We start from the raw sequence: 56,342 nt of genomic DNA on the forward strand, positions 1-56,342 counted from the left end.
GCGCCCAGTGGTAGGCCAGGGGGGCGTGCACCGGCTCGCCCTCGCCGTGGGCGATGAAGGCCTGGCGCTCGATCTCGGCAAGGGGGCTGGGGATGAAATCGCAATTCTGCACCCGGGCCAGGGGCCCCACCTTGTACCAGCCCTTTTCAGGCCCGAGATCCTGCATGAAGGGGAACTTCATGTAGCTCCAGGGCTTCACCTCCTCGACGATGTGTTGCTCGTAGTCGGCGCAGGGGATGGCGTCCCTGACGATGTGGCCGCGGGCGTCGCGCAGGCGCAGGTGGCCGTCATACAGATCCATGGCGCCGTCGGCCCGCACCAGGCTGAACAGGTGGCTGCGGAACAGGCCGAATTCGTCGTACAGGGCGCGCTCGCTTTCATGCAGGCGGCGGGCCAGGTGCACCGCATTGCGGCTCCAGGCAATCATCTGGTCGGCGTCCGCCAGCAGTTCGTCGCGTTCGGCGGCCGTCAGTGACTTGTTGACGCCACCCGGCACCGCGCCGGTGCCGTGCACCCGCTTGCCGGCGGTGATGCGGATCACCTCCTGGCCGAACTTGCGCAGCAGCACCCCCTGCCGTGCCACCTCCGGATGAGTCGCCGCCACGCCGACGATGTTGCGCTGCTGGACAGGCGACTCGAAGCCAAAGAGCAGGTCGGGAGACGACAGGTGGAAGAAGTGCAGGGCGTGGGACTGGAGGATCTGCCCGTAGTGCATCAGGCGGCGGATCTTCTCGGCGGTGGGGGTGATGCGCAGGGCGCCGACCACCGGGTCGAGGGCCTTGGCGGCCGCCAGATGGTGGCTCACCGGGCAGATGCCGCACAGGCGCTGCACCATCACCGGCACCTCCCAGTAGGGCCGGCCCTGGATGAATTTCTCGAAGCCGCGGAATTCGACGATGTGCAGCCGTGCTTCCTTGACGTGGCCGGCCTCGTCGAGCAGCAGGGTGACCTTGCCGTGGCCCTCCACCCGTGACACGGGGTCGATGGCCACCCGGCGTAGGGTTTCGCGGTTGGCTGCGGTTTCCAGTTCGAAGCTCATGGGGCGAACCTCAGTCGTAGTGCAGCAGACCGCCGCTGAGGCGCGGGGTGCGGCCGGCGATCAGGTCGGTGAGGAACTTCCAGATGGCTGGGCCGGAAGGCGGGCAGCCGGGCAGGAAGTAGTCGACCCGCACCACCTCGTGGATGGGTCGCACCTTGTCCAGGGGCAGGGGCAGTTCCGGGTCGTTGGGGATCTGGCCGTTGGCGATGCCGGGGCGAAACTGATAGACCTCGCGCAGGCATTCCGACAGAGGCAGGTGGTTGCGCTGGGCCGGCAGGCCGCCGTTGACGGCACAGGCGCCCAGGGCGATCAGGGTCTTGCAGTTGCGGCGGAAGGCGCGCAGCACGTGCACGTTTTCGGCGTTGCACACGCCACCCTCGATGAGGCCGATGTCGCAGGGCCCCACCTCCTTGATGTCGGTGAGGGGCGAGCGGTCGAACTCCACCAGCTCCACCAGTTCGAAGAGGTGCTCGTCGATGTCGAGAAAGGACATGTGGCAGCCGAAGCAGCCTGCCAGGGAGGTGGTGGCGATGCGCAGCTTGCGCGGCGGCGTGCTCATGACGAGGCCTCCTCGTCCCTGAGCTTCTTCTGGCGGATGCTCTCCCGGTCGTAGTCCCGTTCGCCGATGGGTACGGCAAAGCCGGGGCCCTTGTGCAGGATCACCCCCACCGGGCAGATGTGGGCGGCCAGATCGTCCTTGCTGAAGTCCGTGTCGGCCAGCCGGCCCGATTCCGCATTGACCACCAGATGCTTGTCGATGCCCCGGCCGGTGAGGGCGAACACCGCCTTGCCATCCACGTCGCGGCTGGCGCGCACGCACAGCTCGCAGAAGATGCAGCGGTTGAAGTCCAGCAGCACGTCCGGGTGGGAGGCGTCCACCGGGCGCTCGGGGTAGAAGTGGCGGAAGCGCGGGCTGAGCATTTCGTACTCGTAGCCCAGGGCCTGCAGCTCGCAGTTGCCGCTCTTCTCGCAGGATGGGCAGAAGTGGTTGCCCTCGACGAAGAGCATCTGCAGCAGGCCGCGGCGCTCGCCGTTCATTTCGGGGGTATTGCTCTCCACCTCCCAGCCTTCCCTGGCCGGGGTGGCGCAGGCCGACACATGGCGACCGGCGGCCTTGACGATGCACAGCTTGCAACTCCCGTGGGCGGGAAAATCCTTGTGCCAGCACAGGCTGGGAATGTAGTGGCCGGCCTGGCGGGCGGCTTCGAGGATGCTCTGGCCGTCCTCGAAGGGCACGGGCTGGCCGTCGAGGAGGAACTGCCTGGTCATGGTGTGTCCTCCTCGTGGGTCTGCAGATGTGCGCCCGGGTCATCCCGGGTGGTGAGCTGGCGGGCTTCGGCCAGGGCGGCGTCCAGGTCGAAGGCGGGCTCGAAGTCCAGGGACACCAGGCGGCGCTCGTAGGCGGGGCGGAACTTCTGCAGGGTGTCGATCACCGGGTTGGGGGCGGCGCTGCCCAGGCCGCAGTGGCTGGCGTTCTTGAGCAGGCGGTCGAGCCAGTCGATGTCGGCCAGGTCGGCCTGGGCGCCGTGTCCGTCGGCCAGCTTGTCCATGAAACCCTTGAGCAGCGCGGTGCCGACCCGGCACGGGGTGCAGAAGCCGCAGCTCTCGTGGGCGAAGAAATGCACGAAGCTGCGCGCCACCTCGAAGAGGTCGCGGGTGCCGTCGAAGATCATGAAGGCGCCCGCCGTGGGTACGTCTTCGTAGGCGATGCGGCGCTGGAACTCGTAGGCCGCCAGGCACATGCCGGAGGCGCCACCCACCTGCACGGCCTGGGTGTCGCTGGCGCCGCAGTCCTCCAGCACCCGGGCGATGGACACGCCGAAGGGGTATTCGTAGATGCCGGGTGCGGCGCAGTCGCCGGAGATGGACAGGAGCTTGGTGCCGGCCGACTGGGCGGTGCCAGTGGCGGCAAAGGCCTCGCCGCCGTGGAGGGCGATGAGGCAGGTCTTGGCCAGGGTCTCGACGTTGTTCACCACCGTCGGACGGCCCAGGTAGCCGTGGGTGACCGGGAAGGGCGGACGGATGCGCGGCGTGCCGCGCTTGCCCTCCAGGGACTCGATGAGGGCGGACTCCTCGCCGCACACATAGGCGCCGGCGCCCAGGTGGATGCGGATGTCGAAATCGAAGCCGGTCTGGCCCAGTACGTCGGCCCCCAGCAGCTGCGCAGCGCGGCGGCGGGCGAGCACGGCCTCGAGCTGCGGGCGCAGGTACTGGTATTCACCGCGCAGGTAGAGGAAGCCTTCCGACGCGCCCACGGCCCAGGCGGCCAGGGTCATGCCCTCGAAGACCAGGTCGGCAAAGCTGTTCAGCAGCACCCGGTCCTTGAAGGTGCCGGGTTCGCCCTCGTCGGCGTTGCAGACGATCACCTTGGTGTCGCCGGCGGCGTTGCGGGCGCTGGCCCATTTGACGGCGGTGGCAAAGCCGGCGCCACCCCGGCCGCGCAGGTTGGAGGCCTGCATCTCGGCCAGCCAGCCGTCGCGGCCGCGGGCGATGGCGGCGGCGAGGGCTTCGCCAGGCTTCATGGTGAGGCTGAGGAGGGTATCCCGGCGCCGGATGTTGTCGTCGATGTGAAAGTACTCGGTCGGCCATGCGTCGAGGGGGCGCTGCTGGCGGATCAGTTCGGCGATCTCGTTGATGCGCCGGTGGGTGAGCTGGCTGATGGCGCGGCCATTGACCAGCATGGCGGGCCCCTGGTCGCACAGCCCGGTGCAGGACGTGGTGGCAATGCTGACGAGACCGTCTTCGGAGAGCTTGCCGGGCTCGATCCACAGCTTGCGGCACAGGGCGTCCATCAGCTCGGCGTTGCCCAGCATGCGGTCGGTGATGTTGTCGGAGAACAGAACCCGGTAGCGTCCGGCCGGCCGGGTGTGGAGAAAACTGTAGAAGCCGGCGACCCCTTCCACCCGGGCCCGGGGCAGTTGCAGCGCCCGGGCGATGTCGGTGAGGGTTGGGGCTGGCAGCCAGCCCTCGAGGGCCTGGGCGTCGATGAGGATCTGCAGCAGCTCGGTCGGCTGATGGCCGTGCTGATGCAGGATGGAATCGAGGGCGGCGGGCGGCTGCGTATGCACGGACTTCTCCAGCAGGGACGACGCTGCAAGTATGCGCCGGGCAAGCCCCCCGGGTTTGCGCTGGATCAGAAAAGGCGTTGGCGGCCCTCAGGCCTGCCCGGCGCGGCGCCAGCGGCGCAGCTCGGGAAACACGCGGGGGCTGGCAGCGACCACCAGCACGGTCAGTACGCCGCCGCCGACCACCGCGGCCACGGGCCCCACGGCTGCGGCCAGCAGGCCGGATTCCAACGCGCCGAGCTCGTTCGACGAGCTGATGAAGACCCGGTTCACCGCAGCGACGCGGCCCCGGAGGATGTCTGGCGTGGCCTGCTGGATCACCGTCTGGCGGATCACCACGCTGATGCTGTCGAGGCCGCCGAACAGGGCCAGGGCTACGATGGACAGCATGAAGTGGGTGGAGGCGCCAAAGAGCACGGTCATCAGCCCGAAGCCGCCCACCGCACCCAGGAACAGCCGTCCATCCAGGGCGACACCGAAGCGCGCCATGGCCAGCCCGGCCACGGCGGCGCCCACGGCCGGGGCGGTGCTGAGCATGCCCAGGCCCGCGGGTCCGATCTGCAGGATGTCCTTGGCGTAAACGGGCAGCAGGGCCACCGCGCCGCCAAAGAGCACCGCCAGCAGGTCGATGGACATCACTGCGAGGAGAAGCCGGGTGTGGCGGATATGGGTGAAGCCGGCCAGCATCGCGCCCAGGCGGCCCGTCTCACCTGGCGCCGGAGCCTGCCCACGGGAGCGCTGGCGGATGGCCAGGGTGGCGGCCAGGGAAACAAGGGCGAACACGGTGTTGGCCAGGTGGATGGGCAGGGCCGAGTGAAACAGCGCCAGGCCCACGCCGGCCAGGGCCGGCGCCGCCATGGAGGCCACTTGATGCAGGGAGCTGGCCAGGGCGATGGCCCGGGTCAGCTGGGTCGGTGGAACCAGGGTGGGCATCAGGGCGTCCCGGGCGGGCCGGTTGAGGATCTGGGCGCAGCCGGAGAGGACCAGGGCGCCGTAGGTCCAGGCTACGTCCAGATCCAGCCAGGCGGCGCTGGCCAGGAGCAGGGTGGCGCTGAGGGTGAGGGCCAGGCTGATGACGATCACGCTGCGCCGCTCGAAACGGTCGGCCAGATGGCCTGCCGGCAGGAAGAAGACGAGGATCGGCAGAAACTGGGCGAGACCAACCAGTCCAAGCGCCAGGGAGGTGCCGGTCTGTTCGTACACCGACCAGCCCACGGCCACGCCCTGGCCGAAGTGGACCAGGGCGCCCATGACGCTGATCAGCAGGTAGAGCCGGAAGTCCCGGGGCAGTGTGGTTTGCAAGCGGCGGGTCAGCCTGCCACTGCCCGGCGGATGCGGGCGAGGCCTTCTTCGAGGCGGTCTGGCGGGCAGCCGAAGTTGAGGCGCACGAAGCCCGGCAGGCCGAAGTCCTTGCCGTCGGAGAGGCCCACGCCGGCTTGCTCGAAGTGCCGGGCGGCGTTGTCGATGCCCTTCGCAGCCAGCCAGTCGCGGCAGTCGATCCAGGCCAGGTAGGTGGCCTCCACCGGCGTGGTGGACAGGCCGGGCAGGGCGTTGATGGCCTCGACCACCCGGGCGGCGTTGCTGCGCAGGGTGGCGATGAGGGCCTCACGCCAGGGGCCGCCGTCCCGGTAGGCGACTTCGGTGGCGGTGAGGCCCAGCACATTGACGTGGGGCACGATGCCGGCCATGGCGCGCTTGTAGCGGGCGCGCAGGGCGGCGTCGGGGATGATGGCGAAGGCGCAGTACAGGGCCGGGATGTTCCAGGTCTTGGACGGGGCCATCAGGGTGATGCTGCGGCGGGCGACGCTTTCATCCAGGGCGGCGATGGGGATGTGCGGCGTGGCCGGGTCGAGGACCAGGCCGCAGTGGATCTCGTCGGAGCAGATGACCAGGTCGTGGCGCTCGGCCAGGGCGGCGATGCGGCCCAGCTCGTCCCGGTTGAAGACGCGGCCCACCGGGTTGTGGGGGTTGCACAGCATGAACAGGCGCACCCCGTCGGCCAAGGCGGCTTCCGTGGCGGGCCAGTCCCATTCCCAGCGCTGGTCACGGTTCACCAGGGGCGTGGTGACCAGGCGCTGTCCGAAATTGGCCGGGGCGTGCAGGAAGGGGGGGGACACCGGCGTGGCGGTGAATACGCCGTCGCCGGGCTGGCCGACGGCGCGTACCGCCACGTTGAAGCCGGTGACCACCCCTGGCAGCCACACCAGCCATTCGGGCTGGATGCGCCAGGCGTGGTCCCGGGCGATGCCTTCGACCACTGCCTCGAGCACCGAGGGCCAGGGGTCGGCATAGCCGAACACGCCGTGGTCGATGCGCGCATGGAGGGCCTCCAGCACCGGAGGCGGTGCGGCAAAGTCCATGTCGGCGACCCACATGGGGATCACGTCGCGGCCGGCGTAGCGGCGCCACTTGATGCTGTCGGAGCCGGTGCGTTCCGGGGCGGTGCTGAAGTCGAAGGTCGTCAAGGAGGCTCCCGGCGTTCAGACTTCCAGATGCTGGAAGAGCACGGTGGACAGGTAGCGTTCGCCAAAGGACGGGATGATCACGACGATCAGCTTGCCGGCGTTCTCGGGGCGCTCGGCCACCTGTAGGGCCGCCCACACGGCGGCGCCGGAAGAGATGCCGACCAGCAGACCTTCCTCGGTGGCCAGGCGGCGGGCCACGTCCAGGGCCGCGTCGTTGGGCACCTGCACGACTTCGTCGTAGACACCGGTGTTGAGAACGCCCGGCACGAAGCCCGCGCCGATGCCCTGGATGGGGTGGGGGCCACGCTGGCCGCCGGACAGGATGGGGCTGGCGGCGGGTTCCACGGCCACCACCTTGACCCCGGGCTTGCGCGCCTTGAGCACCTCGCCCACGCCGGTGACGGTGCCGCCGGTGCCCACGCCGGAGACGAAGATGTCCACCTGGCCGTCGGTGTCGGCCCAGATTTCCTCGGCCGTGGTCTTGCGGTGGACGGCCGGGTTGGCAGGGTTCTCGAACTGCTGGGGGATGAAGTAGCGCGGGTCGGCGGCGGCCAGCTCCTCGGCTTTCTTCACGGCGCCGGGCATGCCCTCGGGGCCGGGGGTGAGGATCAGGTCGGCGCCATAGGCCTTGAGCAGCAGCTTGCGCTCGCGGCTCATGGTCTCGGGCATCACGAAGGCACACTTGTAGCCCCGGGCGGCGCACACCATGGCCAGGCCGATGCCGGTGTTGCCGGAGGTGGGCTCGAGGATGATGGTGTCGGGCTTGATCTTGCCGGCGGCTTCGGCGGCGTCGAGCATGGCGGCGGCGATGCGGTCCTTGACGCTGTGGGCCGGATTGAAGAACTCCAGCTTGAGGGCCACGGTGGCGCCGCTGGCTGGCGCGAGGCGGTTGAGCTTTACCAGGGGGGTGTTGCCGATCAGCTCGGCTACGTTGTTGGCGATGCGCATGGTTGGTCTCCGTGTCTGAAAGTCGGTGAATGAACGCTTAATTCATTCTAGAGCTGTATCTGTCCTTGTTTTAGATCAAGAAGAAATATTCAAATAATTCCCCGGGGTGAGGCCGCCGGGCTGTCCGCCCATCGGGCCGTATCGAAGACGAGCGCCTCGCTATCCCGCCGCCATTGCACCTGCTCCTGGCCCACTGCCAGCCACCAGGTCTGGGTGGGCTGTTCGGGAGCCCGGTGGGCGAAGGCGCCCGGTGTTAGGACGGCGGCACACCAGGCCGGGCCCGGAGCGCGCACGGAGGCATACAGGATGGCGCCGATGGCCGCCTCCCGGGCGTGGCGGGCGAGGGCCTGGGTGGCGGTGTAATCCCGGGGGTGCGTCCAGGCGGCCTGGTCCCGGTCCAGGGGCGGCTGGCGCAGGTCGATGGCGCCGGTGGCGATGCGGGTGCGGAAGGCGGTGTGGGCCACCGGGTCGAGTCGCTGCAGGGCGGGTGCATCGCGCAGGAAGCGCCAGCGCCAGTAGCCGAGCTCTGCGCAGGCGGTGGCGACGCTGTCGGCACCGTAGAAGACCCCCGGGTCGGCCGCGCTGCGGAAGCGCGAACCACCCCGCAGGGGGCTGTAGCGGAAAGGCGCGGCCAGCAGGTAGTCGAGGTCTGCGGTGCCAGCGGCGATGGGGGGCTTGCTGCCTTCGAGCAGGTCTTCGAGGAGATCCTGTTCGGCCAGGTCGTCCACCAGCTTCATGGTGGAGGCGACGTGCTGGGCCTCGACCATGCGCCAGACCGGGGCCTGCCAGGGGCGGGCCTCAGACGACAGCGCGGGAGGCGTCCAGGTAGTGAACGACACGCACCAGGCCTTCGGTGTTGCGGATCAGGTCGACGGGGCGGCCGTTGAGCGCCAGGTTGTCGCTGGCCAGCCATTTGCGGGCGGTGGCTTCGTCCCCGACGATGGAGTCGAGGGCCCGGAACAGGCGCACCAGCAGCAGGGCAAAGTCCCACTCCTTGCGTTTCGGGTCGAGGTGATAGTTGCCGGCGCACAGGCGGCTGACGCTGGCCGGGCTGACGCCCAGGACCTGGGCCAGCAGCGTGCGGGACAGGCCAAGCCTTTCGGCGGCGCGGGCCACGGCCTTGCCGAGCACGGCAGCGGCCTCGGGTTTGGGCGGGATGGAGCGGGCGAGGGCGGTCATGATGCCTCCTTTCCTCAGAAATTATAGGTTTGATCTCTTTCTGGAGAAAGGTTTCTTGCTCAGAGCCGGCGGATCTTGTCGAGGAGTGCGGTGGTGGAGCGCTGGTGTTCGAAGGGAATGGAGTGAACGCTCCCGCCCCGGGCCAGGGTCTCGGTAGCGCCGACAATGCGGTCCACCGGCCAGTCGCCGCCCTTGACCAGCACGTCGGGCTGGCAGGCGAGGATGGGGGCAATGGGGGTGTCCTCGTCGAACCAGGTCACCAGGTCGACGCAGCCGAGGGCGGCCATCACCGCCAGGCGGTCCTGCAGGGTGTTGATGGGCCGGTCGTCGCCCTTGCCCTGGCGGCGCACCGAGGCGTCGCTGTTGAGGGCTACCACCATGGCGGCGCCCAGGGCGCGGGCCTGGGCCAGGTAGGTGACGTGACCCCGGTGCAGGATGTCGAAACAGCCGTTGGTGAACACCAGGGGGCGGGGCAGGCTGGCGATGCGCTCCCTGAGTTGGTCAGGTGGGCAGATGCGGGCTTCGAAGGCGGGTGCGGGGTACATGGATAGGTCCGATTGGGGCGCTGAGGCGGAATTATGGGCTACCGGGCGGCCAGGGCGAAGGGGCCCCGTGGCGGCGCTCAGTGCCGGTTGCCGTAGCCGGCAATGCCGATCATCAGCCGGACCAGGCCGTAGGCGGTCCAGTTGATCAGGCGCTGGAGGGTGGAGCCCCGTTGCCAGCGGGCCGGGTGGATCTCCTGGCCGCCGGCGGCGATGGCCTGCTCCAGGCGGCCGCGCAGGGTGGTGGCGAAACCCGGGTGACGCACCAGCAGGTTGGCCTCGCGGGCCAGCAGCAGGCTGAAGGGGTCGATGTTGCTGGAGCCTACGGTGGCCCAGTGGTCGTCGATGACGGCCACCTTGGCGTGGAGATAGCTGCGGTGATATTCGACGATGCGGATGCCGGCGTCGAGGAGCTGGCCATAGAGCGCCCGGGTCGCGCGCTGTTGCAGCGGGTGATCGGCGAGGCCCTGGATGAGCAGGGTGATGCGCACGCCGCGCCGGGCGGCGTCGAGCAGGGCCTGGCGGAAGCGCCGCCCGGGCAGGAAGTAGGCGTTGGCCAGCAGGATGTCGCGGCGGGCGCCGGCGATGCCCAGCAGGTAGGCGTTTTCGATGTCGTGCCGGTGCCGGATGTTGTCGCGGATCACCAGGGCGGCGTCCACGTCACCACAGGGCAGAGGGCAGGCCGGGGGCTTGCCGACGAGGCGCAGGCGCCGCCGGAAGGAGGCCCATGCGACCAGCTCCCAGACCCGCCGCACGGTGGCATGGATGGGGGCGAGGAGCGGCCCTTCGAGGCGCACGGCGTAATCCTGGCGGGGGGCGGCGATCTTGGGGTCTTCAAAGTCGCTGACGATGTTGATGCCGCCGACAAAGGCGATGCGGCCATCCACCACGGCGAGCTTGCGGTGCAGGCGGCGCAGGCGGCGCCGGCGCAGGGACAGGGTGCTGACCTCGCGGCGATAGATCAGCACATGCACGCCCGCTGCGCTCAGCGCGTCCATCATCTCGTCGACAAATTCGCGGCCACCAAAGCCATCCACCAGCAGCCGCACGGTGACACCCCGGCGGGCGGCCCGCTGGAGCGCCTGGGAGACCTCCTGGCCGGTCTCGTCGCTGGCGAAGATGTAGGTCTCGAGATAGATCTCGCTGTGGGCGGCGTCGATGGCGGCGGTCAGGGCCGGAAAGAACTCGGCGCCGTTCTCGAGCAGGGTCAGGGCGTTGCCGGGGTGCCAGGCGATGCTCATGAGCTCAGCGTGGGCGCAAGTGCGCCGTGAGGGCGGCGTGGTCGGAGATCTGGCTCCATGGCGGACCGTAATGGACTTCGGCCTTGTCCACCTGGAAGCCCCGCACATAGATGCGGTCGAGGCGCAGCACCGGCACCGTGCTGGGAAAGCTGCGGGCCGGGCGGCCGCGGATGGACACGAAGGCCTCGGTCACGCCCAGCTGGCCGGTGAGGCAGTCGTCGGCGTGGTTGCGCCAGTCGTTGAAGTCACCGGCGATGATCAGCGGTGCGCCATCGGGGGCGAGGGCGTCCAGGCGCCGGACCAGGGCGGCCATCTGGCGCCGCCGGCTGCCGGCGGTGAGGCCCAGGTGCACGCACACGCAATGCACCGGCCGGTTCACGTTGGCCACGTGGATCTCGCAGTGGAGCAGGCCACGGCTCTCGAAACGGTGGTCCGAGACGTCTTCGTTGGCCTGGGACAGGATGGGGTGACGGCTGAGGATGGCGTTGCCGTGGTGGCCGTGGTCATAGACCGCGTTGCCGCCGTAGGCTGTCTGCTGCCACATGTCGCCGGCCAGGAATTCGTGCTGGGGCTGCTCGGGCCAGTCGGCGTGGCGCCGGGCGTGGCGCAGGTGCATGCCCTGCACCTCCTGCAGGAAGACCACGTCGGCACCCAGCAGGCGCAGGCGGTCACGCAGGTCGTGAATGGACAGGCGCCGGTTGAACTGGGAAAAGCCCTTGTGGATGTTGTAGGTGCAGATGCGCAGGGTGCTCATCGGATCTCCTTCGTATCCATTCTGCCTTCAACGGCGGGGCACTGCATGCCGCATTCCATGAAAAACGGCGCCCGTGGGCGCCGTCTTGAGCCGGGCTTGAAGCGGCTGCCTCAAGAGACGGCCAGCATCCGCTCCAGGGCCAGCTTGGCCAGCCTGGCTTCATGCTCGGGCACGGTGATGTGATTGACCACCTTGCCGTCCGCCAGGTTCTCGAGGGTCCAGGCCAGGTGCTGGGGGTCGATGCGCTGCATGGTCGAGCACATGCATACGGTGGGGGCCATGAACTGGACGATCTTGCCCTCGGGCTTGACCTCTTCCGCCAGGCGATTGACCAGGTTCAGCTCGGTACCCACCAGCCAGCGGGTGCCGGGCGCGGAGCCCTTGATCACGTTGATGATGTACTCGGTGGAGCCCACGTAGTCGGACTGGCGGCACACCTCGAGGGCGCTCTCCGGGTGGGAGATCACCTTGCCGTCCGGGTATTGATTGCGGAACTTGATGATGTGCGCCGGCTGGAACATCTGGTGCACCGAGCAGTGCCCCTTCCACAGCAGGATCTTGGCGTTGCGGATCTGCTCGACGCTGAGGCCGCCGTATTCGAGGTCCGGGTCCCACACCACCATTTCATCCAGGGGGATGCCCTTCTTGAAGCCCGTCCAGCGGCCCAGGTGCTGGTCGGGGAAGAACAGCACCTTCTCGCGCTGGGCGAAGGCCCAGTCGAGGATGGTGGGGGCGTTGGTGGAGGTGCACACGATGCCACCGTGTTCGCCGCAGAAGGCCTTCAGGTCGGCGGCGGAGTTGATGTAGGTGACGGGGGTGATCAGCGCATCCGGGGTCTCGAGGACCTCGGCCAGCTCGCGCCAGCAGCGCTCGACCTTGGCCAGGTTGGCCATGTCGGCCATCGAACAGCCGGCGGCCAGATCGGGGAGGATGGCCTGCTGGTGGGGCTTGGACATGATGTCCGCCACTTCGGCCATGAAGTGCACCCCGCAGAACACGATGAACTCGGCGTCGGTCTCCGAGGCCAGGCGCGACAGCTTGAGGGAGTCGCCGGTCAGGTCGGCGTACTGATAGACGTCGGCGCGCTGGTAGTGGTGGCACAGCAGCACGGCCCGGTCGCCGAGGCGCTCACGGGCAGCGCGGATGCGCGCGTGGGCATCGACGTCGGAAAGGGTGTTGAAACGGTCGAAACTGATGGGAACGGCTTGCATCTGCTTGTCCTGTGGTGTTCAGCCCTGGGTCCACGGCAGGCTGGCATGGCGCCAGCCTCCGACCTTGTTGCGGTGGCCGCTGGCGTCCTTGTCGCCCTCGAAGCCTTCCAGAATATTGTAGGCGTTGGTGTAGCCCGAGTTGGCCGCCAGCGTGGAGGCAGCGTTGGAGCGCGCGCCGCTGCGGCACAGGAACATCACCAGCGCCTCCGGATCGACCTGGCGCTTGAACTGGGCCAGGAAGTGGGGGTTGGGCTCGTTGCCCGGGTAGAGCATCCATTCGATCTCGACGGCGTTCGGGACGCGGCCGACCCAGTCCCATTCGGCGCGGGTGCGCACGTCCACCAGCTTCGAGCCGGGGGCGAGCTGGAGCACCTCCCAGGCTTCCCGGGGGGTGAGGGCGCCTGCATAGGGAAGGCCCAGACTGCGGGCCCGCTCCTGGGCGAGGGCGAGGGTTTCACTGAGTTTTCCCATGGCACGCATCCGATGAGATGAGGGGTTTGCGAGTATACCGCCGCACCCCGGTGCCGCAAGGGATGTGTTCAGGGTGGGATGCGTGCAGGACGTGGGGCGGGTCGCGCCTTGTTGTGTGGCATGGCAGCGGACCGCGATGCCACAAATGCACCATTTCTGGGCGTTTTGTGAAAACAAGGCACCATATTGGTGCCTGTTTTTTGTGGGGCGCCCGGCAGGGGCCTTGTGGCACAATAGGGTGATTTAGTTTTCAGGGTGGCATGCTTTCTGCTTGCCTGGTTGCCTGACTTATTGTTGTAACCACTACATCTTTCCCACTGCGCAGCAGATTCAACCCGTTAGGAGTGAGTTATATGACCCCGCAAGACGTCATGAAGATCGTCCAGGAGAACGAAGTCAAGTTCGTCGACTTCCGCTTCACCGACACCAAGGGTAAGGAACACCACGTCGGTGTGCCCGTCAGCGCCTTCGATGAAGACAAGTTCGAAAGCGGTCATGCCTTTGACGGTTCCTCCATCGCGGGCTGGAAGGGTATCCAGGCCTCCGACATGCTGCTGATGCCGGACCCCAACACCGCCTACATCGACCCGTTCTTCGACGAGACCACCCTGGTCCTGTCCTGTGACGTTATCGACCCGGCCGATGGCAAGGGCTACGATCGTGACCCGCGCTCCATCGCCAACCGTGCCGAGGCTTACCTGAAGTCCTCCGGTATCGGTGACACCGCCTACTTTGGTCCGGAACCCGAATTCTTCATCTTCGACTCCGTCGAGTGGAAGGTGGACATGTCCGGCGCCTACCACAAGATCTTCTCCGAAGAAGGTGCCTGGTCGTCCGACATCAAGTACGAAGGTGGCAACACCGGCTATCGTCCCGCAGTGAAGGGCGGCTACTTCCCCGTTCCCCCGGTTGATTCCTTCAATGACATGCGTGCCGCCATGTGCCTGGCTCTCGAAGCCTGCGGCGTGCCGGTTGAAGTGCATCACCATGAAGTGGCGAACGCCGGCCAGAACGAAATCGGTACCAAGTTCGACACTCTGGTGCGTCGCGCTGACCAGACCCAGATCCTGAAGTACATCGTTCAGAACGTCGCCCACCAGTATGGCAAGACCGCCACCTTCATGCCCAAGCCCATCGTTGGTGACAACGGTTCCGGCATGCACGTGCACCAGTCCATCTGGAAGGACGGCAAGAACCTGTTCGCCGGCAACGGCTACGCTGGTCTGTCCGAGACCGCCCTGTTCTACATCGGCGGCATCATCAAGCACGCCAAGGCCCTGAACGCCATCACCAACCCGCTGACCAACTCCTACAAGCGTCTGGTTCCGCACTACGAAGCTCCGGTGAAGCTGGCTTACTCTGCCAAGAACCGTTCCGCTTCCATCCGGATCCCGTTCGTGAACAGCGAAAAGGCCCGCCGCATCGAGACCCGTTTCCCGGATCCGGGCGCGAACCCCTACCTGTGCTTCGCCGCGCTGATGATGGCCGGCCTCGACGGCATCCAGAACAAGATCCACCCGGGCGACCCCGCCGACAAGAACCTCTACGACCTGCCGCCGGAAGAAGACGCGCTCATCCCGACCGTCTGCTCCAGCCTCGAACAGGCCCTGGAAGCTCTGGACAAGGACCGCGAGTTCCTGACCCGTGGCGGTGTGTTCAGCAATGACTTCATCGACTCCTTCATTGCCCTCAAGCAGGAAGAAGTGAACCGTCTGCGCGTCGAAGTGCACCCGGTCGAGTTCGAGATGTACTACGCCATCTGATCTCCGGATCGGGCCGGTCAGCGTGCTGGCCGGTTGCTGCGTTACTCAAGGACGGGCTCAGGCCCGTCCTTTTGTTTCCGGCCGGCGTTTGTGTTTGGCCGGACCGGCCCCTACACTAGCTCCGCTTCCGGAATAACCTGTGCTGATGATGATCCCGAAAATCTCCCTTTCGCTGGCTGCCCTGCTGTGCTTTTCGCCGGCCTGGGCGGACATCTACAAGTGTGTCGATGAGGCCGGCCACATCACCTATACCAACACCAAGGCGTCCGGGCGGGGGTGCAGCCTGCTGGCGCGTGATCAGGCGGTTTCGTCGGTTCCCGGGCCAGGGCCTTCACGTCCTGCCGCTGTGCCCCAAAGTAGTGCATCATCTGCGGGGGCGGGCTTTCCCAAGGTTGATACCGGCACCCAAAAGGCGCGCGACAGTGATCGGCGCCGCATCCTCGACGAAGAACTGGCCAGCGAACAACGGGCGCTGGATGCGGCCCGGAAGGAGCTGGCAAGCCAGGAGAGTGTCCGTTCCGACGAGCGCAACTACCAGAAGGCCCTTGAGCGCTTGCAGCCTTACAAGGACAAGCTGCAGATCCACGAGCGCAACATCGAAGCCCTGCGCAAGGAGATCGCGAATCTCCGCTGATGGCCGGCATCGCCGCGCCGGGTGGGCATGTCGATGATTGCCTGGGCAAGTGGTCTGCTTCTTGCATTGATCTGCCCATATGCAAAACGACCAGCCCCCCAGCCCCGTCTCTCCTTTCGCCGGCCTTGAGCTGCTGTCCTCTGCCGTGGTGCTGGTGGACGACGAGTTCATCGTTCGCTACCTGAACCCCGGGGCGGAGAACCTGTTTGCGGCAAGCAGCCGCAAGATCGTCGGCTATTCCCTGCGCCGCCTGCTTGGTGAGCCGGTTGGGCTGGCCAATGCACTGAATAATGTCCTGCGGGACAACTGGAGCTACACCGGACACAATCTGACCGTGGCACGCCCCGGAATGGAGACCTTGCAGCTCGACTGCACCGTCACACCGGTCGATTCGGTCAATGCGCGCCTGCTTCTGGAGTTTCGTCCGATGGACGCGCACCTTAAAGTGGCGCGCGAGGAGCAGCTGGCGCACCAACAACAGGCGAGCCGCGAGCTGATCCGCAATCTGGCCCACGAGATCAAGAATCCCCTCGGCGGCATTCGCGGCTCCGCCCAGCTGCTGGAGCGCGAGCTGGACGACCCGCAGCTCCGTGAATACACCCAGGTGATCATCGCCGAGGTGGACCGCCTGCAAGACCTCATGAACCGGCTGCTCACCTCCCACCGGATGATGCAACCGTCCCAGCTCAATCCCCATGACGTGCTGGAGCGGGTCCGGCGCCTGATCCTGGCCGAGTTTCCGTCCGTGGGTGTGCGGCGGGATTACGACACCAGCCTGCCCTACATCACCGGTGACCGGGAGCAGCTGATCCAGGCGATCCTCAACATCGCCCGTAACGCGGCCCAGGCCCTGCACGGTGATGGCGAGATCGTGCTGCGCACCCGGGCGGCCCGTCAGGTCACCCTGGCCAAGCGCCGCTTCAAGCTGGCTTTGCAGCTGCAGGTGATCGACAACGGTCCGGGCATCCCGGACAGCATTCGCGACAAGATTTTCTATCCCCTGGTGTCCGGTCGGGAGAACGGTAGTGGCCTGGGTTTGTCCCTGGCCCAGAGTTTCATCGAGCAGCATCAGGGCGCGATCGAGGTGGAGTCCCGCCCGGGGCGCACCTGTTTCACGATCTTCCTGCCGATCGCCAGGGACCTGGAATCATGAGTGAACGATGATGCACCACAATGGTGCCCGTTCTTTGAACCCCTTTGTTTGCCTGTATCAGACTTGTGCGCGTGAATGACATGAATGCAGTATGGATAGTTGATGATGACCGCTCGATCCGGTGGGTGCTGGAGAAGGCCCTGGCCCGGGAAGAGATCCCGTACAAGAGCTTCGGGTCTGCCGGCGAGGTGCTGGCGGCGCTGGAGAGCTCCTCCCAGGCGCCACGGGTGCTGCTCTCGGACATCCGCATGCCCGGCGAGTCGGGTCTGACCTTGCTGTCCAAGGTCAAGGCGCGCTTTCCGCACATGCCGGTGATCATCATGACGGCCTACTCCGATCTGGACAGTGCGGTTGCCGCCTTCCAGGGAGGGGCTTTCGAGTACCTTCCCAAGCCCTTCGACGTGGATCAGGCGGTCGAGCTGGTGCGCCGCGCCATCGACGAAAGCGCCCATCAGGCGGGTTCGGAAGAAGTGCTCAGCGCCGTGCCCGAGATCCTCGGCCAGGCCCCGGCCATGCAGGAGGTCTTCCGGGCCATCGGCCGCCTGTCCCAGTCCCACGCCACGGTGCTGATCAACGGCGAGTCAGGCTCGGGCAAGGAACTCGTCGCCCGCGCCCTGCATCGCCACAGCCCGCGCAAGGACGCCCCCTTCATTGCCATCAATACCGCTGCCATTCCCCGCGACCTGCTGGAGTCCGAGCTCTTCGGCCACGAGCGTGGCGCCTTCACCGGCGCCCAGACCATGCGCCGGGGGCGTTTCGAGCAGGCCGAAGGCGGCACCCTGTTTCTCGATGAGATTGGCGACATGCCTGCCGAGCTCCAGACCCGTCTGCTGCGGGTGCTGTCGGACAACAACTTCTACCGGGTCGGCGGGCATCAGCCCATCAAGGCCAATGTGCGGGTCATCGCCGCCACCCACCAGAACATGGAAGAGCGCGTCCGTCAGGGCCTGTTCCGGGAGGATCTGTTCCACCGCCTCAACGTGATCCGCCTGCGTCTGCCGCCCCTGCGCGAGCGTCGCGAAGACATTCCGCCCCTGGCCAAGCACTTCATCGCCCTGTCGGCCCAGGAGCTGGGCGTCGAGGCCAAGCGCCTGTCGGAAAGCACCCTCAAATATCTCCAGAGCCTGGATTTTCCCGGCAACGTGCGCCAGCTCGAGAACCTCTGTCACTGGCTCACCGTGATGGCCCCCGGCCAGACGGTGGAGGTGGCCGATCTGCCTCCCGAGCTGAAGGATCAGCCTACCCGGGAGCAGCCCGCCAACTGGGGCGACGCCCTGATGGCCGAAGCTGACCGGTCCCTGGCCCAGAATCCGGGCGAGGTCTTCGACCGCCTGAGCAAGGATTTCGAGCGCATCCTCATCCGGCGCGCCCTGGCGGCCACCGGCGGACGCCGCATCGAGGCAGCCCAGCTGCTCGGGATCGGCCGCAACACCATCACCCGCAAGATCCAGGAGCTGGGCCTTGAGGATCCGGACCCGGTCTGAAACGGCCTTCCTGAGTCGCGGAGCCGGTGTCTTGCACGTGCTCCGCGCCATCAACACGCCGCGCCCACTGCGCAGGGCGCCCGCCATACTCCATAATGACCGGCTTGTTTCCATTAGCCGGGAATCGATTCTTGGACCGTTCCGATTACGAAGCCCTCGATGCGGGGGCGGTGGCGGCTGCGCTGGGTGACCTGGCCGGCGCCTTTTCAGTGGTGCTCCTGGCGGAGTGCGATTCCACCAATACCCGTCTGCTGGCCGATTTGCCGCCCGATGATGGTCGCGTGCATGTGCTCGCTGCCGACGTGCAGACCTCGGGGCGCGGGCGGCGCGGACGGGTGTGGCAGTCGTGGCCCGGGGCCAGTCTGACCTTCTCGGCCCTGTGGCGTTTTGCCCCGGGCTCGCCGGTGCCCGCCGGCCTGTCCCTGGTGGCCGGGCTGGCGGTGGCGCGGGCGCTGGAGGATCTCGGCGTCGAGGGGGTGCAGCTCAAGTGGCCCAACGATGTGCTGGTGCATGGGCGCAAGCTGGCGGGCATCCTCGTCGAGCTCACTCCCGGTCGAGGGCGGACTCCGGCGGCGGTGGTCGGCATCGGCATCAATCTGCATCTGCCTCCCGATGCGGAGGTGGAATACGCCACCGGCGTGACCGATCTGGCCGACAGCCTGGGGTGCGCTCCCGGCCCGAGCGAGCTGCTGGGGCGGGTGCTGGTACAGCTCCATCGCCTCTTCGAGGTGTATGCCGCGGCGGGCTTTTCCGCCCTGCGTGGGGCGTGGCAGCAACGCAATGCCTTTGCCGATCTGCCGGTGAGCATCTCCGGCGAGGCCGAAGCCTTGAGCGGCATCTGTGCCGGCGTGGATGAGGACGGCGCGCTGCTGCTGAACACCGCAGACGGGTTGCGCCGGGTGCTGTCGGGTGAAGTGTCCCTGAGGCTTGCCTGATGGATCTGCTTCTCGACGTAGGCAACACCCGCCTCAAGTGGGGCCTGCATGACGGCAAGGGGTGGTGCGGCCAGGGGGCCGTGCTCCTGAGCGCCCTGGATGGCTTCGCCGACGTACTCGCCGGCCTGGGGCCGGTGGACCGCATGCTCGGAGCCAATGTGGCTGGCGCCACGGTGGGCGGGCGGCTCGGGGCCTTCCTCAAGCAGGCCGGTCTGACAGCCGAGTGGATACGCCCCCTGGACGAAGGTTATGGTGTGCGCAATGCCTATCTCGATCCCTCGCGCCTGGGGGCCGACCGCTGGGCGGCGCTGGTCGGCGCCAGGGCGCTGCATGGCGGGGCTGCGCTGGTGGTCACCTCCGGCACCGCTACCACGGCCGATGTGCTGGACGGTCAGGGGGTCTTCCAAGGCGGCGTGATCTTGCCCGGCCTCGATCTGATGCGCCTCTCCCTGGCCCGCGACACGGCCCAGCTGCCTTTTTCCGACGGACGTTTCGAGCGCACTCCGCGGCGTACCGCCGATGCCATCCAGACCGGTTGCCTGCATGCCCAGCTCGGCGCGATCGAGCGCATGTTCCGTCTGGTGGCCGGCGAGCCGGGCAGCGTCTGTCTGCTCAACGGTGGCGCCGCCGCCGCGCTGGCGCCGCTGCTGGAATGCCCCTTACGGGAGGTGGACAACCTGGTGCTGGAGGGTCTGGCCTGCATGCGCCAGGCCGGATAGGGTGCTGCAGGCCTTCATGGCGCCCTGCCGCGGGCGCCTTTTCCCGTGTCCTCGTATCGGTTAGTCTTGCTGCCATGGCCCCACTACGTGTCGCTGTCATCATCCTGATCTTTGCCAACCTGCTGGCCCTCGCCCTGTGGAAGGGCTGGCTTGGCGGTGCTGCGTCCTATGGCGAGCCCGAGAGGCTCAGCAATCAGCTCAACCCCGAGCGCCTGCGCCTCATGACGGAAGCCCGGCCGCCGGCACCGCCGCCGGTGGTGACGAGATCCGCGCCTGCCGCCGAGCCGGACGACGCTCCGGTCGACGAGAAGGCTGAAAAGCAGGCAGAGAAGAAGGATGACGAGAAGGCGGCAGACAAGGCCCCGGAAAAGGCCGTCGCAGACGCGGTGGCCCCCCAGGCCTGCGTGGTGTTTGCCGGGCTGAGCGTCGATCAGGCACGGGAGCTGACAGCGCGTATCGCCAAGGCCGGAACGGGCTTCAAACTCAGCGAGACGCGCAGCGATGCGCCCTCGTCGTGGTGGGTGAATATCCCGGCCCAGGGCAGCCGCGAGGGCGCCGACAAGAAGGCCGCCGAGCTGCGCCGCCTTGGAGTGGATGACCTGTTCATCATGCAGGACCCGGGCCCCAACCAGTTTGCCGTGTCCCTCGGCCTGTACAAGAGCGAGGCTGCAGCCACCCGGCTGCTGGAGGCGCTCAAGGATAAGGGCGTGCGCAGTGCCCAGATCACCGCCCGGGGGGCGGGCGTCACGCGCATCGAGGTGCGTGGCCCCGGTGACAGCCTGGCGACCCTGGCCAGCGATCTCTCGGAGCGGCTGCGTGGTGCCAGCCGTCTTGAGTGCAGCCCGTGAGCGCCGGGCCTTTCATTGTCGGCCTGACTGGCGGCATCGGTAGTGGCAAGAGCGCGGCAGCCGACCGCTTCGCTGAGCTGGGGGCCGGAATTGTCGATACCGACCGGATTGCCCACGCCCTTACCGCTCCCGGCGGAGCGGCCATGGTCGCCATCCGCGAGGCCTTTGGCGACGGTGTGCTGAGCGGCGACGGCGCCTTGAATCGCCCGGCCATGCGTGCACTGGCCTTCGAAAGTCCGGACGCACGCAAGCGCCTCGAAGCCATTCTCCATCCCATGATCCGTCAGGAGAGCGAGCGCCAGTGCCTGGCGGCCAGCGCGCCCTACGTCATTCTGGCCGTACCCCTGCTGATCGAATCCGGCACCTACCGGGAGCGCGTGCAGCGGCTGTGCGTGGTGGACTGTCCCGAAGCAGTCCAGGTGGCCCGCGTCATGCAGCGGAGCGGTCTCGATGAGCCCCAGGTGCGCGCCATCATGGCCGCCCAGGCCAGCCGGGCGGAGCGGCTGGCCGCGGCGGATGACGTGGTGGACAACGCCGGTTCGCTGGAGGCGCTGCGGACGCAGGTGGCCGGGCTGCACCACCGCTACCTGGCCCTCGCCGCGCCCCCGGGAGGCCTGTGATATGATTCGCCGCGGTCAGACAGACATACACCGATACCCCACCCAGGCCCAGGCGCGCGCGTGATCACCTACGAATATCCGCTCAACGAGAGGATCCGCACGCTTCTACGGCTCGAGCACCTGTTTGAGAAGGTCACACATTTCGTGCGGGCCGAAGGCTCACTTGAGCACCATGTGGCCTTGCTGACCCTGTTCGAGATCCTTGAAGTGGCCGGCCGCGCCGATCTCAAGGTGGACCTGGTCCAGGAGCTCGAACGCCAGCGTCAGATCCTGCTCTCCTTCCGCAACAATCCGCAGATATCCGAAGAGGCCCTGTCCGGTGCCCTCTACGAGATAGAACAGGCGTCCGCTTCCCTGCTCGCCATGGCCGGCAAGACCGGCCAATATCTGCGGGAGAACGAGTGGCTGATGAACATCCGCAGCCGCGCCGCGATTCCCGGTGGTGCCTGCGAGTTCGACCTGCCTTCCTACCACCACTGGCTCAACCGGGAGGTTGAGTCCCGTCGCCGCGATCTCGGCGCCTGGGTGCATCCTCTGCTGCCCATCCGTGACGGGCTGGCCATCGTGCTGCGCCTGCTGCGGGCCAGTGGCCGGCCGGAAGAGCTGATGGCCCTGCGGGGGGCCTTCCAGCAGACCATGGGCGGGCGTACAGCCCAGATGATCCGCATCCGCGTGGCCTCGACGGCCATGTGCGTTCCCGAGACCAGCGCCAACAAATACGCCCTGAACGTGCGCTTCATGAACGCCGAGACGGTGGTCCGGCCGCGCCAGGCGGACATGGACATCGCCTTTGAACTGACTTTCTGCAATCTGTGAGCGATTCTCCCAAGCCCCGCAGTGTCAAGTGCCCCACCTGCGGTACCGCCGTCGTCTGGGGCCCCCAGAGCCCGCAGCGCCCGTTCTGTTCCGAGCGCTGCCGTCTGATTGATCTGGGTGCCTGGGCGACCGACAGCTATCGTGTCGAGGGGGATTCGCCCCTCGATGACGAGTCCGATCCCCTCCGCGATCTGCGTCACTGAGCGGCCTGCCGGCCGCTTCTTCCGTCTTAGCCCAGCCAGAAACTCCGGATGCCCGCTACGCCGTGGGCGCCGTGGGCTTTCGCCGTGTCCAGGTCATCGGGGGTGAGCCCGCCCAGGGCAAATACCGGCAGCGGCAGGGTGTGTGCCCGGGCTGCAAAACCGTCCCAGCCGATTCCGTCGCGTTCCGGGTGGCTGGCGGTGGGCTTGACTGCGCCGAGCAGGGCATAGTCGAGCCCCAGGGCTGCGGCCTGTTCCAGTTCGCTGCGGGTGTGGCAGGAGGCGCCGACCCATTCCAGCTCCGGGCGGGTATCGAGCGCTGCCAGCCGGCGCGCCGGCAGATGCACACCGTCGGCACCGATGCGGACGGCGAGATCCACGTCGTCATTGATCAGGGTGATGGCGCCCGCGGCCCGGGTGCGTGCCAGCACGGCCTGGGCGAAGGCTTCCCTGTCGTTGGCTGGCAGGCCGGGTTCGCGGATCTGGACCAGGCGCAGGCCGCCGGCCAGGGCCTGGTCGAGGCGCGCCAGCTGGGTGTCGATGCCGATCTCGGCGGCCTGGGTGATGGCCATCCGGCGGGGCAGGCGCAGGGCCTTGAGGATGGGGCCGTTGGCCGGCAGCATGGGCTCGACGCTCATGCTCGCGGCGTGCTGCCACGAGAGGGCGGCGTGCACCCGGTCGTGGATCTCGCCCCGCCAGGCCGGCACTTCGAAGAAGTGCAGATTGACGTGGGCGTGCTCGTAGAGGTGCTCCCGGGTCAGCCACGGCCAGGCTTCCAGGACTTCCATGTCGAGCTCCTCGCGAAGTTCGCGGATCAGGGCCTCGCGGGCGGTTTCGCCGGCTTCGACCTTGCCGCCGGGGAATTCCCAGTAGCCCGGGTAGAAGGTGTCGGCGGCCCGCTGCCCGACCAGGAAGCTGCCGTCGGGCCGGGTGATGACGGCGGCGGCCACATGCACGATCTTTCTCATTGTTCGAAGCGTCCAGCGTAGTCCCGGGCAAACTGCCAGGCCACCCGGCCGCTGCGCGAGCCGCGCAGCAGTGCCCATTGCAGAGCCTCGCCGCGGGACGCAGGGATGGCGTCGGCGGGTACGCCGAACTCGCCCAGCCAGTGGTTCACCACCGCCAGGTATTCGTCCTGGCTGAAGGGGTAAAAGGAGATCCACAGACCGAAGCGCTCGGACAGGGAGATCTTCTCTTCAACCGCTTCGGCGGGGTGCACTTCGCCGTCCTTGTGTTTGGTGGCGGCATTTTCGGAGAAATACTCCGGCATCAGGTGGCGGCGGTTGGAGGTGGCGTAGATCAGCACGTTGTCGGGTACCGCCGCCAGGGATCCGTCGAGGACACTCTTCAGCGCCTTGTAGGCGGGTTCGCCGTCTTCGAAGGACAGATCGTCGGTGAACAGGATGAAGCGTTCGGGGCGCCCTTCCAGCAGCTCGACGATGTCGGGAAGGTCGATCAGATCATCCTTGTCCACCTCGATCAGGCGCAGGCCTTCGGCGGCATATTCGGTCAGCAGGGCCTTGACCAGGGAGGACTTGCCGGTGCCCCGGGCGCCGGTAAGAAGCACGTTGTTGGCCCGCTTGCCGTTCAGGAACTGGCGCGTGTTGGCGACGATGCGGGCCTTCTTGTCGTCGATGTCCTGTAGGTCGGCGAGACGGATCTGGTGGGGGTGAAGCACGGCCTGCAGGCCGGCGGCGTTGCCCTTGCGGCGCCAGCGGAAGGCGCTTGAGGCCTGCCAGTCGGGTGCCTGCGGGGCCGCCGGGAGAAAATGTTCAAGGCGCTCGAGCAGTCGTTCGGCGCGGGCCAGGAAGTGGTTGAGGTCAGTCATGGAGGGGCGTCCGTATCCTTGTTCTTGGGGCTGCGCAGGGCCAGGGCGACGATGATGAGCAGCACGGCGACGATGCCGAGTTCAAGGCCGATCAGCCACATGGATGTTCCCTTTCGCAGGCCCGGTCCGGCAAAGCGGTGGTTATACTCGGGCGGGTATCGACAGCAAGCCAGGAGTTTACCCCATCCATGTTTCCCGCCTTTTCCCGTCTGTCCGTTCTTTTTCCGGTGTTTCTTCTGGCGGCCTGCGCCGGTTCCCCCAGGCCGGTGAGCGAGCCGGCCCGTGCGCCGGTGAGCACGCCTGCTCCGGTGCCGTCTGCGCCGACTTTCCCGCCCCCTGCTGGCGCACCCGCAACAGGGGGCGCGCCTGCGCCTCAAGCCCTGGCGCGGCCCCTGCAGGCCGCCGACTGGTCGGATCTGCCGAGCTGGGCGGCCGATCCGGTGGAGGAGGCATGGCCGGCCTTTCTGGTCTCCTGCCGGGCAGTGAGCCGGCAGGCGGTGTGGCGGCCGGTGTGCGATGCGGCCAGAGCCCTGGGTGAGAACCCGGGGGGCACCGCGGCACGGCGTTTCTTCGAGGCACGTCTGAGCCCCTGGCGGGTGCTGAACGCGGACGGCACCCGGGAAGGGCTGGTCACCGGCTATTACGAGCCCCTGATCAAGGGCAGCCGCAGCCGTAGCAAGGCGTACCCGTGGCCGGTGCATGGCGTGCCGGATGATCTGCTGACCATCGACATGGGGGATGTCTTTCCGGACCTGAAGGGGCAGCGGGTGCGCGGGCGGCTGGTCGGCAACCGGGTCGTGCCCTATTACACCCGTGCCGAGGTGGCCCGCCAGGCGGAGCGCTTTGCCGGCAAGACCCTGCTCTACGCCGAGGATGCCGTCGAACTGTTCTTCCTCCAGGTGCAGGGTTCCGGGCGGGTCCAGCTGCCTGACGGGAGCGTGCTGCGGCTGGCCTATGGCGACGCCAACGGTCATCCCTATCAGTCCATCGGGCGCTGGCTGGTGGACAAGGGTGAGATGAAGCTGGAGCAGGCGTCCATGGAGGGCATCAAAAACTGGGCGCGGGCCAACCCCGGGCGTCTGCAGGAGATGCTCAACGCCAATCCGAGCTACATCTTCTTCCGTGAGGTGGCCCAGTCCGGCGGTGGTCCGGTGGGCGCCCTGGGGCAGCCGCTGACCGAAGGGCGCAGCCTGGCGGTGGATCCGCGCAGCATTCCCCTAGGGGCACCGGTGTTTCTGGCCACCACTCAACCCAACAGCCCCCAGCCCCTGCGCCGTCTCATGCTGGCCCAGGATACGGGGAGTGCGATCAAGGGCGGCGTGCGCGGGGATTTCTTCTGGGGCTTTGGCGCCGACGCGGGCGCCCTTGCCGGGCGGATGCGTCAGAAGGGGGAAATGTGGGTCTTATGGCCCAGGGATCAGGTGCCTCGATAGCACGGATGCGTGAAAGCGTAGATTTGTAATAACTTTTGCGTAAATTCTTGGTTCGCTGGCACGGTGGCCCTGGCTATCGTGCGAAGCTCGCGTCCCTGTTCATTGACGCGATCCGATCTGCATGATTACGGAGACCACCGTGCCCCTCACCGAACTGGTTCACTATTTCAACAAGCGCAACCGGCTCGCCCGCAGTGCCGGGGGCGAGGACTGCCTTGCGATTGTGGATGGGCAGGTTCGGGCGCAGTTTCGTGGCAATGTGCTGGGCAGCCTGTTTCAGCCAGTGGTCGAACGGCTCAGCGGGCAGGTGATCGGCCATGAGGCGCATCTCCAGGTGCTGGCCGGGGAGTGGTCGGGCGGGCCGACCCAGGGCGTGTTCCTGGAGGCCGCTGACGATCATGAGCTGGTTTACCTGGACCGGCTGGTGCGCACCTTGCACGCCCTCAATTTCCTGCTGGAGCGGGAGCAGCACGGGGGCTTCCTGGCCCTCAACATCCACCCGCAGCTGCTGCGGGTGGTGCGTGAGCACCATGGACATGTGTTCGAGTCCATCCTGGCGCGCTGTGGCCTGACCTCCGAGCGGATCGTGCTGGAGCTGTCCGATGACGGCTTTGATGGCATCTCGCGCCTGAGGTCTGCGATAGCCGCTTACCAGGCGCGGGGCTACCGGGTGGCCATCGACAATTTTGGCCGCCACACGGCCTGCCTGGATCGGCTGGAAGCGCTTGCGCCCGATATCGTCAAGCTTGATCGCAGCCTGATCGGCCACGCCGGCCATCTGAGCCTGGCCAAGCGGGTGATGACGGAGCTCAGCGGAGAAATCCGGCGTCTGGGTGCCCGGGTGGTGTGCCAGTGCATCGAGAACCCCCTGCAACTGCAGGTGGCGCAGGATGCCGGCGTGGACTGGCTGCAGGGCTATCGCATCGGCCGTCCGGCTGCCCACTGCCTGCCGGTGGTGCGGCCGCGCCAGCCCCGCGAAGCGGCCTGAGCGGCGTGGGGCGGCGGGCCTGTTGGCCCAGGCCGGCCCCGGTTTTCCGAAGTCTTACTTGCCGCCTGCGGCCTGGGTCATGGCCTGCTCGAGCTGGGCCAGGGGCACGGCGCCGGGCAGACGGTTGCCGTCGGCGGTGAAGATGGTCGGGGTGCCGCTGACCTTGATCTTCTGGCCGAGGGCCACGTTCTTGTCGATGGCGCTGGTGTCGCAGCCGGCGGCTGCGGCGGCGGGCGTCTTGCCGGCGGTCATCCAGTCGTTCCAGGCTGCGGCCCGGTCCTTCGCGCACCAGATGTTCTTCGATTTCTCGGTGGAGTCCGGGCTGAGGATGGGGTACAGGAAGGTGTATACCGTTGCGTCCTTGAGGCCCAGCAGATCCTTGGCGAGGCGCTTGCAGTAGCCGCAGTTGGGGTCTTCGAAGCTGGCGATCACCCGTTTGCCGTTGCCCTTCACCTGCTTGATGGCCTGGTCGAGGGGCAGGGTGGCGAAGTCGATCTTCATCAGCTGGGCCATGCGCGCCTGGGTGATGTTCTTACGGGTCTTGGCATCGATCAGGCTGCCGTCGATCAGGAAGCTGACATTGGCGTCGGTGTAGAGCAGTTCGCCCGACTTGAGCACGACTTCGTACAGGCCACCATAGGGGGTCTTCTTGATGCTCTCCACGGCGGGGGCGTTGAGAAAGTTCTCGACGTTTTTCTTGACCGAGTTTTCATCGGCCGCGTGGGCGACGCCCGCTGCGAGGAAAAGGGTGGCGAGCAGCGAACGTACGAAGGGGAATTTCATCCGGGAATCTCCAGGGAAGGGGCAGGTGGGGCTCGGTGTGGTCAGAAACGGCCGGCGATGGCGTATCGGACCAGCGCATTGCGTACGACCGGCAGGCGGTTGGTGAGGTTCAGTCCAAGATTGCGCAGACCCGAAAGGAGCGGGTCGGCGGGCTTGAACAGCCGGTTGAGCCCATGGGTGGTGTACTGGAGCAGGGCGGTTTCTTCGGCGCGGGCGCGGGCGTAGGCGCGCAGGATGGAGAGTTCGCCCGGATCCCGCCAGGGGTCGAGGGCGGCGAGCTGCTCGGCGAGCACGCGGGCATCCTGGTAGCCCAGGTTGATGCCATGACCCGACAGGGGGTGAATGGCGTGGGCAGCGTCGCCAATCAGGGCCAGGCGGGGTTTGACCACGGTTTCGACGCGCATCAGGCGCAGCGGGAAGGCGGCGGCCGGGGTGACGGTTTCGAGGGCGCCCAGGCGGAAATCGCTGGCTTCGCCAACCCGCAGGGCGAGCGCCTCCGGCGACAGGGAGACGAGTTCGTCGGCCAGGGCGTCGGGGGCGGACCAGACCATGGACATGTAGTCCCCGGGCAGGGGCAGATAGGCCAGTACGCCGTCGGGGCGGAACCACTGGAAGGCGGTGTTGCGGTGGGGCTTCTCACAGCGGAAGTTGGCGACCACGCCTTTTTCGTCGTAGGGCGTGTTGCGGGCGCCAATGCCGGCGGCGTCCCGGACCCACGAATCGCGGCCATCCGCCGCGACGATGAGCCTGGATTCCAGGCGGCGGCCGTCGGCCAGGGTCAGGCAGGCGCTGTCCTCTTCGAAGGCGAGGGCGGTCGGGGCGGCGGGGCAGAGCAGGGTGACGTTGTGCTGGCGCTTGACGGTCTCCCACAGCTCCAGCTGCATCTGGCTGGATTCGAGAATCCAGGCGAGTTCGCGCAGGCCGCAGTCGTAAGCCGAAAAATCCAGCCGTCCGCCGGCGTCGCCATGGATCTCCATGTCGTAAACCGGGGCCAGCCGTTGTGGGTCCAGGTGCTGCCAGATGCCGATGGAGGACAGGAAGTCCACATTGGCGGCGCTGATGGCGTAGATGCGGGGGTCCCAGCCAGTGGGCCGGGCCGGGGGGCGGGCTTCCACGATACCGACTTTGAGGCGGCTGCCGCGCAGGGCGGCGGCGAGGGCTGCGCCGGCAAGCCCGGCGCCTACGACGAGTACATCGAATTTCATGGGGAAATCTCCTGCGCCGGGATTGTGCCGGACGGCGCAGGGGAAGTCACCCGCCGCGGGAGCTCAGCGCGGCGGCGGTGGAGGAGGAGGTGGGTAGGGGTAGGCCTGGGGCGGCAGCGGTGTTGCGCGGTAGCGGTAGGTGCTGCCGGGCAGCTGGTTGCCCTTGGCGTACATGCATTGCTGGTAGGCGATGTCGTAGCGGCGCTGGGCCTCGCTGCCGCTGAAGGAGGCTTGGCCGGCGCCGCTGGCGGTACCGGCCACCATGCCGATGGCGGCGCCTGTTGCGGCGCCGTGCTGGCCGCCGGCAAGTGCCCCTGCGGCTGCGCCAATGGCGGTGCCGGCGACGGCGTTGTCGACGAGATTGCGGTTGGCCAGCTCATTGGGTGCCGTGCCGATGGACTGGGCGGCGAAGTTGCGGCACAGGCGGTCGTCGGCAACGAACACGTCGAAGGGCTTGCCGGGGGCGGGCATCACGGCGACCCGGGGGCCGTCGGGCAGGTTGGCACAGCCCGCCAGCAGCGCCAGCAGAGTGAGGGGGAGGGCGTGTTTCATCGCCGGGCTCCCTGCGGGACGGGGCTGCCGGAGGTGGCCGGCGTTGCACGCCAGCCGGACGGGCATTCTTGGACGTAGGGGTAGTAGGCGCCGGCCGCGTCGCAGTAATACCAGGTACCGCTGGCTGCCGGCGCAGGGGCTGGAGTGGCCGGCGGGGTCGAGGGCATCGCGCGCCAGCCTTCGGCGCAGCTCTCCACGTAGGGGTAGTAGGCTTTCGCGCTGTCGCAGTAATACCAGTGCTGTGGCGCCGGGGCAGAAGGGGCGACGACGGGTTCGGGCTGCTCGATGACGACGGTCCGCGGTGGGGTGACGAAGGGGTAGAGCAGCAGGCCGGTGCCGGCAATCCACCATAGACTGTTGAAGTCGTTGCGGTGGCCATGCCAGTGGCCGGATGGATAGCCCCGAAGCGGGCCGCCGTATCGTCCGCCCGCTTCGGCGGGCGCTGCGGTCAGGATGCCGGCCACGGCCAGCGAAAGAAGCGCCGTCGCTGAACGGACAAATGGCGAGTACATGTAGGAACTCCGGAAAGGGTTGCATGCTCATTCCAGCACCGACTTCGCCCGCATATGTGTACCGGCGCTTCACAGACGTAAGCAGATGCAAGCAGGAGGCGGTCTGTAAAATCTGCTTACCAGTCGACCGCATCAGGAATGTGTCCGATTTGGCTGCGTTGTGGCCGCCGGCTGGGGAGAATGTTGAATCCTTTACTGACAGGGCTGTTCGATGGATGTACGCAAGCTGGTTGTCGCCCTCTGCATCGTGACCCTGCTGGCCGTGGGGGTCGTGCTTTTCCTCCAGCAGAAGGCTGCGCAGACGGGGCGTCCGTCCAACAATCCGGCCATTGCCGAGCATGTCGAGGTGCATCACGGCCCGGCGTTGCGGGCCATCGGTGTTCGTAGTCTGGGGGTGGACCGGCGCTCCGATGATGTGGTGGTGGTCTTTGCCGGTGGCGGGCGTCTGGGGCGGCGGGTGGCCGGGCGTCTGCCCGGGCTGGCAGGTGCCGGTGGCTGTGGCGAGCTGGATGTGGGGATATCGGTGGGGGATTCGATCACCGCCTGGGGGAATTCCAGGGCTCCGGAGTTTCGCTCCCGCCTGGACTGCGTGATTGCCGAAGTGGTGGAGCAGGCTGCCGACCTGCGGGGTGGCGATTGATTCCGGGGCGCGACCGGTCGGCAGCGGCTATACTCCCGGCCGGGAAGTTCGCCAGGCAATCGCGGTGCGTTCGCGCATCGAGGAAAGTCCGGGCCCCATAGAGCAGGATGCCGGCTAACGGCCGGGCGCCATAGCCTTCGGGTGAAAGCGACGGAAAGTGCAACAGAGAGCAGACCGCCGATGGCTCCTCACGGAGATCAGGCAAGGGTGAAACGGTGGGGTAAGAGCCCACCGCGGACGTGGTGACACGGACGGCACGGTAAACCCCATCCGGGGCAAGGCCAAATAGGGGGACGTTGACGCTGCTCGCGGAGTCCCCGGGTAGGCTGCTAGAGCGGCGCGGCAACGCGTCGACCAGAGGAATGATTGCCCGGAAGGCCGGTCTCCAAACAGGCCTTCTCGACAGAACCCGGCTTATCGGCGGACTTCCCAACTCCCCCCGGTTCATTCCACTTTTCCCCACCGATCCGCTGTTTTGTTTCGCAATGTTGCGCCGCGAAACGCTTTTTTACCCCCGCATCCCTGAAGGGTGATGGCCTCCTTCATCTTGAGGCTGGTCTGCAGCGATTAATCAAGCACTTTTGCAATGTTTTCTAGGGTCATTGATTTATAAGCGGATTTCTTCAAAAGCCCGCTCCCGTCTTCTAAGTGCTTGTGTCCAAAAGAGATTTACGTTCCGGTCAGCTTGACCGTGTATTTCTTTTGCTCTAAAGTGGGGTGAAGTGGACGAAAGTGGGAGAAAGTGAGTTTTTCCTGCTCGTTCGGGTGAAGAAGTGGGGGAAACATGTTTCAAGGCGCAGCAGCGCTCACTCTCGATGCGAAGGGTCGCCTGGCGATACCGGCGCGGCATCGGGACGCGCTCGCCAAGCTCGCCGAGAACCAGCTCGTCCTCACGGCTCACCCCCATCGCTGTCTCCTGATCTACCCCGCCCCCGCATGGGAGCCGATCCGCAACAAGGTTCTTGCGGGCTCCAGCCTTGAAAACCACTCCGCCCTGCTCAAACGTCTCCTGGTGGGTTTTGCCCGGGAAGAGGAAATGGACTCGGCGGGGCGGGTGCTGATCGCGCCGGAGCTGCGCACTTTTGGTTTGCTGGAGAAGCAGGTGCATCTGGTGGGGCAGGGCGATCACTTCGAGCTGTGGTCGGATGCGGGTTGGCAGAAGCAGCAGGAGCAGATCTTCGCCCTCGGCGCCGATCTCTTGCCGGCAGGCTGGGAAACCCTGCCGCTGTGAGCGCCGCCCCGCACATCACCGTGCTGCTGAATGAGGCAGTGGAGGCACTGTCCATTCGGCCGGACGGTGTTTACGTGGACGGTACGTTTGGCCGCGGCGGTCACAGCCGGGAAATTCTGGCCCGGCTCGGACCGTCGGGGCGCCTGATTGCCTTTGACCGCGATCCGGTAGCCGTGGCCGCCGGGCAGGCGGTGCAGGACCCCCGCTTCGAGTTGGTGCACGCGCCGTTTTCGGACTTTGCCGAGGCGCTGGCGGAGCGGGGTGTGGAGAAGGTGGACGGCGTTCTGCTGGATCTGGGGGTGTCTTCTCCCCAGCTGGATGAAGCCGAGCGGGGCATGAGCTTCAGGTTCGATGCGCCGCTGGATATGCGTATGGATACGACCCGCGGCGTGACCGCGGCGGAGTGGCTGGCGGAAGCGCCGGTTGCAGATATAACCCGCGTGCTGAGGGAATACGGTGAAGAACGGTTTGCTTATGAGATTGCAAAGGCGGTTGTTGCTGCTCGGGCAGGGGGGCATGTTGCAACCACTGGACAGCTTGCCGCGCTCGTGGAAAAAGCGGTCCGCACACGCGAGCCGGGTCAGCACCCTGCGACGCGCACCTTCCAGGCTCTACGGATTTGCGTCAATCAAGAGCTTGAGGAGCTGTCGCTAGTCCTGCCCCAGGTGGTGGCAGCACTGGCGGTCGGAGGCCGTCTGGTGGTGATCAGTTTTCACTCCCTCGAGGATCGCATCGTCAAACGCTTCATGCGTGACGAGTCGCGGCCGCCGCAGCTTCCGGCGCGCCTGCCGGTGCGTGCGGCCGACCTGCCCAAGCCCCGGCTGGGGCTGGTGGGCAAGGCGGTGCGTCCGTCCGATGCCGAGGTGGCGGCCAATGCCCGATCCCGCAGTGCGGTGATGCGGATCGCCGAGCGGACGGAGGCATGACATGGCCCGTCTGACCGGATTTCTCGTGATGCTGGTGGTGGCGAGCAGCCTGGGGGTGGTCGCGTCCCAGCACCAGGCCCGCAAGCTGTACACGGCCGTTGAGCGGGAGCAGCAGCGTTCCCATCAGCTCGAGGTCGAGTGGGGGCAGCTGCAGCTGGAGCAGAGCACCTGGGCTGCCCACGCCCGGATCGAGAAACTCGCTCGCGAAAAGCTCGCGATGCGCCCCCCGCAATCGGGGCAGATCATCGCTATCGAGGAGCGGCCATGAAAAAGGTCAAGAAGGGCGTCACCTTCAATCACAACCCCCTCCTGCGTTCCGAGCTGTCGGCCTGGCGGCCACGCTTCGTGCTGCTGTGCCTGCTCGGTGGTTCCCTGGCCCTGGTGGGGCGGGCGGCCTACCTGCAGGGGGTGCATGACCAGTTCCTGCAGGCCAAGGGCGAGTCGCGCTACGCGCGGGTGCTCGAGGTGCCCGCCACCCGCGGCAAGATCACCGACCGGCAGGGTGACGTGCTGGCGGTGTCGTCGCCCGTCAAATCCGTGTGGGCGATCCCCGAGGATGCCCGCCTCGACCCCTCGCAGACCCGCCAGCTGGCTGGGTTGCTGGAGGTTGGTGTCAATGAACTGAACCAGAAGCTGTCGAGCGAGAAGGACTTCATCTACCTGAAGCGTCAGGTGTCGCCCGAGCTCGCGGATCGCATCGCCGCGCTCAAGCTGCCAGGCATCCACGATCAGCGCGAGTATCGCCGCTTTTACCCCGGTGGCGACGTGATGGCCCACGTGCTGGGCTTTACCGGCGTTGACGACAAGGGCCAGGAGGGCATCGAGCTGGCCTTCGAGTCCCAACTTGCCGGCAAGCCGGGCTCCCGCCGCGTGGTCAAGGACCGGCGCGGCAACGTGGTCGAGGACGTGCAGTCGATCCGCCTGCCCCAGGATGGCCGCGAGGTGGCCCTGTCCATCGACAACAAGATCCAGTACCTGGCCCATGCGGCACTCAAGCAGGCCATGAACGACCACAAGGCCAAGGCCGGTGGCGTGGTGGTGCTGGATGCCAAGACCGGTGAAGTGCTGGCCCTTGCCAACGCACCCACTTACAACCCTAACAACCGGGTCAAGCTGACCGGTGACCAGCTGCGCAACCGGGCCCTGACCGACACCTTCGAGCCCGGCTCGACCATGAAGCCGTTCACCGCCGCGATGGCCTTGGACAAGGGCAAGGTCACCGCTAACACTATCATCAACTGTGCGCCGGGCCGGATGACCATCGGTTCCGCCACCATTTCCGATGCCCACCCCCACGGCGCCCTGTCGGTGGCCCAGGTCATCCAGAAGTCGTCCAACATCGGCGCGGCCAAGATGGCGCTGAGCTTCCCGCCGGAGACCATGTGGAAGATGCTCGACGATCTCGGCTTCGGCTCGCCGCTCAAGCTCGGCTTCCCGGGTGAGGTGGGCGGGCGCCTGCGTCCGGCCAAGGCCTGGCGGCCCATCGAGCAGGCCACCATGTCCTACGGTCATGGCATGTCGGTCAATCTGATGCAGATGGCCAATGCCTACCAGGTGTTTGCCCGCGACGGCGATCTCGTTCCCCTGTCCCTGTCGCGCCTGGATGCGCCGCCGGTGCATGGCACCCGTGTCTTCTCGCCGCAGACCGCGCGGGAAGTGCGGCAGATGCTCGAACTGGTGGTTCAGCAGGGCGGTACCGCACCCCAGGCCAGCGTCCCTGGCTACCGTGTTGGCGGCAAGACGGGCACCGCCATGAAACTGGTGGGCGGTCGCTACGCCCATAAGTACGTGGCCTCCTTTGTGGGGATCGCACCGATCTCCGACCCGCGTCTGATCGTCGCCGTGATGATCGACGAGCCCAGCAATGGCAAGCACTACGGTGGTGATGTGGCCGCTCCGATCTTCTCCCAGGTCACGGCGGGGGCCCTGCGCTCGCTGGGTGTGGCGCCCGACGCGCCCCTCAAGCCGCTGCAGGTGGCCCGTCAGGGCGCATCCCAGCCTGTCGTGCGGGAGGCCATGTGAGCCTCGAGATCACCGAGAAGCAGGTCCGTCGCGTCCTCGACGCGCTGGTCGCGATGGGGGTGGAGCCCCGGCGTCTGTGTGCGGATTCCCGCCAGGTGCTGGCGGGCGATGTCTTCCTGGCCTTTCCGGGGTTGCGCGTCGATGGTCGCCGCTTCATCGAAAGCGCCGTCCATGCCGGCGCTGCGGCGGTGCTGTGGGAGCGGGATGGATACACCTGGGACGGGAGCCTGCCGGTGCCGAATCTGCCGGTGGAGGGCCTTTCGGCCCTGTCCGGTCATCTGGCCAACGAGGTGTACGGGCGTCCGTCCGAAACCTTGTGGACGGTGGGCGTGACCGGCACCAACGGCAAGACCTCGGTGACCCAATGGCTGTCCCGGGCCTTTGCTGCCCTTGGCCGCAAGTGCGGTGTCATCGGCACCCTGGGTATCGGCTTTCCCGGCGCCCTGTCGGCGAGTCTCAACACCACGCCCGACAGCCTCACCGTGCACCAGACCCTGGCCCATTTCCGGGAATCCGGTGCCGATGCCGTGGCCATGGAGGTTTCGTCCATCGGTCTCGATCAGGGGCGCCTCAATGGCCTGCGTTTTGATGTGGCGGTGCACACCAATCTGACCCGCGATCATCTGGACTATCACGGCAGCATGGAGAACTACGGTGTCGCCAAGGCCCGGCTGTTCGACATGCCGGGCCTGCGTTCGGTGGTGCTCAATCTCGATGATCGCTTCGGCATGGAGCAGGCCCGGCGCCTGGCCGGCAAGGGCCTTGAGGTGATCGGCTACACCCTGTTTCCGAGCAATGCCGACGCTGCACCTGTCAATCGCCTGCTGGTGGCCGATCGCCTCACCACCACGGCGGCCGGCATCCGCTTCACGGCCCGGTGTGGCAACGATGCGGCTGACATGTATCCGCATCTGGTCGGGCAGTTCAATGTATCCAACCTGCTGGCGGTCATCGGCACGCTGATGGCGTCGGGTTTCACCCTTGAAGACGCTGCGATGGTGGCCGAAGGCCTCACCCCGCCCCAGGGGCGCATGCAGACCCTGGGAGGGATTGGCGAGCCCCTGGTGGTGGTCGACTACGCCCATTCCCCCGATGCCCTCGAACAGGTGTTGACGGCCGTCCGGGCCACCGTGAAGGCGCGCAATGGCCGGCTCGTCTGCGTGTTCGGCTGTGGTGGCGACCGCGACCCGGGAAAGCGCCCCATGATGGGGGAGCTGGCCAGCCGGCTGGCCGATCAGGTCGTGCTCACCAGTGACAACCCCCGTGCGGAAGACCCGGCCCAGATCCTCCGCGACATCGTCGCCGGTGCGGGCACCGGGGCCGAGGTCGTGCCCGATCGTGCCGAGGCGATCCGTCGCGCCATCCTTGCCGCCGCCGCCGACGACGTGGTCGTGATCGCAGGAAAGGGGCATGAGCCTTACCAGGAGATCAACGGCGTGCGTCACCCCTTTTCCGATGTCGAGCAGACCCGCGCTGCTCTCGAAGCCTGGAATGACGCCCAGGGAGCCCTTTCATGATGGATCTCCAGGAGGCCGCGCTGGCCACCGGTGGCACTGCGGTGGGCGGAAACGTTGCTTTCCGCTCGGTGAGCACCGACTCCCGTGCCATTCAGCCCGAACAGCTGTTCGTTGCCCTGCGCGGCGATCGTTTTGATGGCCACGAGTTCGTCAATGCCGTGGCAGCCCAGGGCGCCGTTGCTGCGATGGTCGATCGTGCCTGGGCGGCAACCCATCCGGTGCCCCTGCCGCTGCTGGTGGTTGAAGATACGCGCCTGGGGCTCGGTCGCCTCGCCGCAGGCTGGCGTCGCCGCTTCGACCTGCCCCTGATCGGTGTCACCGGCAGCAATGGCAAGACCACCGTCAAGGAAATGTGCGCGGCGATCCTGCGCGCCCAGGCCCGCATCGACGGCTTCGACCCCGATCTGGCGGTGCTGGCTACCCGCGGCAACCTGAACAACGATATCGGCCTGCCGCTGATGCTGCTGCGCCTGTCGGGCAATCATCGCTCGGCGGTAATCGAGATGGGAATGAACCATCCCGGCGAGATCGGCTATCTCACCCACCTGGCCAGGCCCACCGTGGCCATCGTCAACAACGCCCAGCGTGCCCATCTTCAGGGCATGGGCAGCGTCAACGAGGTGGCCCGGGAAAAAGGCGCGATCTACGAAGGCCTGTCCTCAGACGGCGTTGCCGTGATCAACCTGGATGATCCGTTTGCCGCGTACTGGAAGTCGGCCAACGCAGGCCGTCGTACGCTCACCTTCGGCCTGTCGCCCGATGCGGACGTCAGTGCCCGGTGTACCACCCATGGTTTTGCCAGCGATGTGGTGCTGAACTCGCCGAAGGGCGTTATCCAGTTCCGGTTGCAGGTGCCGGGCCAGCATAACGTGCGCAACGCATTGGCGGCCGCTGCGGCCTGCCTGGCCGCGGGCACCTCCCTCGCCGCGGTGGCGGACGGGCTGGGCGGCTACGCGGGTACCCCGGGACGCCTGCACCTGCGCAAGGGGCTGGGTGGTGCGGTGGTGATCGACGATTGTTACAACGCCAACCCCGACTCCATGCGCGCGGGCATCGCCGTGTTGGCGGCCACGCCGGGCCGCAAGATCCTGGTCGTCGGCGACATGGGCGAGATTGGTGATCAGAGTTTCCAGTACCACGACGAGATCGGTGGCTACGCCAAGAGCGAAGGTGTCGACTTCCTGTTCGGGCTGGGTGAGATGAGCGAGGTTGCTGCGCGCAACTTCGGAGAAGGCGGACACCACTTCACCCGGCTCGACGATCTCGTCGCCGCAGTGAAGGCGGAAATGAATGCAGATACGGTGGTGCTCGTGAAAGGCTCGCGTTTCATGAAGATGGAACGGGTCGTGGACGCCATCGCGGAGAAGGTTTGATGATTGTGTGTAGCGCAGAGGTGGGTGCGGTTTCTTCCGTAACGCGATCGGAGAAGCACCATGCTGCTTGAACTGGCCCTGTGGCTCGGCAAGGACGCGCGTTTTTTCAACGTGTTCGGCTATATCACCCTGCGCACCATGCTGGCGGCGGGGACGGCGCTGCTCCTGTCGCTGGTCTTCGGGCCGCCGGTGATCCGCTGGCTGGCTGCCAAGAAGATCGGTCAGGCGGTGCGCGACGATGGCCCCAAGTCCCACCTCACCAAGGCCGGTACGCCGACCATGGGCGGTGCGCTGATCCTCATCTCCATCTCGGTCACAACCCTGCTGTGGGGTGATCTGAGCAACAAGTACGTGTGGGTCGTCCTCTTCGTCACCCTCGGCTTCGGTGCCGTGGGCTGGGTGGATGACTGGCGCAAGGTGGTATATCGCGACCCCAAGGGGCTGGCGAGCCGCTGGAAGTATTTCTGGACTTCGGCCATCGCCCTGGCGGCGGCCACCTTTCTTGGCCTGACGGCCACCCTGCCGGCCCAGCTCGAGCTGATCGTGCCCTTCTTCAAGGCAGTGAGCTACCCCCTGGGCGTGCTGGGCTTCATCATCCTGACCTACTTCGTCATCAACGGCACCAGCCACTCGGTCAATCTCACCGACGGCCTCGACGGCCTGGCGATCATGCCCACCGTGATGGTCAGCGCCGCGCTGGCGATCTTTGCCTACGTGGCCGGGCACATGGGCTTTTCCAAGTATCTGGGCGTGCCCTACATCCCGGGTGCGGGTGAGATGGCCGTCATCTGCGGCGCCATCGCCGGTGCCGGTCTGGGGTTCTTGTGGTTCAACGCCTACCCGGCAGAAGTGTTCATGGGTGACGTGGGCGCGCTGGCCCTGGGGGCGGCCATGGGCACCATCGCCGTGATCGTGCGTCAGGAGATCGTGCTCTTCATCATGGGCGGCCTGTTTGTGGCCGAGGCCCTGTCGGTGATGGTGCAGGTGCTCTACTTCAAGTACACCGGGGGCAAGCGCATCTTCCGCATGGCGCCCCTGCATCACCACTATGAGCTGGGTGGCTGGAAGGAGACCCAGGTGGTCGTCCGCTTCTGGATCATCACCATCATGCTGGTGCTGTTCGGCCTGTCCACCCTCAAGCTGCGCTGAACGGACATGGCACACATCGCGCCTCTCACCCTTGTTCTCGGCCTTGGCGAGTCCGGCCTGGCCATGGCCCGCTGGCTTGCCCGTCAGGGCGTGGCCCTGCGGGTGGCCGATTCCCGCGAGACACCGCCGGGCGTCGAGCGCCTGCGTGCCGATGCCCCGGGGGCGGAGTTGATCGTCGGGGCGTTTTCGGATGTGCTGCTGGATGGTGTCGGGCGTATCGCCATCAGTCCCGGTCTCGACCCCCGTCAGCCTCTGGTGAGCACCGCCCGGGCGCGGGGCATTCCGGTGATTGGAGAGATGGATCTGCTGGCCGAGGCGCTGGCACAGCCGGGCCTCAAGTCGCGACCCATCGTCATCGCCATCACCGGCACCAATGGCAAGACCACCACCACCACCCTGCTTGGCGAGATGGTCAAGGCGACGGGCGTCGACGCGGTGGTGGCTGGCAACATCAGCCCCGCCGCCCTGGATGTGCTGATGGCACGCCAGGATACCGGCCAGCCGCCGCCGGCTGCGTGGGTGCTGGAGCTTTCCAGCTTCCAGCTTGAAACGTCTCCCGCCCTGCGGGCTGTCTCCGCGACAGTGCTCAACGTGACCGACGACCACCTGGACCGCTATGCCGGCATGGACGACTACGCCGGCACCAAGGCTGCGGTGTTCCATGGCGAAGGTGTGCAGGTGCTCAACCGGCAGGATGCCCGGGTGGCCGCCATGGCCCTGCCGGGGCGCCGCGTGTTCACTTTTGGTGTTGATGCCCCTGCCGGCCCTGACGACTTCGGCGTGATCGATGCCGAGGGCGGTGACTGGCTGGCGCGGGGAGGCGAAAAGCTCCTGCGCCGCAGCGAACTTCCCCTCGCCGGCAGCCACAACGTGGCCAATGCCCTGGCGGCGCTGGCCCTCGGTGAAGCCGCCGGCCTGCCTCGGGCACCGATGATCGACGCCCTGAAGGCCTTCCGTGGCCTGCCCCACCGGGTCGAAAAGGTGGCCGAGCGCGAGGATGGCGTGAGCTATTACGATGACTCCAAGGGCACCAATGTCGGCGCGACGGTGGCGGCTCTTGAAGGGCTGCGTTGCAACGTGGTGCTGATCGCCGGCGGGGATGGCAAGGGGCAGGATTTCTCCCCCTTGAAGGATGCTTTCGCCCGCTACGCCCGCGCCGTGGTGCTGATCGGGCGCGACGCCGGGGCCATTGCCGCAGCGGTGGATGGCTGTGAGGTGCCCCTTATTCACGCAGCCGACATGGACGCCGCCGTGCTCGAAGCCAACGCCCGGGCCCAGGCCGGCGACGTGGTGCTGCTGTCGCCCGCCTGTGCCAGCCTCGACATGTTCCGCAACTATGCCCATCGCGCCCAGGTCTTCATCGATGCGGTGCGCCGTCTGCCCGGAGTGAGCCCCGCATGAAACTTGCTGCCAGCCTCTCCGGTTTCTTTGCCCGCCATGGTGTTGGTGATACCGCCCCGGTGACAAGCCAGGCCGTCGGGCGTCTGTTGCGTCCCAACGGACAACCGCGGGAGCTCGACCCCGCCCTGATCTGGTCGGCAGCAGCCCTGCTGCTGCTGGGCCTGGTGATGGTCTTCTCCGCATCCATCGCCACCGCCGAAGGCAGCCGCATGTTCGGCCATCAACCGGCGTATTTCCTGATCCGCCACGCGGTTTTCCTGGCCATCGGGGTGATTGCCGGGGTGGTGGTGTTCCAGATCCCCATGCGTGCCTGGCAGGAGATGGCGCCGTGGCTGTTCATCGCCGGGGTCGTGCTGCTGCTGATCGTGCTGATTCCCGGCATCGGGCGGGACGTGAACGGCGCCCGCCGCTGGCTGCCCCTGGGGGTGGTGAATCTGCAGCCCTCCGAGCTGATGAAGCTGTTTGCCGCGCTTTATGCCGCCGATTACACGGCCCGCAAACTGCCGCTGATGGGCAGTTTCAAGCAGGGCTTCATGCCCATGGCCGGGGTGATCCTGTTTGTCGGTTTCCTGCTGCTGAAGGAGCCCGACTTCGGCGCCTTCGTGGTGATCACTGCCATCGCCTTCGGTGTGCTGTTTCTGGGTGGCATCAATGTGCGCCTGTTCGTGTTGCTGGCCATCGTCGCAACGATCGGCTTCGTGCTCCTGATCACCTTCTCCGAGTATCGGCGGCAGCGCATCCTGGGGTTCATGGACCCGTGGCAGGACGCCTATGGCAAGGGCTACCAGCTGTCCCATGCCCTGATCGCCTTCGGGCGGGGGGAATGGTTTGGCGTGGGGCTGGGCGGCAGTATCGAGAAGCTGTTCTACCTGCCCGAGGCTCACACCGATTTTCTGCTTGCGGTGATCGCCGAAGAGCTTGGCTTTGCCGGTGTCTTTCTGGTTGTCGCGCTCTTCGCCGTGCTCATCCAGCGGGCGTTTGCCATCGGCAAGCAGTCCGTGACCCTTGAGCGTACCTATGCGGCCCTGGTGGCCCAGGGCATCGGCATCTGGATCGGCGTGCAGTCCTTCATCAACATGGGCGTCAATATGGGCCTGCTGCCCACCAAGGGCCTGACCCTGCCCCTGATGAGCTTCGGCGGCTCCGGAATCCTGGCCAATTGCGTGGCCCTGGCGATCCTGCTGCGGATCGACTGGGAGAACCGCCAGATCATGCGTGGGGGTAACGCCTGATGCCGACCCTGATGGTCATGGCCGGTGGTACCGGCGGCCATATCTACCCGGGGCTCGCAGTGGCGGACGCCCTGCGCGACCGGGGCTGGAAGGTCGTGTGGATGGGCAACCCCGATGGCATGGAGGCACGCATCGTGCCGGCCAGTGGCTACGAGGTGGCCTGGGTGCGCTTCACCGCGCTGCGGGGCAAGGGCCTGCTGCGCAAGCTGTTGCTGCCGCTCAACTTGTTGCGCGGCTTTGCCCAGGCCCTTGGGCAGATCCGCCGGATCAAGCCCGATGTGGTGCTCGGCATGGGCGGATATGTCACCTTCCCTGGCGGCATGATGGCTGCCCTGCTGGGCAAGCCGGTGGTGGTGCACGAACAGAATTCGGTGGCCGGGCTGGCCAACCGCGTGCTCGCGGGGGTGGCCGACAAGGTGGTCACGGGTTTCCCCGATGTGCTGAAAAAAGGTGAATGGGCCGGCAACCCGGTGCGTGCCGAGATCACCGCGGTGCCCGCTCCGGCCGTCCGTTTTGCAGGGCGTAGCGGCCCTCTTCGGGTGCTCGTCGTCGGCGGCAGCCTGGGCGCTGCAGCCCTCAACGAGGCGATGCCGCGGGCCCTGGCCCTGCTGGCACCGGAGGATCGCCCGCAGGTCACGCATCAGGCGGGCAGCAAGCAGATCGAGGCCCTGAAGGCGGCCTATCAGGCGGCCGGGGTCAGCGGCGAGTTGCTGCCCTTCATCGACGATATGGCCGAGCGCTATGCCGCGGCCGATCTGGTGATCTGTCGTGCCGGTGCCCTGACCGTGGCCGAACTGGCGGCAGTGGGGGTGGCCAGCGTGCTGGTGCCCTTCCCCCACGCGGTTGATGACCACCAGACCGGCAACGCCCGTTTTCTGGCCGATGCCGGCGCTGCCGTGCTGTTGCCCCAGACCGAACTGACACCGCAGCGCCTGGCGGCGCTGCTGCAAGAGATGAACCGCGCGCGCTTGCTGGGCATGGCCGAGAAGGCGCGGGGGCGGGCCAGGCCGGACGCGACGGCACGGGTGGCCGACGTGTGCGCCGGCCTCGCTGCGTGAAGAGTATTCAACAGGACAGAACGTGAAACACAAAGTCAGAAGCATCCATTTCGTGGGCATCGGCGGTGCCGGGATGAGCGGCATTGCCGAAGTGCTGCTCAACCTCGGATACGGCGTCAGTGGCTCCGATCTGGGCGACAACGCCGCCACCCGCCGCCTGAAGGCGCTGGGCGCCCGGGTGATTCAGGGGCACGACGCCGGCAATGTGTCGGATGCCGACGCGGTAGTGACCTCCACCGCCGTCAAGGGGGACAACCCGGAGGTGATCGCCGCCCGGGCCAAGGGCATCCCGGTGGTTCCCCGCGCCCAGATGCTGGCCGAGCTGATGCGCCTCAAGCAGGGCATCGCCATCGCCGGCACCCACGGCAAGACCACCACCACGTCGCTGGTGGCCAGCATCCTGGCCGAGGGCGGGCTCGACCCCACCTTCGTCATCGGCGGCAAGCTCAATGCGGCGGGGGCCAATGCGCGGCTGGGCAAGGGTGATTTTCTGGTGGCCGAGGCGGATGAGTCCGACGCCTCCTTCCTGCTGCTGACCCCGGTGATCTCGGTGGTCACCAACATTGATGCCGATCACATGGAGACCTATGGGCACGACTTTGCACGCCTGAAGCAGTCTTTCGTGGATTTCCTCCAGCACCTGCCCTTTTACGGCGTGGCGGTGCTGTGTGACGACGACAAGCATGTGCGGTCCATCATGCCGCTGGTGTCCAAGCAGATCGTCCGCTACGGCTTCTCCGAGTCCGCCAACGTGCGTGCCGAGAACATCCACGCCGAGGAAGGCCGGATGCGCTTTGATGTGGTGCGCGTCAATGGCACCACCAGCCGCCTGTCGGTCGAGCTCAACCTGCCGGGCCGCCACAACGTGCTCAACGCCCTGGCCGCCATCGCGGTGGCCACCGAGGTCGGCGTGTCGGACGAAGCCATCGTCAAGGCCCTGTCCGAGTTCAAGGGTGTGGGCCGGCGCTTCCAGCGTTACGGCGAGGTGGCGCTGCCGGGCGGCGGATCGGCCACCCTCATCGACGATTACGGTCACCATCCTGTCGAGATGGCCGCGACCATTGCCGCTGCCCGCGGCGCCTTTCCCGACAAGCGCCTGGTGCTGGCCTTCCAGCCCCACCGCTACACCCGCACCCGGGACTGTTTCGAGGACTTCGTGAAGGTCCTGTCCACCGTCGATGCGCTGCTGCTGGGCGAGGTGTATGCCGCCGGCGAGGCCCCGATCGTGGCAGCCGACGGCCGCTCCCTGGCCCGCGCCCTGAGGGTGGCTGGCAAGATCGAGCCGGTGTTCGTGGAGAGCATTGAAGACATGCCGGGGGCCATCCTGTCCTCGGCGCAGGATGGCGACGTGGTGATCACCATGGGTGCCGGCAGTATCGGCGGTGTGCCGGGCAAACTGGTGAGTGGCGAGGTTTGAGGACGTGAGCAGTCAATTCGGAAAAGTGGCGGTGTTGCTGGGCGGAACCTCCGCCGAGCGCGAGATCTCCCTGATGTCGGGCAAGGCCGTGCTGGCCGCCCTGCAGGCTGCGGGCGTGGACGCCCATGCCTTCGATCCGGCCGAGACCGACCTGCACATCCTCAAGGAGCAGGCCTACGACCGCGTCTTCATCGCCCTGCATGGGCGGGGTGGCGAGGATGGCACCGTGCAGGGCGCCCTTGAGCTGATGGGCATTCCCTACACCGGCAGCGGGGTGATGGCCTCGGCGATTGCCATGGACAAGTGGCGTACCAAGCTGGTGTGGCTGGCCTCGGGCCTGCCCACGCCGCGCTTTGCGATCCTCGATGCCGCCACCGACTGGGACGCCGTGGCCGCCGACTTGGGCCTGCCCATCTTCGTCAAGCCGGCCCACGAGGGCTCCAGCATGGGCGCCACCAAGGTCACCGAGGCCGGGCAGCTCAAGGCCGCCTGGGAGCTTGCGGCAAAGTTTGATTCCCTGGTGCTGGCCGAGGAGTTCGTGGCCGGCCAGGAGCTCACCGCTCCCTTCCTTGGCGACAGGGCGCTGCCCTTGGTACGCATCGTGGCGCCCGGTGGCAACTACGACTATCAGAACAAGTACTTCACCGACGACACCCAGTATTTCTGCCCCAGCGGCTTGCCGGAGGCCCTGGAGCAGGACATCCAGGCCGCCATCGTGCGCTGTGCCAAGGTGCTGGGCTGCCGCGGCTGGGGCCGCGCCGACCTGATCCTGCGGGACGATGGCAGCTACACGCTGCTCGAGATCAACACCGCGCCGGGCATGACCAACCACTCCCTGGTGCCCATGTCGGCCCGGGTGGCGGGGCTGTCCTTCGAGGCCCTGTGCCTCGAAATTCTCGCCGGAGCCCGCCTTGGCTGATCTTCGCCCCACCTCCAACGTGCCTCCCGAGGCCAGCGGCAAGGCCGCCGGCGGGAAGCGTGCGCGCCCCGCGCGTCCGGCACGGGAGGTGAGTGGCAACGGGCTGTGGGATCGTCCCCAGCTCCTCAACCTGATCTCCGATGTGCTGCTGGTCTTTGGTGCCGCGGGCCTGGGTTATGCCGCCGTGGCGGCGCTGTCGCGCCTGCCGGTGTACCCCTTGCGGGAGGTCGTGGTGACCACGCCCCTGGCCCAGGTGACCCACGCCCAGCTCGAATATGCGGCCCGCTCGTCCCTGCGCGGCAATTTCTTCACCGTTGATCTGGACGATGTGCGGGGAGCCTTCGAAAAGCTGCCCTGGGTGCGTCGTGCCGATGTGCGCCGGCGCTGGCCAGGAGGCATCGAAGTGCGCCTCGAGGAGCACGTGGCCTCGGCCTACTGGCGGGTGGGGGAGACCGGCGACATGCGCCTGGTGAATCGCTATGGCGAGGTCTTCTCGGCCGCCAGCAATGCGCGGATGCCCGTCTTCAGCGGCCCCGAGGGTTCGTCCGGGGTGCTGCTGGCCAAGTTCGAAGACTTCACCAACAAGCTCGGGCCCCTCGGCAAGCAGCTGGTTGGCGTTTCCCTGTCGGCCCGGGAGGCCTGGCAGCTGAAGATGGAAGACGGTCTGACCATCGAGCTGGGGCACGATCAGGCCAAGGCGCCCATCGATGAGCGTCTGTCGCGCTTCGTGCGCCATTTTCCCAAGGCCAAGGCTCAGCTGAACATGAATGTGGCGGTGGTGGACCTCCGCTACCCCAGTGGTTTTGCCCTGCGGCCGATCACGTCCGCCGCGCCGTCGGGCAAGCAAGAAAGTAAAGGTAAGTGATGAGCAAAGAGTACAAGGAACTGATCGTCGGCCTCGACATCGGCACCTCGAAGATCACCTGTGTGGTGGCCGAACTCAAGCCGGACGGCCGCATGGACGTGATCGGCCTGGGCACCCAGCCCTCCTCCGGTTTGAAAAAGGGGGTGGTGGTCAATATCGAGGCCACCGTCGATGCCATTTCCCGGGTCATCCAGGAAGTGGAGCTGATGGCCGACTGCAAGATCCGCGATGTGTATACGGGGATCGCCGGCAGCCACATCCGCAGCTTCAACTCCAACGGCATGGTGGCGATCAAGGACAAGGAGGTCTCGCCGATCGACGTGGAGCGGGTCATCGAGACTGCCCGGGCCATGCCCCTGCCGGCCGACCAGCAGATCCTGCACATCCTGACCCAGGAATTCATCATCGACGGGCAGGATGGTGTGCGTGAGCCGATCGGCATGAGTGGCGTGCGGCTCGAGGTGAAGGTGCACATCGTCACCGGCGCCGTCTCCGCCGCCCAGAACATCGTCAAGTGTGTGCGGCGCTGCGGGCTGGAGGTGCTGGACCTGGTGCTGCAGCCGCTGGCCTCGAGCTACGCGACCCTCTCCGACGACGAGAAGGAGCTGGGGGTGTGCCTGGTGGACATCGGTGGCGGCACCACCGATCTGGCCGTGTTCACCCAGGGCGCCATCCGCCACACCGCGGTCATTCCCATCGCCGGCGACCAGGTGACCAACGATATCGCCATGGCCCTGCGTACGCCGACTGCCGAGGCAGAGGAAATCAAGATCCGTCATGGCGTGGCCATGCACACCCTGGCCGATGCTTCCGAGATGATCGAGGTGCCGGGGGTGGGTGACCGGCCGCCCCGCAAGCTGTCCCGCCAGGCGCTGGCCGACGTGATCGAGCCGCGGGTCTGTGAACTGTATGAGCTGGTCCAGGCCGAGCTGCGCCGTTCCGGCTACGAAGAGCTGCTGTCGTCGGGCATCGTGCTGGCCGGTGGGGCTGCGGTGATGCAGGGGATGGTCGAGCTCGGTGAAGAAGTGTTTCACATGCCCGTGCGCATCGGTTATCCGAAGTACGACGGTGCGCTGGCCGATGTGGTCTGCGAGCCCCGTTATGCAAATGCAATGGGCCTGGTTATGGAGGGCGCAGCGCAGAAGCGGCGCGGCATCCAGGCGCGTCAGACGCGGAATGTGGGGCAGGTGTTTTCGAGAATGCGTTCCTGGTTCGAACGCAATTTCTGATGGTGGATGCACCCTTCTGAGTGGGGTGTCTTGAATTGAATATTTGTGTGCAGTTGCCCTTTATTTAGTTATAGAATTTCAGGTTAATACTAAATATAGGACTGCTTGCGCACAGGGCAAATAAGCGCAGTTTCTTTTGGAGGCGAGGTTAAATGTTTGAAATTGTTGAAAAGGCGAGCGGCGGCACCAACATCAAGGTGATTGGTGTCGGTGGTGCAGGCGGCAATGCCGTCGATCACATGATCCGCGAGGGTGTGCAGGGGGTGGATTTCATCATTGCCAACACCGATGCCCAGGCCCTGTCCCGCTGCCTGGCCCAGACCAAGGTCCAGCTCGGCAAGACCGGTCTTGGTGCCGGCTCCAAGCCCGAGGCCGGCCGTGCCGCAGCACAGGAATCCCGTGATGCCATCGCGGCCGCCCTCGAAGGCGCCCACATGTGCTTCATCACCGCCGGCATGGGCGGTGGTACCGGCACCGGTGCCGCTCCCGTGGTGGCCGAGATCGCCAAGGAAATGGGCATCCTGACCGTTGCCGTGGTGACCAAGCCCTTCGACTTCGAGAACCGCATCCGTGTGGCCGAGAGCGGTGTGGAAGAGCTCTCCAAGCAGGTGGACTCCCTGATCGTCGTGCTCAACGACAAGCTGCTCGAGGTGTACGGCGACGACGCCGGCTTCGAAGACTGCTTCCGTTCCGCCGACAACGTATTGACCAGCGCGGTCGGCGGCATCGCCGAGATCATCAATGTGCCTGGCCTGGTCAATGTGGACTTCCAGGACGTGCGCACCGCCATGGCCGAGATGGGCCGCGCGATGATGGGCTCGGCCCAGGCTGCCGGTCTTGACCGTGCCCGCATCGCCGCCGAGCAGGCTGCCGTGTCCCCGCTGCTCGAAGGCACCGAGCTGTCCGGCGCCCGCTGCGTGCTGATCAACATCACCGCCAGCCGCAACCTGAAGATGTCGGAAGTCCGTGATGCCGTGAAGACCGTCCAGGCCTTCGCTGCCTCCGAAGCCTTCGTCAAGTACGGCACCGTGTTCGATGAGAGCATGGAAGACCGCATCCGCGTCACCGTGGTGGCCACGGGCCTCGGCGCCGTGCGCGCTGCGCAGATGCCGCGCAAGATCGAGGTAGTGCGTACCGGTACCGACAACATCGGCATGGAAATCGACTACGGCAACCTGGAGCTGCCGGCGGTGATCCGTCGCACTTCCCGGACCACCGTCGAGGCCATGAGCGCCAACGGCATGTCCACCCTGGACATCCCGGCCTTCCTGCGCAAGCAGGCGGACTGACCGCTTCGGGCCGCTCCGGTGGCTCGAAAAAACGCGCAGCGGGAGGTCGCCTCCAACCGCTGCGCGTTTTACGTTTACAGGGCGGATTGCTGCGGTGCAGCACTTTGCTTGTGTTAAGATTCAATGACTTGAATGCGGATCCGGATCATGCTGAAGCAGCGCACCCTCAAAACCGTTGTCACCGCCACCGGCGTCGGGCTCCACAGCGGCGCCAAGGTGACGCTCACCCTGCGGCCGGCTGCGCCGGACACCGGCATCATCTTCCACCGGGTTGATCTCGACCCCGTGGTCGACCTGCCCGCCGACCCCTACGCTGTCTGCGATACCCGCATGTGTTCCGGGCTGCAGCGTGAGGGGGCAAAGGTCAATACCGTCGAACATCTGATGTCGGCCCTGGCCGGGCTGGGCATCGACAACGCCCACATCGACGTGGATGCGGCGGAGATCCCCATCCTCGATGGCAGCGCAGGGCCTTTCGTGTTCCTGATCCAGTCTGCCGGTATCGAAGAGCAGAAAGCCCCCAAGCGCTTCCTGCGGGTGCTCAAGCCTGTCGAGTACGTGGAAGGCGACAAGTGGGTGCGCTTGGAGCCCTACGACGGCTTCAAGCTCAGCTTTTCCATCCTCTTCAACCACCCGGCCATCGACAGCACCGGTACCTCGGTGGTGGTGGACTTTGCCGAGCACTCCTATGTGCGTGAAGTGTCCCGGGCGCGCACCTTCGGTTTCATGCAGGACGTGGAGTTCATGCGCGCCAACGGGCTCGGCCTGGGGGGCAGTCTGGACAACGCCATCGTGATGGACGAGTACCGGGTGCTCAACGCCGATGGCCTGCGCTACGCCGATGAGTTCGTGAAGCACAAGGTGCTGGACGCGATCGGCGACCTGTACCTGGCCGGCCACTCCCTGCTGGCCTCCTACAGCGCCTACAAATCGGGTCACGCCCTCAACAATCAGATCCTGCGGGTGCTTCTCGAAGACAAGACCGCCTGGGACATCGTGACCTTCGAGGAAGAGGCCAGCACGCCGCCGGCGGTGGCCCAGCTCTTCGATCTGGCCAGCGCCTGAGCTGAGTCGTGCTGATCCTGCGACTGATCGCAGTGCTGGTGGCGATCGGCATCGCCGGTTCCCTGCTGGCCTTCGTGTTCACCCGTGATCGCCGCTATCTGGCGTTGGGGTGGCGGCTGTTCCGCTACGCCATCATCGTCGCGCTGGTGTTCTTTGCGCTCCTCATCCTTGAGCGCGTCTTCGTCCCCTTCGTCTAGCCGGCCTGCCTGACGAAGCGCTTCAGGGCCTTGGCCAGCGGTGAATCCGCCGGCAGGCTGGTGGCGAGGTGCTCAAGGCCTGAGCGCGTCGAGTCGCTCACGTGGCGGTGGGGCGGGGGCGCCGCGGCAGGCCGGTATTCCCGCACGGCCACCTTCACCTTGATGTCCCTGAGAATCACGCCCGCCCGGCCAAAGTCTGCCAGCAGGCTGGGTACAGCCTGGCGCAGCTTGACCGCCAGACCGGCACTTTCCACGTGGATGACCAGTTCCTCGCCTTTGAGGTTGGCCACCCTGCAGGCCTCCGCCATGTAACCCGGCAGCAGGGTCTCCAGTTGCTGTTGCAGGCGCAGCAGGCGGCCGGCATGGGCCTGGAGGCGGGCGAGGGCGTCACCGCTGCCCAGAAAATTGTCGATCGAACTGGTGCTCATCAGGGCTTGGAAATCACGAAAGCGCCCCCATCGTAGGGGGAACGTTCAATGCGGACAAGAGTGAGCGGCGCCTTGTCCTGCGTCACGGCCGTGTCCGGGTGACATGATAGAATCCGCCCTTTGCCGCGTTTTTCCTTCGAAATCAAATGATCGCAGGCCTTCTCAAGAAAATTTTCGGCAGCCGCAATGACCGGCTGATTCGCCAGTACTCCCAGACGGTGCGTGCCATCAACGCACTCGAGCCGAAGATTCAGGCCCTGTCCGATGAGGAGCTGCGCGGCAAGACAGACGAATTCCGTGAGCGCATCGCCAAGGGCGAGAGTCTCGACGCCCTCTTGCCCGAGGCCTTCGCCGTGGTTCGCGAAGCCGGCAAGCGGGTGCACGGCATGCGCCATTTCGACATGCAGATGGTGGGCGGCATGGTGCTGCATGCCGGCAAGATCGCCGAAATGCGTACCGGTGAGGGCAAGACCCTGACCGCCACCCTGCCGGTCTATCTGAACGCCCTCTCCGGCAAGGGCGTGCACGTCATCACCGTCAATGATTACCTCGCCAGCCGTGACTCGGACTGGATGGGGCGCATCTACCGCTTCCTCGGGTTGAGCGTGGGCTGCAACCTGTCGCAGATGCCCCACGATGCGAAGAAGGCCGCCTATGAGGCCGACATCACCTACGGTACCAACAACGAGTTCGGCTTCGACTACCTGCGCGACAACATGGTGTACGAGTCAGGCGAGCGGGTGCAGCGCGGCCTCAACTACGCCATCGTCGACGAGGTGGACTCCATCCTGATCGATGAGGCCCGTACGCCCTTGATCATCTCCGGTCAGGCCGAGGATCACACCGAACTGTACGTCAGCATGAACGCCGTTCCGGCCCTGCTGACCCGTCAGGAAGGCGAGGGCGAGAACATCACCGTCCCGGGCGATTACACCGTCGACCTCAAGGCCCATTCCGTCCTGCTCACCGAGCAGGGCCACGAGCACGCCGAGGAGATCCTGACCCGGCTGGGCATGCTGCCGGAGGGCTCCAGCCTCTACGATCCGGGCAACATCCTGCTGATCCACCACCTCTACGCTTCTCTGCGGGCCCATGCGCTGTATCACAAGGACCAGCATTACGTGGTGCAGAACGGCGAAGTGGTGATCGTCGATGAATTCACCGGCCGTCTGATGTCCGGCCGCCGCTGGTCCGAGGGCCTGCATCAGGCGGTCGAGGCCAAGGAGGGCGTGAAGATCCAGGCCGAGAACCAGACCCTGGCCTCGATCACCTTCCAGAACTATTTCCGCATGTACGGCAAGTTGTCCGGCATGACCGGCACGGCGGATACCGAAGCCTACGAGTTCCACCAGATTTACGCGCTTGAAACCGTGGTGGTGCCCACCTCCCGTCCGATGATCCGCAAGGATCAGAACGACAAGGTGTATCGCACCATGAAGGAGAAGCACGATGCCATCGTGGCGGACATCAAGGAGTGCGTGGAGCGCGGCCAGCCCGTGCTGGTGGGTACGACCTCCATCGAAAATTCGGAGCTGCTGTCCGATCTGCTGACCCGTTCCAAGTTGCCGCACAACGTGCTCAACGCCAAGCAGCATGCCCGTGAGGCCGAGATCGTTGCCGAAGCCGGGCGCCCCGGGGTGATCACCATTGCCACCAACATGGCCGGTCGGGGTACCGACATCGTGCTGGGGGGCAACGTGGAGAAGCCCGTCTCCCTGATCCGCGAGGACGAGTCCCTCTCCGACGCCGAGAAGGATGCCCGGATCGCGGCGATGCGCGAGGAGTGGAAAAGGGTTCACGAGCAGGTGCTGCAGGCCGGCGGGCTGAAGATCATCGGCACCGAGCGCCATGAGTCCCGGCGTATCGACAACCAGCTGCGTGGCCGTTCGGGCCGTCAGGGGGATCCGGGCGAAAGCCGCTTCTACCTGTCGCTGGAAGATCCCCTGATGAAGATCTTCGCCGGTGAGCGCCTGAACGCCATCATGGTTCGCCTGAAGATGCCTGAAGGTGAGGCCATCGAGGCCGGCATGGTGACCCGCTCCCTGGAATCCGCCCAGCGCAAGGTCGAGCAGCGCAACTTCGACATCCGCAAGCAACTGCTTGAGTACGACGACGTTTCCAACGACCAGCGCAAGGTCATCTACCAGCAGCGCAACGAGTTGCTGGAGAGCACCGACATCTCTGAAACCGTTGCGGCAATGCGGGAAGGCGTGCTGCATGACCTGTTCCGCATCTACGTGCCGGTCGATTCGGTCGAGGAGCAGTGGGATATCCCTGCCCTCGAGCTGGCCCTCGAATCCGAATATCAGCTCAAGGTGCCGGTTGGCGAGTGGGTGAAGGCCGACTCCGGTCTGACCGACGACGACATCCTGCAGCGTCTGTTGGAGGCCGGGGCTCAGGCCTATGCCGACAAGATCGCGCTCGTGGATGCCAGTGCCTGGCACGGCTTCGAACGCAATGTGATGCTGCAGAGCCTGGACACCCACTGGCGCGAACATCTGTCGGCCCTGGATCATCTGCGTCAGGGCATCCATCTGCGGGGTTATGCCCAGAAGAATCCGAAGCAGGAATACAAGCGCGAGGCTTTCGAGCTCTTCGAGAACCTGCTGCAGATCGTTCGTACCGAGGTCACCCGCTTGCTGATGACCGTCCAGATCCGTTCCGAGGCACAACTGGAGGAGGTCGAGGCACCGGCTGAACTCGAAAACGTCCAGTATCACCACGCCGATTACGACGAAGCCCTGGCCACCGCCAATCCGGATCGCGAAGTTGCCCAGCCGGCCGCCCAGGCTGCGCCGAGGGCCGGTCGCAACGATCCGTGCCCCTGCGGTTCCGGGAAGAAGTACAAGCACTGCCACGGCAAGCTCTCCTGAGTCTTGGGTTTTCAGGCAAAGACGCCGGACTTGTGCCGGCGTTTTTCGTTCACCGGGCGCCTCAAGCAACAATGTCCCCTGCCGTTACCGAGGCAATGAACTCCAGTGAACTTTCTCTCGATCTGGCCGGCTGGATCGCCCGCATCCGCGGACGCGAGATGCCGGTGTTCGGTCGCACGGTGGACGCCCTGCGCGCGCTCATTGCCGATGACAAGGCGTCGGCGTCTGCCCTCGCGAAGGTCATCCTGATGGATGCTCCGATGACAACCAAGGTGCTCAGGCTTGCGAATAGCGCCTTCTTCAATCACTCCCACCAGGGCATCAGTACCGTTTCCCGGGCCATTGTCGTGCTGGGTTTCGATCCGGTTGTCGAACTTGCCCTGTCTGTCTCCCTGATCGACTCCCTGCTCAATCAGGGGATCCGTGAGAGGGTACATGCGGAGATGGCGCGCAGCTTTCATGCGGCGGTCCAGGCCCGCTGGATTGCCCGCAAGCGTGGTGAGGGGGCTGGTGAGGAGGTATTCATCGCTGCATTGCTCGGGCGCGTCGGAGAAATGGCGTTCTGGTGCTTCGGTGGCGAACAGGCGCAGCGGCTCGATCAGTGTCTGGTGCTTTCGGGGGGCAAGGAGGAAGAGGCCCAGCAACGAGTGCTGGGTTTCCCCCTGCGCCAGTTGTCCCACGGTCTGGTGAAGGAGTGGAAGCTGGGACCGCTGGTCTCGGCAGCCATGGAGATGGATCCCCGCGGCCGTGGTCCGGGCCGCTCCATCCTGCTCGCCCATCGCCTGGCCCGGGTTGCGGATGAGGGCTGGGATTCGATCGGCGGGCGGCAAAGCATGCACGAGGTTGCCGATTACCTGGACCAGCCCGTGGCCACTGTCAGGGAGGATATTCTTGCCAATGCCGCAGAGGCCGCCAGGGTCGCGCGTGTCTTTGGCGCCCCCGAGGCCGCCGGGCTGATTCCGCAGGCAGCTCCGCTACCTGAAACGGCTGCTCCACCGGCACCTGTCGATCCCGATGCACGCCTGCAACTGCGCATCCTCCACGACCTGGCGGAGATGAGCCTGGCTCGCGCGAACATCGCCGATGTCCTGCAAATGGTTGTCGAGGGGGTCTATCGTGCCATTGGCTGTCGACGTGTCGTTGTCGCCCTTCTGACGGAGGATCGTCAATCCCTTGTCGGCAGGATTGCCCTGGGTGCCGATGCGGATGCCCTGGCTGCCCGCTTTGTGTTCCCCATGGAGGGGGAGCCGGACGACGTGCTGGATGCGGCGATTGACAGTGGGGAAGCAGCCCTGGTCAACGCGGGGCGCCTGACGCGTCCCGGTGCGGAGCGGCTCGTCCGGGCGGCGGCCTGCAGCGACTGCGGGGTGGTCCCCATCGGCACGGCAAGCCGTCAGATCGGTGTCCTCTATGTGGACTGCGGCGGCAAGCCCCTGGCCGGAGAATGCTGGGATGCGGTCCGGCACTTTGCCTTGCAGGCAAGCCTCGCTGTCGAGCTTGGCGCCACGGAACGGCGGGTCTTCTCCTCCTGCTGATTATGCTGCAGGTGGCGCTGTGTCTGGCGTGGAGGGCCGATGCTGCCTTTTTCCTGGAGAGGCAGATCGGCGGAAGAAGTCAGAATGTGTCGAAAATCTTTACAGAGCGTGTCGCGGGCTTGGCGATCATTTTTTCTGATGTTTAAAAAATCCAATAAAATTAATGTGTTGTGATTCGATTCGGGTTTTGTGGAAAGTGGGCATGGAATCTGCTCTATGTTTTCTGCGCGTTATTGCCGCCTCTAATTCCGGAGAAACACTCATGAAAATGAAACTTCTTGCCGCTGCAAGCGTTCTGGCGATGACCGCCACCGCAGCCGTCGCGGCTCCGTCGATGTACATCAACGTTGGCAGCAACGGCTACGAAATCCCCGTGCTGACCGCCAACGATGGCAACACCACCACCGGCACCTTCACCCAGTTCGGCTTCACCCAGCTGTTCGCTACCTCGGTCTACGACCTGAGCGACGGCTCCGTGGAAGGCGCCTTCTACGACACCAACCTGGCCAGCGATTTTGCCAACCTGGGCATTCCCCGTAGCGGCACCGCCATGGATGGCACCACCGCCGTCAGCCTGACCACCCCGACCATCGCTCAGGTGAACATCGATGCGCTGAGCCCGCTGGTTCCCCCGACCCTTCCTGGCACCGACAGCGAAGGTTTCGGCCTGACCTGGCAGCTGGAAGTCCGTTACAAGTTTGACGGCATCCTGTCTGCTTCCGGCCCGAACTACACCGGCGGCACCTGGGAACTGTACTTCAATGACTTCCTGAACGACGCCAACGACCGTACTGTCGTGTCCGGTCACCTGGTGAGTTCCGTGCTGCAGGTTGCCAACCTGACCCTGAACCTGGAAGTGGATTCCGCTGAAGCCGGCTTCCTGTACATCCAGGACGTTGGTGGTAACTACGTGTCCGCTGGCAAGGGCACCACCTTTGCTCTGGACACCAACGTGGATCCCCCGATCCCCGCCGCCAGCCAACTGCTGTCCTTCGTTGATGGCAAGGGCAACTTGGTTGCTGTGCGTCAGACCGAACTGGACGGCTCCATCCGCCCGACCGTTCCTGAGCCCGCTTCCCTGGCTCTGGTGGGTCTCGGCTTCGCCGGCCTCTTCGCCGCCCGTCGCCGCAAGGCCTAAGTCGGGAGCTTGAGACCCGCAAGGGTCTCGGCTGAAAAAGGGTCACTCGTCAGAGTGGCCCTTTTTTTATAGCCAAAGAATACGCAGACCTTTAAAGTATGTCGGGCAAGTGCCCGGGGTACTCCACAACCCTTCCCTTCTAGGGCACCGTCCAACCCGATACAGCCCGACTGGGTAGCTCAATTGCACGGCATCCTGACTCTCCGCACCGCCGCCCTCAACGTCATTCGCCAGGTCAACCGCAGCAAGGCGGCCCTGACGGCTGTGGCGCTTGGCGTGACCGCCATGATGCTGGCGGCCGGCTTCATCGACTGGAATCTCCGCTTCGGGCGCGAGAACACCATCCATTCCCAGCTGGGGCACATCCAGGTCATGAAGCCCCGATTCCTCGAACTGGGGCGCTCTGATCCGCTGTCCTATGTGCTTCCCAACAGGGAGCAGGACATCAGGAAGATTCTGGACGGGCCGGGGGTGGTGGCCGTTGCACCGCGCCTGCTGATTTCAGGCTTGGCCAGCTCCGGAGAGACAACGTTGTCCTTCATTGGTGAGGGGGTGGATCCCGGCGTCGAGGCCGAGCTCTCCTCTGCGCTCCGGTTCCCCGAGGGGCGCAATCTGCAGCCTGGTGAGGAGAACACGGTGGTGGTCGGTCGAGGGCTGGCCGATAACCTTGGCCTGCGTCTGGGGGGAACCCTGGTGCTGGTTGCCAACACCAAAGGTGGTCGCATCAACGCGGTGGAGGCCAAAACGGTAGGTGTGTTTGAGTCCATCACCAAGGCCTACGACGATATCGCGCTGCGCATTCCCATTGGTCTGGCCCGCCAGCTCTTGCGCGTCGATGGCGAGCATCTGCGCATCGTCGTGCTGGACGATACGGCCCGAACCGCACAGACCCTTGAGTGGATGAAGACCAATCTTGGCACCTCCCAGTACGACGTGGTGCCATGGACCCAGCTCGCCGATTTTTACAACAAGACGGCGTCACTCTTTGCCAAGCAGGTCGGCGTGATCTACATGATCATTGCGGTGATCATCGTGCTGGCGATCTCCAATACCATGACCATGTCGGTCATTCAGCGGATCGGTGAGATCGGTACCATGATGGCCATTGGCGCCCGGCGCAAGGACATCCTGCTGCTGTTCATTGCGGAAGGGGTCGTGCTGGGCGTTGTCGGAACGATCATCGGTGTCTTTGTCGGCAGCCTGCTGGCCATGCTCATCAGTCTGATCGGCATTCCCATGCCTCCGGGGCCGGGCATGACCTGGGGCTACAGCGCAGGAATCCTGCTTACGCCGGGGACGGTGGTCTCGGCTTGCCTCACGGCCATGGCGACCACCGCCCTGGCCAGTCTCTATCCGGCCTGGAAGGCATCGCGGATGGAGATCGTCGAGTCCTTGCGTGCCTTGCAATGACCGGATCCCGCGCATGAAACATCTCCTCAACCTTGGTCTG

At 66.1% G+C, this 56,342-nt stretch carries 56 protein-coding genes and 1 other RNA gene (2 of these 57 running past the window's edge); 36 read left to right on the plus strand and 21 right to left on the minus strand.

Going from position 1 to position 56,342, the window contains the following annotated elements:
• The 14 genes from L6Q67_RS02320 to L6Q67_RS02385 all read right to left on the minus strand — a co-directional run.
• Positions 1–1,039, minus strand: partial view of a Ni/Fe hydrogenase subunit alpha gene (locus L6Q67_RS02320; protein WP_296564628.1) — the 5' portion only. The gene continues 428 nt to the left of window position 1, outside the view; 1,039 of the gene's 1,467 nt are visible here — the first part of the coding sequence; its start codon is at positions 1,037–1,039; the stop codon falls past the left edge of the window.
• Between the two features lie 10 nt (positions 1,040–1,049).
• Positions 1,050–1,598, minus strand: a complete 549-nt coding sequence (locus tag L6Q67_RS02325; protein ID WP_296564630.1) for an NADP oxidoreductase — start codon at positions 1,596–1,598, stop codon at positions 1,050–1,052.
• Complete coding sequence (locus tag L6Q67_RS02330; RefSeq protein WP_296564633.1) at positions 1,595–2,308, minus strand: 2Fe-2S iron-sulfur cluster-binding protein; 714 nt, start codon at positions 2,306–2,308, stop codon at positions 1,595–1,597. Before L6Q67_RS02330 ends, L6Q67_RS02325 begins: the two co-directional genes overlap by 4 nt.
• On the minus strand, positions 2,305–4,107 hold the full coding sequence (locus tag L6Q67_RS02335) for an NAD(P)H-dependent oxidoreductase subunit E (protein WP_296564636.1): 1,803 nt from the start codon (positions 4,105–4,107) through the stop codon (positions 2,305–2,307). The genes L6Q67_RS02330 and L6Q67_RS02335 overlap by 4 nt, the downstream gene beginning before the upstream one ends.
• 87 nt (positions 4,108–4,194) lie before the next feature.
• On the minus strand, positions 4,195–5,406 hold the full coding sequence (locus L6Q67_RS02340) for an MFS transporter (RefSeq protein WP_296564639.1): 1,212 nt from the start codon (positions 5,404–5,406) through the stop codon (positions 4,195–4,197).
• A gap of 8 nt (positions 5,407–5,414) precedes the next feature.
• Positions 5,415–6,569: a MalY/PatB family protein gene (locus L6Q67_RS02345; protein WP_296564642.1), complete on the minus strand. Its 1,155-nt coding sequence runs from the start codon at positions 6,567–6,569 to the stop codon at positions 5,415–5,417.
• Positions 6,570–6,584: 15 nt separating this feature from the next.
• Positions 6,585–7,517, minus strand: a complete 933-nt coding sequence (cysK, locus tag L6Q67_RS02350; RefSeq protein ID WP_296564646.1) for a cysteine synthase A — start codon at positions 7,515–7,517, stop codon at positions 6,585–6,587.
• A gap of 89 nt (positions 7,518–7,606) precedes the next feature.
• Positions 7,607–8,356, minus strand: a complete 750-nt coding sequence (locus L6Q67_RS02355) for an RES family NAD+ phosphorylase (protein ID WP_296564649.1) — start codon at positions 8,354–8,356, stop codon at positions 7,607–7,609.
• Positions 8,316–8,696, minus strand: coding sequence for an antitoxin Xre-like helix-turn-helix domain-containing protein (locus L6Q67_RS02360; protein ID WP_296564651.1), 381 nt, complete (start codon positions 8,694–8,696; stop codon positions 8,316–8,318). The genes L6Q67_RS02355 and L6Q67_RS02360 overlap by 41 nt, the downstream gene beginning before the upstream one ends.
• A gap of 59 nt (positions 8,697–8,755) precedes the next feature.
• The gene (gene rfaE2, locus L6Q67_RS02365) at positions 8,756–9,241 is read right to left on the minus strand and encodes a D-glycero-beta-D-manno-heptose 1-phosphate adenylyltransferase (protein ID WP_296564653.1); all 486 of its coding nucleotides are present in this window, start codon (positions 9,239–9,241) and stop codon (positions 8,756–8,758) included.
• A 77-nt stretch (positions 9,242–9,318) separates the two neighbouring features.
• Positions 9,319–10,479 carry a cardiolipin synthase ClsB gene (gene clsB, locus L6Q67_RS02370; protein ID WP_296564656.1) on the minus strand — a complete coding sequence of 387 codons (1,161 nt, stop codon included), beginning with the start codon at positions 10,477–10,479 and terminating at the stop codon, positions 9,319–9,321.
• Between the two features lie 4 nt (positions 10,480–10,483).
• The gene (locus L6Q67_RS02375) at positions 10,484–11,233 is read right to left on the minus strand and encodes an endonuclease/exonuclease/phosphatase family protein (protein WP_296564664.1); all 750 of its coding nucleotides are present in this window, start codon (positions 11,231–11,233) and stop codon (positions 10,484–10,486) included.
• Positions 11,234–11,343: 110 nt separating this feature from the next.
• Positions 11,344–12,444 (minus strand): quinolinate synthase NadA, encoded by a 1,101-nt coding sequence (gene nadA / locus L6Q67_RS02380; protein ID WP_296564675.1) that lies wholly within the window; start codon positions 12,442–12,444, stop codon positions 11,344–11,346.
• An 18-nt stretch (positions 12,445–12,462) separates the two neighbouring features.
• A complete protein-coding gene (locus L6Q67_RS02385; protein ID WP_296564678.1) occupies positions 12,463–12,915 on the minus strand; it encodes a rhodanese-like domain-containing protein in 453 nt (150 codons plus the stop codon).
• Between the two features lie 353 nt (positions 12,916–13,268).
• On the opposite strand from L6Q67_RS02385, the gene glnA reads away from it, so the two are divergent.
• The 10 genes from glnA to L6Q67_RS02435 all read left to right on the plus strand — a co-directional run bounded on the left by glnA (position 13,269) and on the right by L6Q67_RS02435 (position 22,090).
• A complete protein-coding gene (glnA, locus tag L6Q67_RS02390; RefSeq protein WP_296564681.1) occupies positions 13,269–14,678 on the plus strand; it encodes a type I glutamate--ammonia ligase in 1,410 nt (469 codons plus the stop codon).
• Positions 14,679–14,823: 145 nt separating this feature from the next.
• The gene (locus tag L6Q67_RS02395; RefSeq protein ID WP_296564683.1) at positions 14,824–15,312 is read left to right on the plus strand and encodes a DUF4124 domain-containing protein; all 489 of its coding nucleotides are present in this window, start codon (positions 14,824–14,826) and stop codon (positions 15,310–15,312) included.
• 79 nt (positions 15,313–15,391) lie between these two features.
• Complete coding sequence (gene glnL / locus L6Q67_RS02400) at positions 15,392–16,465, plus strand: nitrogen regulation protein NR(II) (RefSeq protein ID WP_296564685.1); 1,074 nt, start codon at positions 15,392–15,394, stop codon at positions 16,463–16,465.
• An 80-nt stretch (positions 16,466–16,545) separates the two neighbouring features.
• Positions 16,546–17,949 carry a nitrogen regulation protein NR(I) gene (gene ntrC, locus L6Q67_RS02405; RefSeq protein ID WP_296564686.1) on the plus strand — a complete coding sequence of 468 codons (1,404 nt, stop codon included), beginning with the start codon at positions 16,546–16,548 and terminating at the stop codon, positions 17,947–17,949.
• Positions 17,950–18,080: 131 nt separating this feature from the next.
• Positions 18,081–18,884, plus strand: a complete 804-nt coding sequence (locus L6Q67_RS02410; RefSeq protein WP_296564689.1) for a biotin--[acetyl-CoA-carboxylase] ligase — start codon at positions 18,081–18,083, stop codon at positions 18,882–18,884.
• Entirely contained in the window at positions 18,884–19,603 is a 720-nt protein-coding gene (locus tag L6Q67_RS02415) for a type III pantothenate kinase (RefSeq protein WP_296564692.1), read from the plus strand. Before L6Q67_RS02410 ends, L6Q67_RS02415 begins: the two co-directional genes overlap by 1 nt.
• Before the next feature lie 74 nt (positions 19,604–19,677).
• Positions 19,678–20,451, plus strand: a complete 774-nt coding sequence (locus L6Q67_RS02420) for an SPOR domain-containing protein (protein WP_296564695.1) — start codon at positions 19,678–19,680, stop codon at positions 20,449–20,451.
• Positions 20,448–21,071: a dephospho-CoA kinase gene (gene coaE, locus L6Q67_RS02425; RefSeq protein WP_296564698.1), complete on the plus strand. Its 624-nt coding sequence runs from the start codon at positions 20,448–20,450 to the stop codon at positions 21,069–21,071. Before L6Q67_RS02420 ends, coaE begins: the two co-directional genes overlap by 4 nt.
• Positions 21,072–21,131: 60 nt before the next feature.
• Positions 21,132–21,887 carry a cell division protein ZapD gene (gene zapD, locus L6Q67_RS02430; protein WP_296564699.1) on the plus strand — a complete coding sequence of 252 codons (756 nt, stop codon included), beginning with the start codon at positions 21,132–21,134 and terminating at the stop codon, positions 21,885–21,887.
• A complete protein-coding gene (locus tag L6Q67_RS02435; protein WP_296564702.1) occupies positions 21,884–22,090 on the plus strand; it encodes a DNA gyrase inhibitor YacG in 207 nt (68 codons plus the stop codon). The genes zapD and L6Q67_RS02435 overlap by 4 nt, the downstream gene beginning before the upstream one ends.
• A 26-nt stretch (positions 22,091–22,116) precedes the next feature.
• On the opposite strand, the gene L6Q67_RS02440 is transcribed toward L6Q67_RS02435, so the two are convergent.
• Together L6Q67_RS02440 and L6Q67_RS02445 are read right to left on the minus strand one after the other, a co-directional pair.
• Positions 22,117–23,055: a Nudix family hydrolase gene (locus tag L6Q67_RS02440; protein WP_296564705.1), complete on the minus strand. Its 939-nt coding sequence runs from the start codon at positions 23,053–23,055 to the stop codon at positions 22,117–22,119.
• The gene (locus L6Q67_RS02445; protein WP_296564709.1) at positions 23,052–23,915 is read right to left on the minus strand and encodes an ATP-binding protein; all 864 of its coding nucleotides are present in this window, start codon (positions 23,913–23,915) and stop codon (positions 23,052–23,054) included. Before L6Q67_RS02445 ends, L6Q67_RS02440 begins: the two co-directional genes overlap by 4 nt.
• Positions 23,916–24,103: 188 nt before the next feature.
• On the opposite strand from L6Q67_RS02445, the gene L6Q67_RS02450 reads away from it, so the two are divergent.
• Positions 24,104–25,348, plus strand: a complete 1,245-nt coding sequence (locus L6Q67_RS02450; RefSeq protein WP_296564712.1) for an MltA domain-containing protein — start codon at positions 24,104–24,106, stop codon at positions 25,346–25,348.
• 139 nt (positions 25,349–25,487) lie between these two features.
• Positions 25,488–26,336 (plus strand): EAL domain-containing protein, encoded by an 849-nt coding sequence (locus L6Q67_RS02455; RefSeq protein WP_296564714.1) that lies wholly within the window; start codon positions 25,488–25,490, stop codon positions 26,334–26,336.
• Between the two features lie 54 nt (positions 26,337–26,390).
• Here L6Q67_RS02455 and L6Q67_RS02460 read toward each other — a convergent pair whose 3' ends face one another.
• From L6Q67_RS02460 to L6Q67_RS02475, 4 genes are all read right to left on the minus strand, one after another.
• Positions 26,391–27,119, minus strand: a complete 729-nt coding sequence (locus L6Q67_RS02460) for a DsbC family protein (RefSeq protein ID WP_296564717.1) — start codon at positions 27,117–27,119, stop codon at positions 26,391–26,393.
• A gap of 41 nt (positions 27,120–27,160) precedes the next feature.
• Positions 27,161–28,324 carry a UbiH/UbiF family hydroxylase gene (locus tag L6Q67_RS02465; RefSeq protein ID WP_296564721.1) on the minus strand — a complete coding sequence of 388 codons (1,164 nt, stop codon included), beginning with the start codon at positions 28,322–28,324 and terminating at the stop codon, positions 27,161–27,163.
• 63 nt (positions 28,325–28,387) lie between these two features.
• Complete coding sequence (locus tag L6Q67_RS02470; protein WP_296564724.1) at positions 28,388–28,876, minus strand: YMGG-like glycine zipper-containing protein; 489 nt, start codon at positions 28,874–28,876, stop codon at positions 28,388–28,390.
• Positions 28,873–29,388, minus strand: coding sequence for a hypothetical protein (locus tag L6Q67_RS02475; protein WP_296564727.1), 516 nt, complete (start codon positions 29,386–29,388; stop codon positions 28,873–28,875). Before L6Q67_RS02475 ends, L6Q67_RS02470 begins: the two co-directional genes overlap by 4 nt.
• Before the next feature lie 211 nt (positions 29,389–29,599).
• On the opposite strand from L6Q67_RS02475, the gene L6Q67_RS02480 reads away from it, so the two are divergent.
• The 19 genes from L6Q67_RS02480 (at position 29,600) to L6Q67_RS02570 (ending at position 48,918) form a co-directional block, all read left to right on the plus strand.
• On the plus strand, positions 29,600–30,028 hold the full coding sequence (locus L6Q67_RS02480; protein WP_296564729.1) for a hypothetical protein: 429 nt from the start codon (positions 29,600–29,602) through the stop codon (positions 30,026–30,028).
• A 43-nt stretch (positions 30,029–30,071) separates the two neighbouring features.
• An RNA gene (gene rnpB / locus L6Q67_RS02485) (RNase P RNA component class A) lies at positions 30,072–30,461 on the plus strand.
• A gap of 351 nt (positions 30,462–30,812) precedes the next feature.
• The gene (gene mraZ / locus L6Q67_RS02490) at positions 30,813–31,259 is read left to right on the plus strand and encodes a division/cell wall cluster transcriptional repressor MraZ (protein ID WP_296564731.1); all 447 of its coding nucleotides are present in this window, start codon (positions 30,813–30,815) and stop codon (positions 31,257–31,259) included.
• Entirely contained in the window at positions 31,256–32,185 is a 930-nt protein-coding gene (gene rsmH, locus L6Q67_RS02495; protein ID WP_296564734.1) for a 16S rRNA (cytosine(1402)-N(4))-methyltransferase RsmH, read from the plus strand. Before mraZ ends, rsmH begins: the two co-directional genes overlap by 4 nt.
• A gap of 1 nt (position 32,186) precedes the next feature.
• Positions 32,187–32,453 (plus strand): cell division protein FtsL, encoded by a 267-nt coding sequence (gene ftsL / locus L6Q67_RS02500; protein ID WP_296564737.1) that lies wholly within the window; start codon positions 32,187–32,189, stop codon positions 32,451–32,453.
• Entirely contained in the window at positions 32,450–34,207 is a 1,758-nt protein-coding gene (locus L6Q67_RS02505; RefSeq protein ID WP_296564740.1) for a penicillin-binding protein 2, read from the plus strand. The genes ftsL and L6Q67_RS02505 overlap by 4 nt, the downstream gene beginning before the upstream one ends.
• A 53-nt stretch (positions 34,208–34,260) precedes the next feature.
• Entirely contained in the window at positions 34,261–35,724 is a 1,464-nt protein-coding gene (locus L6Q67_RS02510; RefSeq protein ID WP_296565194.1) for a UDP-N-acetylmuramoyl-L-alanyl-D-glutamate--2,6-diaminopimelate ligase, read from the plus strand.
• A complete protein-coding gene (gene murF / locus L6Q67_RS02515; RefSeq protein WP_296564742.1) occupies positions 35,721–37,097 on the plus strand; it encodes a UDP-N-acetylmuramoyl-tripeptide--D-alanyl-D-alanine ligase in 1,377 nt (458 codons plus the stop codon). Before L6Q67_RS02510 ends, murF begins: the two co-directional genes overlap by 4 nt.
• A 60-nt stretch (positions 37,098–37,157) precedes the next feature.
• Entirely contained in the window at positions 37,158–38,246 is a 1,089-nt protein-coding gene (gene mraY / locus L6Q67_RS02520; protein ID WP_296564745.1) for a phospho-N-acetylmuramoyl-pentapeptide-transferase, read from the plus strand.
• A 6-nt stretch (positions 38,247–38,252) separates the two neighbouring features.
• Complete coding sequence (gene murD / locus L6Q67_RS02525) at positions 38,253–39,647, plus strand: UDP-N-acetylmuramoyl-L-alanine--D-glutamate ligase (RefSeq protein WP_296564748.1); 1,395 nt, start codon at positions 38,253–38,255, stop codon at positions 39,645–39,647.
• On the plus strand, positions 39,644–40,879 hold the full coding sequence (ftsW, locus tag L6Q67_RS02530) for a putative lipid II flippase FtsW (RefSeq protein ID WP_296564751.1): 1,236 nt from the start codon (positions 39,644–39,646) through the stop codon (positions 40,877–40,879). The genes murD and ftsW overlap by 4 nt, the downstream gene beginning before the upstream one ends.
• On the plus strand, positions 40,879–41,937 hold the full coding sequence (gene murG / locus L6Q67_RS02535; RefSeq protein ID WP_296564754.1) for an undecaprenyldiphospho-muramoylpentapeptide beta-N-acetylglucosaminyltransferase: 1,059 nt from the start codon (positions 40,879–40,881) through the stop codon (positions 41,935–41,937). Before ftsW ends, murG begins: the two co-directional genes overlap by 1 nt.
• Positions 41,938–41,959: 22 nt before the next feature.
• Positions 41,960–43,354, plus strand: coding sequence for a UDP-N-acetylmuramate--L-alanine ligase (gene murC, locus L6Q67_RS02540; protein WP_296564759.1), 1,395 nt, complete (start codon positions 41,960–41,962; stop codon positions 43,352–43,354).
• Positions 43,355–43,358: 4 nt separating this feature from the next.
• Positions 43,359–44,273 carry a D-alanine--D-alanine ligase gene (locus tag L6Q67_RS02545; protein ID WP_296564763.1) on the plus strand — a complete coding sequence of 305 codons (915 nt, stop codon included), beginning with the start codon at positions 43,359–43,361 and terminating at the stop codon, positions 44,271–44,273.
• Positions 44,266–45,138 carry a cell division protein FtsQ/DivIB gene (locus L6Q67_RS02550; RefSeq protein WP_296564766.1) on the plus strand — a complete coding sequence of 291 codons (873 nt, stop codon included), beginning with the start codon at positions 44,266–44,268 and terminating at the stop codon, positions 45,136–45,138. The genes L6Q67_RS02545 and L6Q67_RS02550 overlap by 8 nt, the downstream gene beginning before the upstream one ends.
• Complete coding sequence (ftsA, locus tag L6Q67_RS02555; RefSeq protein WP_296564769.1) at positions 45,138–46,367, plus strand: cell division protein FtsA; 1,230 nt, start codon at positions 45,138–45,140, stop codon at positions 46,365–46,367. Before L6Q67_RS02550 ends, ftsA begins: the two co-directional genes overlap by 1 nt.
• A 152-nt stretch (positions 46,368–46,519) precedes the next feature.
• Positions 46,520–47,656, plus strand: coding sequence for a cell division protein FtsZ (ftsZ, locus tag L6Q67_RS02560; RefSeq protein WP_296564772.1), 1,137 nt, complete (start codon positions 46,520–46,522; stop codon positions 47,654–47,656).
• A 147-nt stretch (positions 47,657–47,803) separates the two neighbouring features.
• Positions 47,804–48,721: a UDP-3-O-acyl-N-acetylglucosamine deacetylase gene (gene lpxC / locus L6Q67_RS02565; RefSeq protein ID WP_296564798.1), complete on the plus strand. Its 918-nt coding sequence runs from the start codon at positions 47,804–47,806 to the stop codon at positions 48,719–48,721.
• An 8-nt stretch (positions 48,722–48,729) separates the two neighbouring features.
• Positions 48,730–48,918 carry a hypothetical protein gene (locus tag L6Q67_RS02570; RefSeq protein WP_296564803.1) on the plus strand — a complete coding sequence of 63 codons (189 nt, stop codon included), beginning with the start codon at positions 48,730–48,732 and terminating at the stop codon, positions 48,916–48,918.
• Here the strand turns inward: L6Q67_RS02570 and L6Q67_RS02575 are convergent.
• Complete coding sequence (locus tag L6Q67_RS02575; protein ID WP_296564805.1) at positions 48,915–49,346, minus strand: DciA family protein; 432 nt, start codon at positions 49,344–49,346, stop codon at positions 48,915–48,917. The two genes, L6Q67_RS02570 and L6Q67_RS02575, sit on opposite strands and share 4 nt — an antisense overlap.
• 146 nt (positions 49,347–49,492) lie before the next feature.
• Here L6Q67_RS02575 and secA point away from each other — a divergent pair, with 146 nt between their 5' ends.
• From secA to L6Q67_RS02600, 5 genes are all read left to right on the plus strand, one after another.
• Positions 49,493–52,219 carry a preprotein translocase subunit SecA gene (secA, locus tag L6Q67_RS02580; RefSeq protein ID WP_296564808.1) on the plus strand — a complete coding sequence of 909 codons (2,727 nt, stop codon included), beginning with the start codon at positions 49,493–49,495 and terminating at the stop codon, positions 52,217–52,219.
• Positions 52,165–53,754 (plus strand): HDOD domain-containing protein, encoded by a 1,590-nt coding sequence (locus L6Q67_RS02585; RefSeq protein ID WP_296564811.1) that lies wholly within the window; start codon positions 52,165–52,167, stop codon positions 53,752–53,754. The genes secA and L6Q67_RS02585 overlap by 55 nt, the downstream gene beginning before the upstream one ends.
• A 262-nt stretch (positions 53,755–54,016) precedes the next feature.
• Complete coding sequence (locus L6Q67_RS02590; RefSeq protein ID WP_296564814.1) at positions 54,017–54,892, plus strand: PEP-CTERM sorting domain-containing protein; 876 nt, start codon at positions 54,017–54,019, stop codon at positions 54,890–54,892.
• 183 nt (positions 54,893–55,075) lie between these two features.
• Positions 55,076–56,302 (plus strand): FtsX-like permease family protein, encoded by a 1,227-nt coding sequence (locus tag L6Q67_RS02595; protein ID WP_296564817.1) that lies wholly within the window; start codon positions 55,076–55,078, stop codon positions 56,300–56,302.
• Between the two features lie 13 nt (positions 56,303–56,315).
• Positions 56,316–56,342, plus strand: the 5' portion of a protein-coding gene (locus L6Q67_RS02600) for an FtsX-like permease family protein (RefSeq protein WP_296564820.1). Its footprint extends 1,191 nt past the window's final position; the window shows 27 of its 1,218 coding nt (coding positions 1–27); the start codon lies at positions 56,316–56,318; its stop codon lies beyond the right edge, outside the window.

The sequence above is a fragment of the Zoogloea sp. genome (assembly GCF_023150065.1).
GTDB lineage: Bacteria > Pseudomonadota > Gammaproteobacteria > Burkholderiales > Rhodocyclaceae > Zoogloea.

Bases quoted from the DNA above. Each gene is read 5' to 3' on its own strand.
- L6Q67_RS02325 (WP_296564630.1), bottom strand. From the start codon at position 1,598: ATGAGCACGCCGCCGCGCAAGCTGCGCATCGCCACCACCTCCCTGGCA.
- L6Q67_RS02330 (WP_296564633.1), bottom strand. From the start codon at position 2,308: ATGACCAGGCAGTTCCTCCTCGACGGCCAGCCCGTGCCCTTCGAGGAC.
- cysK (WP_296564646.1), bottom strand. From the start codon at position 7,517: ATGCGCATCGCCAACAACGTAGCCGAGCTGATCGGCAACACCCCCCTG.
- L6Q67_RS02360 (WP_296564651.1), bottom strand. From the start codon at position 8,696: ATGACCGCCCTCGCCCGCTCCATCCCGCCCAAACCCGAGGCCGCTGCC.
- rfaE2 (WP_296564653.1), bottom strand. From the start codon at position 9,241: ATGTACCCCGCACCCGCCTTCGAAGCCCGCATCTGCCCACCTGACCAA.
- clsB (WP_296564656.1), bottom strand. From the start codon at position 10,479: ATGAGCATCGCCTGGCACCCCGGCAACGCCCTGACCCTGCTCGAGAAC.
- L6Q67_RS02375 (WP_296564664.1), bottom strand. From the start codon at position 11,233: ATGAGCACCCTGCGCATCTGCACCTACAACATCCACAAGGGCTTTTCC.
- nadA (WP_296564675.1), bottom strand. From the start codon at position 12,444: ATGCAAGCCGTTCCCATCAGTTTCGACCGTTTCAACACCCTTTCCGAC.
- L6Q67_RS02385 (WP_296564678.1), bottom strand. From the start codon at position 12,915: ATGGGAAAACTCAGTGAAACCCTCGCCCTCGCCCAGGAGCGGGCCCGC.
- glnA (WP_296564681.1), top strand. From the start codon at position 13,269: ATGACCCCGCAAGACGTCATGAAGATCGTCCAGGAGAACGAAGTCAAG.
- L6Q67_RS02395 (WP_296564683.1), top strand. From the start codon at position 14,824: ATGATGATCCCGAAAATCTCCCTTTCGCTGGCTGCCCTGCTGTGCTTT.
- glnL (WP_296564685.1), top strand. From the start codon at position 15,392: ATGCAAAACGACCAGCCCCCCAGCCCCGTCTCTCCTTTCGCCGGCCTT.
- ntrC (WP_296564686.1), top strand. From the start codon at position 16,546: ATGAATGCAGTATGGATAGTTGATGATGACCGCTCGATCCGGTGGGTG.
- L6Q67_RS02415 (WP_296564692.1), top strand. From the start codon at position 18,884: ATGGATCTGCTTCTCGACGTAGGCAACACCCGCCTCAAGTGGGGCCTG.
- L6Q67_RS02420 (WP_296564695.1), top strand. From the start codon at position 19,678: ATGGCCCCACTACGTGTCGCTGTCATCATCCTGATCTTTGCCAACCTG.
- L6Q67_RS02440 (WP_296564705.1), bottom strand. From the start codon at position 23,055: ATGAGAAAGATCGTGCATGTGGCCGCCGCCGTCATCACCCGGCCCGAC.
- L6Q67_RS02445 (WP_296564709.1), bottom strand. From the start codon at position 23,915: ATGACTGACCTCAACCACTTCCTGGCCCGCGCCGAACGACTGCTCGAG.
- L6Q67_RS02450 (WP_296564712.1), top strand. From the start codon at position 24,104: ATGTTTCCCGCCTTTTCCCGTCTGTCCGTTCTTTTTCCGGTGTTTCTT.
- L6Q67_RS02460 (WP_296564717.1), bottom strand. From the start codon at position 27,119: ATGAAATTCCCCTTCGTACGTTCGCTGCTCGCCACCCTTTTCCTCGCA.
- L6Q67_RS02465 (WP_296564721.1), bottom strand. From the start codon at position 28,324: ATGAAATTCGATGTACTCGTCGTAGGCGCCGGGCTTGCCGGCGCAGCC.
- L6Q67_RS02470 (WP_296564724.1), bottom strand. From the start codon at position 28,876: ATGAAACACGCCCTCCCCCTCACTCTGCTGGCGCTGCTGGCGGGCTGT.
- L6Q67_RS02475 (WP_296564727.1), bottom strand. From the start codon at position 29,388: ATGTACTCGCCATTTGTCCGTTCAGCGACGGCGCTTCTTTCGCTGGCC.
- L6Q67_RS02480 (WP_296564729.1), top strand. From the start codon at position 29,600: ATGGATGTACGCAAGCTGGTTGTCGCCCTCTGCATCGTGACCCTGCTG.
- mraZ (WP_296564731.1), top strand. From the start codon at position 30,813: ATGTTTCAAGGCGCAGCAGCGCTCACTCTCGATGCGAAGGGTCGCCTG.
- ftsL (WP_296564737.1), top strand. From the start codon at position 32,187: ATGGCCCGTCTGACCGGATTTCTCGTGATGCTGGTGGTGGCGAGCAGC.
- L6Q67_RS02505 (WP_296564740.1), top strand. From the start codon at position 32,450: ATGAAAAAGGTCAAGAAGGGCGTCACCTTCAATCACAACCCCCTCCTG.
- L6Q67_RS02510 (WP_296565194.1), top strand. From the start codon at position 34,261: ATGGGGGTGGAGCCCCGGCGTCTGTGTGCGGATTCCCGCCAGGTGCTG.
- murF (WP_296564742.1), top strand. From the start codon at position 35,721: ATGATGGATCTCCAGGAGGCCGCGCTGGCCACCGGTGGCACTGCGGTG.
- mraY (WP_296564745.1), top strand. From the start codon at position 37,158: ATGCTGCTTGAACTGGCCCTGTGGCTCGGCAAGGACGCGCGTTTTTTC.
- murD (WP_296564748.1), top strand. From the start codon at position 38,253: ATGGCACACATCGCGCCTCTCACCCTTGTTCTCGGCCTTGGCGAGTCC.
- ftsW (WP_296564751.1), top strand. From the start codon at position 39,644: ATGAAACTTGCTGCCAGCCTCTCCGGTTTCTTTGCCCGCCATGGTGTT.
- murG (WP_296564754.1), top strand. From the start codon at position 40,879: ATGCCGACCCTGATGGTCATGGCCGGTGGTACCGGCGGCCATATCTAC.
- ftsA (WP_296564769.1), top strand. From the start codon at position 45,138: ATGAGCAAAGAGTACAAGGAACTGATCGTCGGCCTCGACATCGGCACC.
- ftsZ (WP_296564772.1), top strand. From the start codon at position 46,520: ATGTTTGAAATTGTTGAAAAGGCGAGCGGCGGCACCAACATCAAGGTG.
- lpxC (WP_296564798.1), top strand. From the start codon at position 47,804: ATGCTGAAGCAGCGCACCCTCAAAACCGTTGTCACCGCCACCGGCGTC.
- L6Q67_RS02575 (WP_296564805.1), bottom strand. From the start codon at position 49,346: ATGAGCACCAGTTCGATCGACAATTTTCTGGGCAGCGGTGACGCCCTC.
- secA (WP_296564808.1), top strand. From the start codon at position 49,493: ATGATCGCAGGCCTTCTCAAGAAAATTTTCGGCAGCCGCAATGACCGG.
- L6Q67_RS02590 (WP_296564814.1), top strand. From the start codon at position 54,017: ATGAAAATGAAACTTCTTGCCGCTGCAAGCGTTCTGGCGATGACCGCC.